48 protein-coding genes (1 of these 48 cut by a window edge) are annotated in these 45,957 nt (G+C 70.8%); 26 read left to right on the top strand and 22 right to left on the bottom strand.

All coding sequences use genetic code 11. The features are described from left to right. Together KBX00_RS11800 and KBX00_RS11795 are read right to left on the bottom strand one after the other, a co-directional pair. On the bottom strand, positions 1 to 382 hold a 382-nt coding region (locus KBX00_RS11800; protein ID WP_301547726.1), incomplete at its 3' end, for an S-adenosylmethionine synthetase N-terminal domain-containing protein. A gap of 156 nt (positions 383 to 538) precedes the next feature. After that, a complete protein-coding gene (locus KBX00_RS11795) occupies positions 539 to 1,708 on the bottom strand; it encodes a 3-deoxy-7-phosphoheptulonate synthase (protein WP_301547795.1) in 1,170 nt (389 codons plus the stop codon). 875 nt (positions 1,709 to 2,583) lie between these two features. Between KBX00_RS11795 and KBX00_RS11790 the strand changes: the two genes are divergently transcribed. The 3 genes from KBX00_RS11790 to KBX00_RS11780 all read left to right on the top strand — a co-directional run bounded on the left by KBX00_RS11790 (position 2,584) and on the right by KBX00_RS11780 (position 6,633). After that, complete coding sequence (locus tag KBX00_RS11790; RefSeq protein ID WP_210826127.1) at positions 2,584 to 5,346, top strand: LuxR family transcriptional regulator; 2,763 nt, start codon at positions 2,584 to 2,586, stop codon at positions 5,344 to 5,346. A gap of 101 nt (positions 5,347 to 5,447) precedes the next feature. Beyond that, a complete protein-coding gene (locus KBX00_RS11785; RefSeq protein ID WP_210826126.1) occupies positions 5,448 to 6,254 on the top strand; it encodes a MarR family transcriptional regulator in 807 nt (268 codons plus the stop codon). 28 nt (positions 6,255 to 6,282) lie between these two features. Further along, positions 6,283 to 6,633, top strand: a complete 351-nt coding sequence (locus KBX00_RS11780) for a VOC family protein (RefSeq protein ID WP_301547725.1) — start codon at positions 6,283 to 6,285, stop codon at positions 6,631 to 6,633. Positions 6,634 to 6,668: 35 nt separating this feature from the next. Here KBX00_RS11780 and KBX00_RS11775 read toward each other — a convergent pair whose 3' ends face one another. The 4 genes from KBX00_RS11775 to KBX00_RS11760 all read right to left on the bottom strand — a co-directional run bounded on the left by KBX00_RS11775 (position 6,669) and on the right by KBX00_RS11760 (position 10,763). Then, the gene (locus tag KBX00_RS11775; protein WP_210826124.1) at positions 6,669 to 8,294 is read right to left on the bottom strand and encodes a cation acetate symporter; all 1,626 of its coding nucleotides are present in this window, start codon (positions 8,292 to 8,294) and stop codon (positions 6,669 to 6,671) included. Positions 8,295 to 8,328: 34 nt separating this feature from the next. Next, the gene (locus tag KBX00_RS11770; protein WP_210826121.1) at positions 8,329 to 8,709 is read right to left on the bottom strand and encodes a DUF485 domain-containing protein; all 381 of its coding nucleotides are present in this window, start codon (positions 8,707 to 8,709) and stop codon (positions 8,329 to 8,331) included. A gap of 42 nt (positions 8,710 to 8,751) precedes the next feature. Next, positions 8,752 to 9,375, bottom strand: a complete 624-nt coding sequence (locus tag KBX00_RS11765; protein ID WP_210826119.1) for a phosphatidylserine decarboxylase — start codon at positions 9,373 to 9,375, stop codon at positions 8,752 to 8,754. A 68-nt stretch (positions 9,376 to 9,443) separates the two neighbouring features. After that, on the bottom strand, positions 9,444 to 10,763 hold the full coding sequence (locus tag KBX00_RS11760; protein WP_210826117.1) for a metallophosphoesterase: 1,320 nt from the start codon (positions 10,761 to 10,763) through the stop codon (positions 9,444 to 9,446). A gap of 250 nt (positions 10,764 to 11,013) precedes the next feature. On the opposite strand from KBX00_RS11760, the gene KBX00_RS11755 reads away from it, so the two are divergent. From KBX00_RS11755 to KBX00_RS11700, 11 genes are all read left to right on the top strand, one after another. Beyond that, on the top strand, positions 11,014 to 11,427 hold the full coding sequence (locus tag KBX00_RS11755) for a DoxX family protein (protein ID WP_210826115.1): 414 nt from the start codon (positions 11,014 to 11,016) through the stop codon (positions 11,425 to 11,427). Positions 11,428 to 11,623: 196 nt separating this feature from the next. Then, the gene (locus KBX00_RS11750) at positions 11,624 to 12,898 is read left to right on the top strand and encodes an ATP-grasp domain-containing protein (protein ID WP_210826113.1); all 1,275 of its coding nucleotides are present in this window, start codon (positions 11,624 to 11,626) and stop codon (positions 12,896 to 12,898) included. After that, positions 12,895 to 13,746 (top strand): Rossmann-like domain-containing protein, encoded by an 852-nt coding sequence (locus tag KBX00_RS11745; RefSeq protein ID WP_307868488.1) that lies wholly within the window; start codon positions 12,895 to 12,897, stop codon positions 13,744 to 13,746. The genes KBX00_RS11750 and KBX00_RS11745 overlap by 4 nt, the downstream gene beginning before the upstream one ends. Continuing rightward, positions 13,740 to 14,816, top strand: coding sequence for a PLP-dependent cysteine synthase family protein (locus KBX00_RS11740; protein ID WP_210826111.1), 1,077 nt, complete (start codon positions 13,740 to 13,742; stop codon positions 14,814 to 14,816). Before KBX00_RS11745 ends, KBX00_RS11740 begins: the two co-directional genes overlap by 7 nt. Further along, on the top strand, positions 14,813 to 15,835 hold the full coding sequence (locus tag KBX00_RS11735; RefSeq protein WP_210826109.1) for a dipeptide epimerase: 1,023 nt from the start codon (positions 14,813 to 14,815) through the stop codon (positions 15,833 to 15,835). The genes KBX00_RS11740 and KBX00_RS11735 overlap by 4 nt, the downstream gene beginning before the upstream one ends. Then, positions 15,832 to 17,067: an MFS transporter gene (locus tag KBX00_RS11730; RefSeq protein WP_210826108.1), complete on the top strand. Its 1,236-nt coding sequence runs from the start codon at positions 15,832 to 15,834 to the stop codon at positions 17,065 to 17,067. Before KBX00_RS11735 ends, KBX00_RS11730 begins: the two co-directional genes overlap by 4 nt. Further along, positions 17,064 to 17,867: a bifunctional 2-polyprenyl-6-hydroxyphenol methylase/3-demethylubiquinol 3-O-methyltransferase UbiG gene (locus KBX00_RS11725; protein ID WP_210826106.1), complete on the top strand. Its 804-nt coding sequence runs from the start codon at positions 17,064 to 17,066 to the stop codon at positions 17,865 to 17,867. The genes KBX00_RS11730 and KBX00_RS11725 overlap by 4 nt, the downstream gene beginning before the upstream one ends. A gap of 29 nt (positions 17,868 to 17,896) precedes the next feature. Further along, on the top strand, positions 17,897 to 19,462 hold the full coding sequence (locus KBX00_RS11720) for an ABC transporter substrate-binding protein (RefSeq protein WP_301547724.1): 1,566 nt from the start codon (positions 17,897 to 17,899) through the stop codon (positions 19,460 to 19,462). Beyond that, positions 19,459 to 20,403 (top strand): ABC transporter permease, encoded by a 945-nt coding sequence (locus tag KBX00_RS11715; RefSeq protein ID WP_210826105.1) that lies wholly within the window; start codon positions 19,459 to 19,461, stop codon positions 20,401 to 20,403. Before KBX00_RS11720 ends, KBX00_RS11715 begins: the two co-directional genes overlap by 4 nt. Beyond that, positions 20,400 to 22,790 (top strand): ATP-binding cassette domain-containing protein, encoded by a 2,391-nt coding sequence (locus tag KBX00_RS11705; RefSeq protein WP_307868486.1) that lies wholly within the window; start codon positions 20,400 to 20,402, stop codon positions 22,788 to 22,790. The genes KBX00_RS11715 and KBX00_RS11705 overlap by 4 nt, the downstream gene beginning before the upstream one ends. Beyond that, a complete protein-coding gene (locus tag KBX00_RS11700; RefSeq protein WP_210826104.1) occupies positions 22,787 to 23,362 on the top strand; it encodes a GNAT family N-acetyltransferase in 576 nt (191 codons plus the stop codon). Before KBX00_RS11705 ends, KBX00_RS11700 begins: the two co-directional genes overlap by 4 nt. Before the next feature lie 33 nt (positions 23,363 to 23,395). Here KBX00_RS11700 and KBX00_RS11695 read toward each other — a convergent pair whose 3' ends face one another. Beyond that, a complete protein-coding gene (locus KBX00_RS11695; RefSeq protein ID WP_210826103.1) occupies positions 23,396 to 24,592 on the bottom strand; it encodes an NAD(P)/FAD-dependent oxidoreductase in 1,197 nt (398 codons plus the stop codon). A gap of 174 nt (positions 24,593 to 24,766) precedes the next feature. After that, positions 24,767 to 26,005 (bottom strand): serine hydrolase domain-containing protein, encoded by a 1,239-nt coding sequence (locus KBX00_RS11690; RefSeq protein ID WP_307868483.1) that lies wholly within the window; start codon positions 26,003 to 26,005, stop codon positions 24,767 to 24,769. A gap of 289 nt (positions 26,006 to 26,294) precedes the next feature. Between KBX00_RS11690 and KBX00_RS11685 the strand changes: the two genes are divergently transcribed. Together KBX00_RS11685 and KBX00_RS11680 are read left to right on the top strand one after the other, a co-directional pair. Continuing rightward, on the top strand, positions 26,295 to 26,444 hold the full coding sequence (locus KBX00_RS11685) for a hypothetical protein (protein ID WP_210826101.1): 150 nt from the start codon (positions 26,295 to 26,297) through the stop codon (positions 26,442 to 26,444). A gap of 291 nt (positions 26,445 to 26,735) precedes the next feature. After that, positions 26,736 to 27,413 carry a GNAT family N-acetyltransferase gene (locus tag KBX00_RS11680; RefSeq protein WP_210826177.1) on the top strand — a complete coding sequence of 226 codons (678 nt, stop codon included), beginning with the start codon at positions 26,736 to 26,738 and terminating at the stop codon, positions 27,411 to 27,413. On the opposite strand, the gene KBX00_RS11675 is transcribed toward KBX00_RS11680, so the two are convergent. After that, entirely contained in the window at positions 27,400 to 27,954 is a 555-nt protein-coding gene (locus KBX00_RS11675) for a hypothetical protein (RefSeq protein ID WP_210826099.1), read from the bottom strand. The two genes, KBX00_RS11680 and KBX00_RS11675, sit on opposite strands and share 14 nt — an antisense overlap. 165 nt (positions 27,955 to 28,119) lie before the next feature. Between KBX00_RS11675 and coaD the strand changes: the two genes are divergently transcribed. The 3 genes from coaD to KBX00_RS11660 all read left to right on the top strand — a co-directional run bounded on the left by coaD (position 28,120) and on the right by KBX00_RS11660 (position 30,355). Then, positions 28,120 to 28,578, top strand: a complete 459-nt coding sequence (coaD, locus tag KBX00_RS11670; protein WP_210826096.1) for a pantetheine-phosphate adenylyltransferase — start codon at positions 28,120 to 28,122, stop codon at positions 28,576 to 28,578. Between the two features lie 90 nt (positions 28,579 to 28,668). After that, positions 28,669 to 29,670 (top strand): RNA polymerase subunit sigma-70, encoded by a 1,002-nt coding sequence (locus tag KBX00_RS11665; protein ID WP_374225288.1) that lies wholly within the window; start codon positions 28,669 to 28,671, stop codon positions 29,668 to 29,670. A gap of 163 nt (positions 29,671 to 29,833) precedes the next feature. Continuing rightward, positions 29,834 to 30,355 (top strand): hypothetical protein, encoded by a 522-nt coding sequence (locus tag KBX00_RS11660; protein ID WP_210826092.1) that lies wholly within the window; start codon positions 29,834 to 29,836, stop codon positions 30,353 to 30,355. Between the two features lie 119 nt (positions 30,356 to 30,474). Here the strand turns inward: KBX00_RS11660 and KBX00_RS11655 are convergent, their stop codons facing one another. From KBX00_RS11655 to KBX00_RS11625, 7 genes are read right to left on the bottom strand one after another with little or no spacing between them, the layout of a single operon-like run. After that, positions 30,475 to 31,482 carry a sensor histidine kinase KdpD gene (locus tag KBX00_RS11655; RefSeq protein WP_210826175.1) on the bottom strand — a complete coding sequence of 336 codons (1,008 nt, stop codon included), beginning with the start codon at positions 31,480 to 31,482 and terminating at the stop codon, positions 30,475 to 30,477. 5 nt (positions 31,483 to 31,487) lie between these two features. Beyond that, complete coding sequence (locus KBX00_RS11650) at positions 31,488 to 32,198, bottom strand: response regulator transcription factor (protein WP_210826090.1); 711 nt, start codon at positions 32,196 to 32,198, stop codon at positions 31,488 to 31,490. Between the two features lie 24 nt (positions 32,199 to 32,222). Further along, positions 32,223 to 32,654 (bottom strand): hypothetical protein, encoded by a 432-nt coding sequence (locus tag KBX00_RS11645; RefSeq protein ID WP_210826088.1) that lies wholly within the window; start codon positions 32,652 to 32,654, stop codon positions 32,223 to 32,225. Further along, positions 32,651 to 33,865, bottom strand: a complete 1,215-nt coding sequence (locus KBX00_RS11640) for a molybdopterin-dependent oxidoreductase (RefSeq protein ID WP_307868481.1) — start codon at positions 33,863 to 33,865, stop codon at positions 32,651 to 32,653. The genes KBX00_RS11645 and KBX00_RS11640 overlap by 4 nt, the downstream gene beginning before the upstream one ends. After that, on the bottom strand, positions 33,862 to 34,503 hold the full coding sequence (locus KBX00_RS11635) for a class I SAM-dependent methyltransferase (RefSeq protein WP_307868480.1): 642 nt from the start codon (positions 34,501 to 34,503) through the stop codon (positions 33,862 to 33,864). The genes KBX00_RS11640 and KBX00_RS11635 overlap by 4 nt, the downstream gene beginning before the upstream one ends. Beyond that, the gene (locus KBX00_RS11630; protein ID WP_210826085.1) at positions 34,500 to 35,156 is read right to left on the bottom strand and encodes a DUF2064 domain-containing protein; all 657 of its coding nucleotides are present in this window, start codon (positions 35,154 to 35,156) and stop codon (positions 34,500 to 34,502) included. Before KBX00_RS11630 ends, KBX00_RS11635 begins: the two co-directional genes overlap by 4 nt. Next, on the bottom strand, positions 35,153 to 35,812 hold the full coding sequence (locus tag KBX00_RS11625) for a glycosyltransferase family 2 protein (protein WP_210826083.1): 660 nt from the start codon (positions 35,810 to 35,812) through the stop codon (positions 35,153 to 35,155). The genes KBX00_RS11630 and KBX00_RS11625 overlap by 4 nt, the downstream gene beginning before the upstream one ends. A 123-nt stretch (positions 35,813 to 35,935) precedes the next feature. Between KBX00_RS11625 and KBX00_RS11620 the strand changes: the two genes are divergently transcribed. From KBX00_RS11620 to KBX00_RS11610, 3 genes are read left to right on the top strand one after another with little or no spacing between them, the layout of a single operon-like run. Next, on the top strand, positions 35,936 to 36,985 hold the full coding sequence (locus KBX00_RS11620) for an NAD-dependent epimerase/dehydratase family protein (protein ID WP_210826081.1): 1,050 nt from the start codon (positions 35,936 to 35,938) through the stop codon (positions 36,983 to 36,985). Next, entirely contained in the window at positions 36,982 to 38,370 is a 1,389-nt protein-coding gene (locus KBX00_RS11615; protein ID WP_210826079.1) for a hypothetical protein, read from the top strand. Before KBX00_RS11620 ends, KBX00_RS11615 begins: the two co-directional genes overlap by 4 nt. 34 nt (positions 38,371 to 38,404) lie before the next feature. Beyond that, positions 38,405 to 39,208 carry an S-methyl-5'-thioadenosine phosphorylase gene (locus KBX00_RS11610; protein ID WP_210826077.1) on the top strand — a complete coding sequence of 268 codons (804 nt, stop codon included), beginning with the start codon at positions 38,405 to 38,407 and terminating at the stop codon, positions 39,206 to 39,208. A gap of 93 nt (positions 39,209 to 39,301) precedes the next feature. On the opposite strand, the gene KBX00_RS11605 is transcribed toward KBX00_RS11610, so the two are convergent. The 3 genes from KBX00_RS11605 to KBX00_RS11595 form a co-directional block, all read right to left on the bottom strand. Continuing rightward, positions 39,302 to 39,883 carry a histidine phosphatase family protein gene (locus tag KBX00_RS11605; RefSeq protein WP_210826075.1) on the bottom strand — a complete coding sequence of 194 codons (582 nt, stop codon included), beginning with the start codon at positions 39,881 to 39,883 and terminating at the stop codon, positions 39,302 to 39,304. Continuing rightward, positions 39,880 to 40,722 carry a PHP domain-containing protein gene (locus KBX00_RS11600; protein WP_210826073.1) on the bottom strand — a complete coding sequence of 281 codons (843 nt, stop codon included), beginning with the start codon at positions 40,720 to 40,722 and terminating at the stop codon, positions 39,880 to 39,882. The genes KBX00_RS11605 and KBX00_RS11600 overlap by 4 nt, the downstream gene beginning before the upstream one ends. 93 nt (positions 40,723 to 40,815) lie before the next feature. Next, positions 40,816 to 41,313, bottom strand: coding sequence for a DinB family protein (locus KBX00_RS11595; RefSeq protein WP_210826071.1), 498 nt, complete (start codon positions 41,311 to 41,313; stop codon positions 40,816 to 40,818). A gap of 120 nt (positions 41,314 to 41,433) precedes the next feature. Between KBX00_RS11595 and KBX00_RS11590 the strand changes: the two genes are divergently transcribed. Beyond that, positions 41,434 to 41,661, top strand: a complete 228-nt coding sequence (locus tag KBX00_RS11590) for a hypothetical protein (RefSeq protein WP_210826069.1) — start codon at positions 41,434 to 41,436, stop codon at positions 41,659 to 41,661. A 72-nt stretch (positions 41,662 to 41,733) separates the two neighbouring features. On the opposite strand, the gene KBX00_RS11585 is transcribed toward KBX00_RS11590, so the two are convergent. After that, on the bottom strand, positions 41,734 to 42,432 hold the full coding sequence (locus tag KBX00_RS11585; RefSeq protein ID WP_210826067.1) for a hypothetical protein: 699 nt from the start codon (positions 42,430 to 42,432) through the stop codon (positions 41,734 to 41,736). A gap of 90 nt (positions 42,433 to 42,522) precedes the next feature. Here KBX00_RS11585 and KBX00_RS11580 point away from each other — a divergent pair, with 90 nt between their 5' ends. Then, positions 42,523 to 43,473, top strand: coding sequence for an aminoglycoside phosphotransferase family protein (locus KBX00_RS11580; protein ID WP_210826173.1), 951 nt, complete (start codon positions 42,523 to 42,525; stop codon positions 43,471 to 43,473). Positions 43,474 to 43,525: 52 nt separating this feature from the next. Continuing rightward, positions 43,526 to 44,059: a GNAT family N-acetyltransferase gene (locus KBX00_RS11575; protein WP_210826065.1), complete on the top strand. Its 534-nt coding sequence runs from the start codon at positions 43,526 to 43,528 to the stop codon at positions 44,057 to 44,059. A gap of 54 nt (positions 44,060 to 44,113) precedes the next feature. On the opposite strand, the gene KBX00_RS11570 is transcribed toward KBX00_RS11575, so the two are convergent. Both KBX00_RS11570 and KBX00_RS11565 read right to left on the bottom strand, forming a co-directional pair. Further along, positions 44,114 to 44,521: a nitroreductase family deazaflavin-dependent oxidoreductase gene (locus tag KBX00_RS11570; protein ID WP_210826063.1), complete on the bottom strand. Its 408-nt coding sequence runs from the start codon at positions 44,519 to 44,521 to the stop codon at positions 44,114 to 44,116. A gap of 151 nt (positions 44,522 to 44,672) precedes the next feature. Beyond that, the gene (locus KBX00_RS11565) at positions 44,673 to 45,788 is read right to left on the bottom strand and encodes a MerR family transcriptional regulator (RefSeq protein WP_210826061.1); all 1,116 of its coding nucleotides are present in this window, start codon (positions 45,786 to 45,788) and stop codon (positions 44,673 to 44,675) included. A gap of 102 nt (positions 45,789 to 45,890) precedes the next feature. Between KBX00_RS11565 and KBX00_RS11560 the strand changes: the two genes are divergently transcribed. Beyond that, a protein-coding gene (locus KBX00_RS11560; RefSeq protein ID WP_301547721.1) for a hypothetical protein crosses the window boundary here: on the top strand, positions 45,891 to 45,957 show its 5' end (the start). 386 nt of this gene lie beyond the right edge of the window; 67 of the gene's 453 nt are visible here — the first part of the coding sequence; it begins with the start codon at positions 45,891 to 45,893; its stop codon lies off the right edge, out of view.

The following is a 45,957-nucleotide window of genomic DNA, read 5'->3' as shown; positions in this document are numbered from 1 at the left end:
CACCGGCGCCCTGCGCGTCCAACGCACTCTCCGACGCCCCGGTCCGCAACTCGAACGCGTTGTCCACACCCTGCGCGATGTCCGGCGACTGCGAACCGATCGAAACACTCACCCCACACGACGCCCCATCGAAACCCTTCTTCGACGAGTCGTACCCGATACCCAGAATCGTCTCCCGCACGATCGTCGGAATATCGGCGTACGCCTTCGTCGTCACCTCACCGGCAACATGCACCTGACCAGTGGTGATCAACGTCTCCACCGCCACCCGACTATGCGGATCCTGCGTCAACAAGGCATCGAGAATGCCATCACTGATCTGATCGGCGATCTTGTCCGGGTGGCCTTCCGTGACCGATTCGGACGTGAAGAGACGTCGCATGCTTGTGCCTTTCGGTGTGAGGAAGTCGGCGCCGGGTGCCGGCCGGAGCGGAGGAACCGCGCTCGCGACCTTGGCGCCGGTGGGGACGGAGGGGGTGCTGCACGTGCAATGGCCCGGCATCGGGGCCCAACATGACCGCCGCCATGGACGAGGTGGTCACCGGCTCGCCACCCCCTTGGCCCACGCTTCGACGAGATCGACAGCCTGTTCGAGGTTGAGTCTCGGATCGCACAGCGAGGTGTAGTGGCGAAGTAGATCATCTTCGCTCCTCACCGAACCACCGATGCACTCGGTGACGTCACCCGCCGCCAGTTCCAGGTGGAGACCGCCGGCGCGTTGGTTGTTCGCCTCCACGATGTCGCGGAACATGAGCGCTTCGGTGATCATGTCGGTCAGGTGCCGTGTCTTCAGCCCGAGCCTGTGTGACATGCGAGTGTTGCCGTGCATAGGATCGCTCAGCCAGATCACCGGGTGCCCGGAGCTGCTGACCCGTCGGACGATGGGCGGCAGAACCTTTCGGATCTCTGCCCGACCCATTCTCGGGATCAGAATGAGCCGACCGGGCTCGCGTCGCGGGTCGAGGAGGTCGCAGAGCCGGGCGACCTCGTCCGGGGTGGCGCTCGGCCCGATCTTGCAGCCAACCGGATTGGTGACGGTCCTCAGTAGGGCGACGTGTGCGCCGTCCGGTTGACGGGTTCGATCTCCCACCCACGGCACGTGCGTCGAGGCGAGGTACGGCTCGCCGGTAGCGACTGCCCGACGGACCAGGCGGGTCTCGTAGTCGATGATCAGCGCCTCGTGGCTGGACCACGGCCCCTCGACGGTGGGTGCGAGGCGCTGGCGCCGCCGATGGTCCCGCATCGCTCGCTGGGCTCGCTCGCTGGCATCGTAGGCCCACAGCATGCGGCTCGGGTTGGCCTGTCGATGCGAAAGCGTGGCGATCTCCGAATTCACCATGTGCCCGCGAAACGCGGGGATGCTGCCGTCGCCATGCTGCTCCGTCGCACGGGATCTGGGCTTGGCGAACTGCCCGCCCATTCGTCCGATGCAGACGACTCGGGAGCTGGTGCAATCCCCCAGGTGCTCGGCCACTTTGTCGAGAACCCGCAGCTTCTCGGCAATGTGTGGACCACTGGACTCGTAGAAGCTCTCCGCGCAGTCGCCAGCTTGCAGGAGAAGGGCGTCTCCGCCGGGCAGCGCCGAGAGGGACGTACGCAGACTGTTAATTTCCGCAGATGTCACCAGCGGTTCTGATTTGGCCAGACTTGTGCATGCTTCGTGGTGGTCAGTGTGGTTTCGCCAATCCGGTTGCTGTGTTGCCGGCATGCCCTCCCACGGCCAGGTTTGGACAAACTCCGCAGTAGCGCTGGGTGGTTGCATGTCTAATCCTGTCGCTCAATGTGTTGCCTTTCACAGAACCAGTCAGTGAGTGGGCTTGCTATGGCCGGGTCTTGAGGGGTTATTGAGAGCCTCGCCCAACTGTCGGCGTCACACATCACGTCTTCGCGTTGAACACGTGGGTTGGCCGGCGCCGCTACCGCTACCGCTGGCGCTACCACCGCTACCGTTGTCGGTAGCGGGGGGAGCGGCCGTACCGAGCGATCGAGGGCCGGTTGGGTCCACGGAGCGCAAGCGGCCAAGAGGTTGGCGCTCTCCGCCAAACCCTGGTTTTGCCGGATACGTCCACTTTGTTCACCTGTGGTGCCGCTCTCGCCTGTCGCGTGGCGAGCTGCAGGCGGGCGGCATTATGGCTGGTGGCGGGGCGGTAAGCGGCGGGAAGATCGCCTTTGTCGTACCCGGAGCACCAAAATCGAACATTCGGTTAACGCCTCCTCGGGGACGCGCTTCTTGACCTTTCCCCACCCACCTGGACTGTCCGCAACGTCCGTCTGTGAACCCGTTCCACACGTTTCACGCTGCCGTAACGTAAGGTGGTCGTAGCTTTTTGATCGTTACCAGCACTACGTTCTGGCGGCATCTGCCTGGACCTTGAAGGGTTAGGTACCATGTTTACTATTTTTCGGCATATGTAATGAGAACCTTCTATGCCTGGCAGGATGGCTGGTGGCCAGGCTCTTGACCTGCATCAATCCAGCTTGATATAACGCGATTACGCCATCTCGTGCGCGAATTGTTGACCATAGATCCATGGGCATGGTTGCGTCGCAGTTAAGGAATGCGGCTTCGACCGGGGGGTACGCGTGCATCTGCTAGTCGGACGTGAACGGAAATATTCCACGCTGGTCGGGCATGTGGACGCCGTCCTGCAGGGCGCGGGTGGGTGCATTATCCTGGAAGGGCCGATCGGTATCGGCAAGACCCGTTTGCTGCGGGCGGCGAGCCTCGCCGGAGCTGAGCAGGGGGTCACCGTAAACTATGTGCGAGTCGGGAGCGCTGACCGCCCGACGCCGGTGCGGGAATTGGTCAACTTCCTCCGACACCTGATATCGAGCGGGTTCGAATTCGACGAACTTGTCCGTCCGGACGTCAATCCCTTCCTGCTCGCCGATCGTCTGGCCGAACTGTTCGACAAGGCGGCGTGCCGGCGTCCTCTCCTGGTCATCCTCGACGACATCCACCAAGCGGACGAGGTGAGCGCCCTGGCGTTGCAGAACCTCGTGCAGTCGCTCGCCTCGTCGCCCGTGCTGTGGCTGCTCGCCCGTCGGCCGATCCCTGCTCACTCGCTCGCGCAGCAGGCCATCGGCTGGCTGATCGACCGGTCGGCGGTGTCACTCCGGCTGGGGCCGCTGGACGAGGGCGCGGTGGCGAAGCTGTGTGCCGACACCCTCGGTGCCGAGCCGGACGACTCGGTGCTCGCCTGGGCAGCGCGATGCAACGGCAATCCCCGGCTCTTGCAGATGCTCCTTGAGGCGTTGGTGGAAGCAGGCGAGATCGTCGTCGTCGACGGCAGGGCCTGCACCTCCGCCGACCGTCTGCCGGAGGGCGTCGGTCCCGCGTTGGACCGTCTGCTGGGCGAACTGCCGGACCGGGTTCGGCGCCTGCTGATAAAGGGCAGGAGCATCGGTCGCACGTTCTCGGTGGCGGAGGTGGCGCCTCTGCTCGGTGACCCCGGCCTCGACCTGTCCGCTGCGGCTCACGAAGCGGTGCAGGGTGGGCTGCTGACCAGAAGCGGTGCCACCATGGCCTTCGCGCACGACCTGGTCGCCGAGGGCCTTGAGCACTCCGCGTCGCGGACTGTGGATGATGGTCCGCCGGTTGCCAAGGCCGCCGTCAGGTTGCGGCGGCCCGCGCGGTCGAGGGCGAGAAACTTCCACTCGGAAGGACAGGCCGCCCAGCGCCCCCTCCCTTCGACCGCGCCTGCGCAGTCGTCCGGATGCGGGTGTGCGGAGATTCTGACTCGGGTGATGAGGACGCTGGTCGGGCAGTTCGAGCAGCTCCCGCAATCGCTGGCTCGGGCCTGCAACCTGCTCGCCGGGGCCGGACGGGCGGTGGAGGCCGGCCGGCTCGCCGAGCCCATCGTGCAGGCCGGTATCCCCCCGGCAACCCAGGTGCAACTGACGCTCGATCTTGCGGCCCGGATGACGGCCGCCGGACAGGTCGGGATGCCGGTCGAGTGGCTGCAGCGCACCTTGGCGCGGCGGGATCTCGACGAATGCCACCGGGTGGCGGTCAAGCAGGCGCTCGCCGACCTCACCAGCGGCTCGACCTACCGCCCCCCTCCGGACGTACTACTGCCCGGTGGCGGGAGGTGGGCCGCAGCCGCGAGTTCGTACCGCGACGGCGGCGAGGTTCCGGCGACCGACCGGACAGCTCGGGCCGGCGGCTGGCAACCGACCGCCGCCCGAGCCGGCGACACCGGCAGCGGCGCGTACGGCCTGCGGTCCGGTGGCAACAGGTCCTGCGTGACCTGCGAGCCACCGCTCTGGACGTGGCTCATTCGGGCCCTCGTCGCCACCGATCAGATGCACGAGGCTTCCGCCGCCTGCGCCGCGATCAGGCAGGAGGCGGAAAGGGCGGGCCGGGCATGGTCGGAGCCGCGGTGGCACGGACACCAGGCCGAGCTCCTGGTGACTGCCGGCCAGCTCAACGAGGCCCGCCTCGCCGCTGAGGCCGGGCTCCGTGTCCTGGACCGGTCGGGACCGGAGGACTCCGTGCTCGCCCGCGCGGTCCTTACGCGGATCAGCCTGCACCTGGGCGAACCGGACACCGCGAGTGAGCACCTCCGTAAGGCCGAACGCCTTCTGCACCACGACGCCGCCATCGACCGACTCGGCTTCAACTGGGCGCTGGCGCAGTTCCACGCCGCGAGCGGGCGTCCCAACCAGGGAGTGCAGACACTGCTCAGCGGAGGCTCGGCTGGGGCCCCTGACCGATTTCTGTTCGCCGAAGCGCCGACCGCGGCCGCGTTGGCGGTGCGGATGGCCCGCAAGGCGGGACTCGCCGCCGAGGCGGAACGGGCGGTGGAGATCGTGCGTTCTCTCGCCGATCAGAACCCGGACGCGGAGTCCCTGGCCGCCGGCGCCGATCACGCGGAGGGACTGCTGCGTGGTGACTTCGCCGCCATGCACCGCGCCGTCGAGCACTATCGCCGCAGTGGGCGTCGGTTGGCGGCGGGTGTCGCGCTGGAGGACACGGCAAAGGAAGAACAGATTGCCCGGAACCAGCCGGAAGCAGCGCGGCTGCTGGAGTCGGCTTTCGACCTCTACGAGCAGTGCGGCGCACGGCGGGACGCCAGCCGGGTGCAGGCGAAGCTTCGTCACCTCGGCGTTCCTGCGGGCACCCCGGGCGCTGACCGACCCACGTCCGGCTGGGAGAGCCTGACGACTGCGGAACTGCGTGTCGTGCGGGCCATCGTGGACGGGCGGACCAACCGAGAGGCTGCCACCATGCTGTTCCTGTCGCCGCACACGGTCGACAGCCACCTGCGACGTGTCTTCGCGAAACTGGGGATCCGGACGCGCGTGGAGTTGACCAAACACTTCATCTCACACGAGTCGTCGTGACACCTCGGCGCGATCACCTCCGGCCCATGTTCAGGCCGTACCGGTCAGACAAGTACCAGCGTCGACTATCCAACTAACTGCTTTGATGTAAAATCCTGTTTGTGTGTTCCGCAATCAATCCAGAGCCACCGGGAGTCCTCCGTCTCACGGCGCATCCGCTGCGGTGGCGGTTGCTGGCCGAGCTGGCGCGAAGCGACCGGCAGGTCCGCGAGCTGATGGAGCTGATCGGCCAGCAGCAGAGCCTGACCTCCTACCACCTCGGGCAGTTGCGGGCGGGTGGATTGGTGACGGTGCGTCGCAGTTCGGCGGACAAGCGTGACAGCTACTACAGCCTCAACCTCCTCGCCTGCCGCAACCTGCTCGCCGAAGCCGGCGCTCTGTTGCATCCGGGCTTACGGCTGACGCCCGCCGCCCTGGCGCCGCCCGGACCAGATCCGCGTGGGGCGGGCGAGTTGCCGGTCCGGGTGATCTTCCTCTGCACAGGCAACAGCTCCCGATCGCAGATGGCTGAGGCGATACTGCAGCAGCTGGGCGGCGAACGCGTCGACGTGGTCAGTGCAGGAGGCCAACCCAAGCCGCTGCACGCGAACACGGTGCGGGTCATGGGCGAGAGCGGCATTGACATGACCAAGCGGCGTCCGAAGCACCTGAGTGATTTCCTGGAACAGCGCTTCGACTACGTGATCAGCCTCTGTGACCGTCTTCGCGAGGTCTGCCCCGACTTTCCGCGGGCGAGAGCGGTGGTGCACTGGAGCGTCCCGGATCCAGCGGCCGAGGCGGTTTCCGCCGAGCAGAGCTATGCGCAGTTCCAGCGGACCGCGGAGGAACTCAGGACGCGAGTCGAGTTTCTTCTCTACGCGATCGACCATGCCACGGCGGCTCGGGAGGGAGCTAGCGTTGTCGGGTAAGCCTGCGGAACTGGTCAACGTCCGGTACATGGTTGACGATGTGGATGCGGCGATCGACTTCTACACCACGCACCTTGGGTTCACGCTCAGGATCAGCGCGGCGCCAGCGTTCGCCGACGTCATTCGGGGCAACCTGCGTCTCCTGCTGAGTGGCCCGATGAGTTCGGCAGGCCAGGCCATGCCGGACGGCACCCGGCCGGGGCCGGGCGGGTGGAACCGTATCCACATCCTCGTGGACGACATCGTGGCATGGGTGGCGGAGCTGCGGGACGCTGGCGTGGCCTTCCGTAACAACATCGTCACTGGCCCGGAAGGGCGGCAGATCCTCGCCCTTGATCCCTCCGGGAATGTGGTCGAGCTCTTCGAGCCCGCCGGCTGAGGTCGGCGTACCGGCATGCTCGGAAAGCGGCCTGTTCAGTGCTGACGTCTCTGGCGCGGCAGCCACCGTCGTGACCGGGGTGCGCCCGGCTCGCCGTCAGCGGCAGCCAGGGCGGGGCTGGTGGTCACCGCCTCGGCGGCACCGATTCCGGTCAGCGCTCGTACCTGCATCACGGCATACTTCGCGTCGTTGCGTTCGCTGCTGACTACCGCACCCAGGTAGCCCAGGAGGAAGGACGCCGGAATGGACACCAGCCCCACGTGCCGCCACGGCAGATAGGCGAAGTCCGCTCCGGGGAAGAGCGCCAGCGGGTCACCCGACACGGCAGGGGAGAAGGTCACCAGGGCCAGGGTGACCGCGACGCCACCGTACAGGCAGCAGAGAGCGCCCACCGTGTTGAATCTCCGCCAGAACCAGGCGAACAGCAGCGCGGGGAAGATCGACGACGCGGCCATCGTCACGTCGAGCGACATGAGGAAGGTGAGATTCGCGTCCACGAACAGGATGGCAACCCCGGCCAGCAGCAGGCAGATGACCACCACCGCGCGGCGGGCCACGGACACTTCGTGTCGTTCCCCGCCATCCCGGCGGTCGGTGAGGTTCAGTTGGATGTCGCGGGTGAAGCTGGCGGCGGTGACGAGAGCGAGTCCTGCGGTCACCGCGACGATCGTGGTGAAGACGACGGACGCGACGAACATCCGCATCGGTACGCCGCCGAGCTCGACCGCCAGCAGGGCGACGACCGGCGAATGTTGGTCGGGAGACGCCAGCAGCCCACCCGGACGCACCAGGGCAGCGGCACCGAAGCCGATCAGGACGATGAGTAGGTAGTACGGGGTGATCAGCCAGATCGCCCAGGAGACCGAGCGCCGGACGTCGCGGGTCCCGGGCACGGTCAGGAAACGGATGAAGAGGTACGGCAGCACGGCGTGCCCCACCATGACGGTGAGTACCTGGGATGACATCTCCAGCGGCTGCGGTGAACGGTGTCCAGTCGGTGCCGGCCCTGACAGATCTCTGCCGCTCGTTGTGGCACCGCCTACCGCCTCACCGAACAGCCTGGCCACGTCGAATCGGTAGTAGACCAGGAGCGCACCCGCGAGCACGAGCACGGCCGTGAGCAGCAGTGCCGCATTGATGATCTGAGTCCACGTGGTACCGCGCATCCCGGTGTAGTACACGGTCGTGGCGGTGAGGCCGGCGATCGTGAGGATGATCAGTGGCCGGGCGGCAGCTCCGTCCAGGCCGAGCAGCAGCGCGAGTAGGTTGCTCGCAGCCACCAGCTGGATCGTCATGTAGAGGAAGGACACCACGAGCGTGACGGTCCCGGCAGCCATCCGGACCGGTCGCGCTCTCATCCGGAGGCTCAGGGCGTCGCCGAGGGTGTACCTGCCGGTGTTCCGCAGCGGCTCGGCGACCAGCAACAGTGTGACCAGCCACGAGACGGCGAAGCCGGCGGCCAGCAGCACGCCACGCCGGCCGTGCCATGCGATCTGGTCGCTGAGGGATACGAACGACGTCATCATCGTGAACGTGCCGAACAGCGCAAGGCCGTTCTGTCGTGAGGTGAAGGTCCGGTCGCCGACGTAAAAGTCCGAGCAGGTGTCCCGGGCTCGCCCCAGGCGGGATACCACGAGCAGGATGATCAGGCTGAAGATCATCAGTACGGCAGTGCCCGGTATGACGGACCGAGCGTCATCGTCGGCTCCGCTCGAACTGCGCCCGGACGATCTCGGCGAGGGGATCAAGACGACGGCGCGTGTAGACCAGGTGGATGACGGTGACGACGCAGGGAAGTACGAGCAACCCGGCGGCAAGCACCAGGGTGAGGTCGATGCCGGCGACGCTGGAGCCGCCCTGCGGCTCGGATGTCCAGCTCATGAGTGCGACGATGCCGGCGAAGACGGCGAGGAACAGGGCAGCCATCGAGACGAGGTAACGACGCGATCGTGACCGGAGCCGAGTGAACGCGAGGCTCTGTTGCAGTTCGACGTAAGCCTCCGTGTCGTCTGGCCCGACCTCGCTGAAGCCGTGCCTGTCTGCCGTGGTCGACCGGATGTCTTCCTGGGTGGTCATCGAGCTTCCCTTCGTCAGCGGGGTGGCAGACGTCGGCCGCCGCTATGCCAAGGGTGTGCGTGCCGCACGTGTTCTCTTGCCGACGCCGACGGTGGGGGTGACATCGGGAGGCAGGTACACGTCGACCCGTGAGCCGAACCGGATCAGCCCCATGCGTTCGCCTCGGCGGACTGCCTCGCCGGCCGCCACGTAGGGCACGATGCGTCGCGCCACGGTACCGGCGATCTGCACGAATTCCAGCTCGCCGAGCGCCGTGTCGAGGCGCCACACGACCCGCTCGTTCCGTTCGCTGTCCTTGTTGAAGGCAGGAAGGTACCCGCCCGAGATGTGCTCTACCGAGACCACGACACCGTCGCACGGAGCACGGTTGACGTGGACGTCAAGCGGGCTCATGAAGATGGAGACCCGGGTACGGCCGTCGGGGCAGGAATCAATGCGCTGTACGAAGCCGTCGGCGGGGGAGAGCACGAGACCCTGGGCAGGCTCCCGCTCGGGGTCGCGGAAGAACCACAGCATCAGTCCGGTAACCGCGGCCAAGGGTGGTGCGGCGAGCGCGCACGGCCGTGACCATCGCGATGCGGCCGCCGTGACGGCAGTCAGCGCCACCGCCGGGACGAGCCAGGGACTCGATCCCCTCGCCAGTCGTGGCACACCCCGTTCGATCATCGCACCGCCTCTGGTACGGACACCGGCACCCGGCCGCGCACCTGCTTCCGCTGCTCCGTCCATCGGGTTCACCCCCGAGCCTGTAGCTCGACGATGGCCATCTCGGGCGGGATTCCGGCTCGCACTGGCGGACCGAAGAAGCCGGCGCCCCGGGTGACGAAGATCGAGGTGTCCTGCTTCTTCGCCAAGCCCGCGACGACTGGCTGCTGCAATCCGACGAGCCGGTCGAAGGGTGCGGTCTGTCCACCGTGGGTGTGTCCCGACAGTTGCAGGTCGACGCCGTACTGCACGGCCGTGTGCAGTTGCACGGGCTGGTGTGCCAGGAGGAGTGAAAAGCGGGCCGGGTCCCGATCACGCAGCGCCGTGGCGAAGTCCGGGCCCTGCCGGTCGTACATCGGGGCCATGACGTCGTTGACGCCAGCCAGGTCGAAGGCGGCGCCTCCGGACGCGATCTCCACCCGCTCGTTGAGGAGCGGCCGGATCCCCAACTCACGCACCTGGTCGACCCACTCCTCGACCCCGGAGGAGTACTCGTGGTTGCCGGTCACGAAGTAGGTGCCGTGCCGGGACCGCAACTGCCGCAGTGGCTCGGTGTCGCGCCCGATCTCGGCCACCGTGCCATCTGCCAGGTCGCCCAGAATGACCACCATGTCGGGCTGTTCGCGGTCGACGATTCGAACGATCCGTTCTGCCATCTCGCGGTGGATGAAGGGGCCGAAGTGGGTGTCGCTCACGACGCCGATACGAAAACCGGAGAGGCGTGGATCGAGCTTGGCCAGGGGGATCCGGACCCGCGTCGTACGCAGATCACTGAACGCGGTGCGCAAACCGTAGCCGGTGACACCCGCCGCCACTCCGCATGCCGCGAGAGCGCAGACCCGAGAAAGCAGGAGTCGACGGTCCGGGTTGGCGGGCCCGGAACTCCGATGCGCAGGTCTGTTCCCGTTCGTCGGCCGGGGACGCGTCGTCGCTCCGCCGACCGGCCGTTGCGGAGTCGGTGGACCCACCATGGCGACCGAGGTCGCCGGTGACTCGGACCGGGGGCGGGGCACCTCGGCCGTGGCCGTTCGGCCGCTACGGCGCCACCAGAGGGTGAGCGCCAGCCGCGGGATTTCCAGCACCAGGAGAGAGAGCAGCAGGTAGAACATCAGGGCGATCCACCCATAACCCGCCCACGCCAGCCACCAGGCGTCCACGCCGACGGTCCGGGTGACCGCGAAACCGATGACGCCGACGAGCCCGAGGACGACGATCACTGCCGTACCGATCCGACGCCAGGTGCCGGGGAAGGTGGTGGACCGCACGAGCCGCGCCCACAGATAAAGGTGAATCGATAGCGCAAGCAGCGAAATAATTGCGAAAAAGATGGCCGGATTGTCCGTCAGCATTTACACACACCTGCTCGTGTTGATTCGAAAGCGGCGGTCATTCCCCGTGGCATATACTAAAAGCGCTGGCGGTACGGGCAATGACGTGTCCACGTGATCCGAGCCGAATGGGCGCCGATGGCTGGCGCGATTCGCTCCGACAATCGCGCGATTGCGTGGTGCCGGCCGGTGATCGGTTCTGGGAGTCTCCATGGTGGCGGAGGAGAGAAGCCTTACGGCTCTCGGACGAGATGACACGGGGAGCGTGCCGATGACGACACCCGGACGCCCGCCGACGGCAACGGTACGACCGCGGCGACAACTCCTGACCGGGGCGCTCTGGTGCCTACAGGTGCTCCTGGCGGCGGTCTTCATCTCGGTGGCGGTGGCGAAGCTGAGCGGGGCACCGTCGTCCGTGCAGACGTTCGACTCGATCGGCCTCGGTCAGTGGCTTCGGTATCTCACCGGTGCCGTCGAGCTGGCCGGCGGGGTCGGTCTGCTGGTCCCGCGTCTGGCGACGCTCGCCGGCCTCGGCATGGCCTGCGTCATGGTCGGTGCCAGCGTCGCCAACCTGCTGGTCCTCGCACCAGCCATGACCCTGGTGACAATTCTGCTCGGTGTCGCGTCCGTCGTGGTGGCGGTCGGTCGGTGGCCAACTGGTCCCGGTTCGTCGGCGAGCCGCTGAACGCATCGGCCGCCCCGTTCGATCGTACGGCTGACCCGATGTCGGGCAGATCCACGAGGCGACGCCGGTTTCTTCGGTGTCGGCCGGCCGCGGTGATGAGGACTTTCAGTGCTGCCCGGGGGGAGCCAACTAGCCATCGCAAATGACAACCGTTATCGTCTGGTGGTCGGGGATCCCTGGACGTCGGGAGTGCGCGGTGGGACATCTGTTGGTGGTCGAGAGCTGGGTCGGTGCGATGAGCACCCTGCTGCCCCGGGCGATCCGGGAAGCAGGGCATCGGTTCACCTTCCTGACCAGGAACCTGCACCACTACCTGCGCCAGGGCAACGGCGTGGCGGCGCACCAGCTGCTCACCGCGGACAACGTGATCACCGCCGAGACCAACGACCTGGACATGCTGCTGCCCCAGGTCCAGCGACTGCACGAGGTGCTGCGCTTCGACGGAGTCATCACGTCCTGCGACTACTACCTCGGCACCGTTGCCCGGCTGGCTGCACACCTGGGTCTACCGGGTGCTCGACCGGAGGCCGTCGAGCACGCCTGCCGCAAGGACCTGGCGCGGCAGCGGATGCGGATGGCCGGCCTGCCCGGTCCGGCGTTCGCGGTCACCGAGGACTGGCCGGGTACGCAGGCCGCCGCGCGTACGCTGGGCTTCCCGCTGGTGGTCAAGCCGGTCGACCTGTGCGCCGGGATGCTCGTCCGGCTGGTGACCGACCTGACCGAACTGCGTGCGGCCTTCGACGCCCTCGACGAGTTCCCGGTCAACGCCCGCGGCCAGCGGCGCTCACCGCGGGTGCTGCTGGAGGAGGTGCTGGTCGGGCCGGAGGTCAGCGTCGAGACCGTCACCGTCGACGGCGCGACGACGGTGCTCGGCGTGACGGACAAGAGCCTGGCCGGTGAGCCGTGGTTCGTCGAGACGGGGCACATGTTCCCCGCCGCGCTGGACGCCGCGGCGGTCGCCGCGGTGGGCGACATGACGACCGCCGCTCTCGCCGCGGTCGGCTTCGACCGGGGCGTGGCGCACACCGAGTTGCGGCTCACGGCCGCCGGGCCACGGGTGGTGGAGATCAACCCTCGTCCGGCGGGCAACCAGATCACCGAGCTGGTCCGGCGGGGGACCGGGGTTGATCTGCCCATGGTGTACACCCAGCTCGCCCTCGGCGAACAGCCGGACCTCACGGTTTCCGACACGGGCGTGCGCAGCGCGGCCATCTCGTTCCTGCTGCCGTCCCGCGCCGGCACCGTCGCCGGGATTGACGGTGCCGCCACGCTGGCCGCAGCGCCCGACGTCGTCGACTGGGCGGTGCCGGCCGCCGGGCATCGCACCGGCGACGCGGTGAGCAACAACGCCTACCTCGGTCACGTCATGACCGTGGACACCACCGGCCTCGGCGCCCGCGCCCGGGCCGAGGAACTGGTCGCCGGCCTGAAGGTGCGGTACGCCGACGAGCTGACCGGGGCGCTGGCGTGACGACACCCGCACCGGTGGAGACCGGTGTGCCGTTCGCGTCCGTGACGGACCTGATCGAAGCCGTCTGCGCGGGCCGGCTCGGGCCTGACCCGACCACCGAGCAGGTGAGCGTCGCGTTCACCACCCGGCAGGGTGCCCGGCACGCCGGGCGCGGCCGCAGCTACCGCAACCAGGTGCTGAGTCTGCGGGTGGGCGTCACCGTCGGGTCCTGCGCGACGGAGCCGGACGAGCTTACCGACGAGGTCGCGTACGACTGCGTGGGCCGCAGCGTCGCGGAGCTGCTCACCCACCCGGTGCCGGCGGTCCGCGTCGCGGTCCTGGACGCCTACCTCGCCGCCGCCCGCCCGCACGCACACGCCGCCGACGACACGGTCACCATCCCCGCCGGCACCTCGCTGGCCAAGTCGACCGCCAGAGCCGCCGCGGTGGTGGACCTGACAGCGGTGGAACCGGGGCAGCGCGTCCTGGTCGTCGGCGTGGTCAACTCACTGCTCGGGCAGTTGCGCCGGCGCGGCGTCAGCTACCTGCCCTGCGACCTGGCGGGCGGCAGCACCGAGTGGGACGAGCCGTGCCTGCCGGACGCCGCCGTCCTGCTGGACCGCTGCGACGCGCTGCTGGTGTCCGGCATGACGCTCGGCAACGGCACCTTCGAGCCGCTGCTGCGGCACGCGCGTACCACCGGCAAACCGATGGTCGCCTTCGCGCAGACCGGCAGCGCCGTCCTGCCGTGCTTCCTCGGCGCCGGGCTCAGCGCCGTGTCCGCCGAACCGTACCCGTTCTTCTGGCTCGACGGCGGACCGACCACGCTGTACCGCTACCGCGCCGCCGTCGGGCCGTCATCATGCTGATCGACCCCGCGCCGGCGACGTGCGCTCCGCACCTGTTGGACCTGCTGGGCCGCTCCCCGGTGGCGTTCGTCGACACCCCGCTGCCGCACCCGCACGGCGGCTTCCACGCAAAGGTGGAGTATCTGCACCCCGGCGGCATGAAAGCGCGCGCCGCCGTGGCCATGCTCCAGGCCGCCCGGCAGCGCGGCGACCTTCGGCCGGGAGCCACCGTGGTGGAATCCACCAGCGGCACTCTCGGCATCGGCCTGGCGTTCGCCGGCCAGGCCCTGGGCCATCCGGTCATCCTCGTGGTGGACCGCGAGATCGAACGACCGATGCGGGCGCTGCTGACCGCGTACGGGGCGGTGGTCGAGCAGGTCGAGCGGCCGCACCCGGTCGGCGGGTGGCAACAGGCCCGCCTGGACCGACTGCACGAGATCATCGCCCGCACACCCGATGCCTACTGGCCCGACCAGTACCACAACCCGGACAACGCCGCCGGCTACCACACCCTCGCCGCCGAGCTGACCGGGCAGGTCGAGGTCGTCGACGTGCTGGTGTGCAGCGTCGGCACCGGCGGGCACAGTGCCGGCCTGGCCCGGGCACTGCGGGGGCGCTGGCCCCGGATGCGGCTGGTCGGTGTCGACACGGTCGGCTCGACGATCTTCGGCCAGCCCGCGCGGCCACGGCTCATGCGCGGGCTGGGCAGCAGCATCTTTCCCCGCAACGTCGACTACACCGCCTTCGACGAGGTGCACTGGATCGGCCCGGTGGAGGCGGTGGACACCTGCCGCCGGCTGGCCCGCTCGGCCTTCGTCACCGGCGGTTGGAGCACCGGCGCCGTCGCCCGGGTCGCCGCGTGGATCAGCCGCATGCAGCCCGGTGCCCGGGTGGTCACCATCTTTCCGGACGGCCCGCACCGCTACCTCGATTCGATCTTCGACGACACGTTCTGCGCCGCCCACGGCCTGTTCGCCCCCGCCCCGGCCCACCCGATCGAGATTCCGCACCCGAACGCCGTGGAGGTCACCCGGTGGAGTCGCTGCCGGACCGTCCTCGACCCGCTGCGCCGGCTGGCGGTGCCGGTGTGAGACTCGGCTGGCGCACCTACCCGCTGCGGCTGCGTGAGCCGCTGCGGATCTCCCGCTCGACGATGCCGGGCCGCGACGCCGTTCAGATCGATCTGTCCCACGACGGCGTCACCGGCCACGGCGAGGTCGTCACGAGCGTCTACTACGGCCTCGACCTGGTCGCCATCCTCGATCTGCTGGCCCGGCTCCGACACCGGGTGCGCGGCTACGGCGAACCCGAGAGGCTGCTCGCGGACCTGCCCGCGCTCGCCGCCGAGCTGCCCGCCGGTGTGCTGGCGGCCCTCGACGCCGCCGTGCACGACCTGCTGGGCCGTCGCGCCGGGATGCCGGTGCACCAGTGGCTCGGCCGGCCGGACTTCTCCCCGGCGCCCACGGCCTACACCATCGGCCTGGTCAGCCCGGAGGACGCCGCCGGCGCCGCTCGGGCGTTGGCTCGGCGCGGCTTCCAGCTGGTCAAGGTCAAGTGCGGCGACGCCGCCGACCCGGCGCGGATCGCCGCCGTGCGGGCCGCCATGCCGGATGCCCGGCTGGTGCTCGACCCCAACGGCGCCTGGACAGCCGAGCAGACCGTGCGGTTGCTCGACACGCTGCGTGGGCACCGTATCGACGCCGTCGAACAACCCATCGCGCCCGGCACACCGCGACGGCTCGCCTGGATCAGCGCGCGCACCGACGTACCGGTCATCGCCGACGAGGACGCCGCGACCGTGGCACACCTCGACGTCCTGGTGGGCGCGGTCACCGGCATCAACATCAAGATCGCCAAGTGTGGCGGCATCCACGCCGCGCAGCGGATCGCCGCCACGGCCCGTGGATACGGCCTGGACCTCATGCTGGGGTGCCTGGTGGCCAGCTCGCTGGGCATCGCGCCGGCGGTGCACCTGACGGGGGATGCCCGCTGGATCGACCTGGACGGGCATCTGCTGCTCGCGGACGACCCGTGGACGGGTATCGGCGGCCACGACGGCCTCCTGCGGCTGACCGACCAGCCCGGTCTCGGCGTGCGGGCGGCCCGATGAGCACGTGGACCACCCTGCGCGGCTTTCCGTTGCCGATCCGGCTGCTGGTGGTCAACCAGTTCGGCGTCAACGTCGGCTTCTACCTGCTGCTGCCCTACCTCGCCGGCTACCTGGCCGACGACGTCGGCCTGTCCGCCGCCGTGATCGGCATCGTGCTCGGCGTGCGGAACCTCAGCCAGCAAGGGCTGTTCCTGCTGGGCGGCTCGGCCGCCGACCGGCTCGGTGCCCGCGGCGTCATCATCACCGGCTGCGCCCTGCGTACCGTCGGCTTCGGACTGTTCGCCCTCAGCACGTCGCTGCCGCTACTGCTGGCCGCGTCCATCCTGTCCGGCCTGGCCGGGGCGCTGTTCAACCCGGCCGTACGCAGCTACGTGGCGCAGGCCGCCGCCGACCGGCGTGCCGAGGCGTTCGCGTTGTTCAACGTGTTCGCCAGCGCGGGCGCGTTGCTCGGGCCACTGCTGGGCTCCGCCCTGCTGCTCGTCGACTTTCGGATCGCCGCGTTGACCGCCGCGGCGGTGTTCGCCGCGCTCACCGTGGCGCAGGTGATCTGGCTGCCCGCCCAACCGGTGACCGCCACCGAGGCCACCGTCTGGCAGGACTGGCGTGACGGCATCGCCGACCGCCGGTTCCTGGCCTTCAGCGTGGCGCTGGCCGGCATGTTCGCGTTGCAGACCCAGTTGTACCTGATCCTGCCGGTGCAGGCGGAACACGTCACCGGCCAGCCCGTGGCGGTGGCCGTGCTGTTCGTCGTCTCCACCGTCGTGACGCTCACCCTGCAACTGCCGCTGACCGGCTGGCTGCATCGCCGCGTCAGCCGCGGCGCGAGCATCACGGCCGGCATGGCCGTCATGGGAGCCGGTTTCCTGCTGCCGCTGCTGCGGGTGGAATCGGCGCCACCGGTGTTGCGGCTGCTGCCGGTACTGGCCGCCGCCGTCCTGCTCACCGTCGGGGTGATGATCACCCAGCCGTTCGTCCTGGAGCTGATCCCCGCCTTCGCCGGGCAGCGCCTGACCGGCACCTACTTCGGCCTGTTCTACCTGGTGTCCGGGATTCTCGCCGCCGGCTGCACCGCCGCCGTCGGTGCGGCGGTGGGCAGCTCCGCCGGCGTGCCCCCGGCGGCGTGGCTGCTCACCGCCGGCGTCGGGCTCGGGTCGGCCGGTGCGGTGTGGCTGCTGCGCCGTGGCGGCCAGCTCACGCCCGCACCGGCTGCGACGTCGGCGGGTGTGTCGTGACTGGAGAGAACTTCCTCACCGACAACCCGGAGCTGTACGAGCAGCAGTTCCCCGACCCGGAGCACGTCGCCGCCCGGTTCGTCGACGACCTCGTACGCCGATTCGCCGACCGCGCCGTCACCACGCCCCGGTTGCTCGACGTCGGCTGCGGCACCGGCCGCGACGCCGGGCACCTGGCCACCCTCGGCTACGCCGCCACCGGGCTGGACAGGTCGGTGCCGATGCTCACCTACGCGCAGCGCCGCCACCCTGCCGTCCGGTTCGTGCAGGCCGACCTGCGCACCTTCGACCTGACCGACCGCTTCGACGTCATCACCTGCCTGGACAGCGCGCTGCTGTACTGCCACCACAACGCCGACCTGACCGTGTTCCTGCGGCGCTGCCACCGGCACCTGCGCCCCGGTGGACTGCTGCTGGCGGAGATGCGCAACGGCGCGTTCTTCCTCGGCAACACCGAACTGCTCGACGGCATCCGCACCCGGACCGTGACCTGGCACGACGTCACGTACACCTCCGCGACGCGGTTGTGGATCGACCACCGTGCGCAGTTGCTGCGCCGCGAGCGCGTCTGGACCTGGCCGACCGGCCCGCGACCGCTGGTGCAGACCTCGGCCTGGCGGCTGCTGTTCCCCGCCGAACTGCGGCACCTGCTCGACACCGCCGGGTTCGACGTCGTGGCCCTCTTCGACACGCCCGGTCCACGGACCGATCCGCCCTGGCACCCGGCAGCCGTGCTGTCGGACGTGCTGTCCGGCGACCGGCTGCACCTGGTCGCCCGCCGTCGCAACGACGCGGCGTAACTCACCTCTGCACCGAAGGGATATTTACCATGATTTATCAGCCAGTCACCGTGCCGCGGGTATCGCGCCGTGGCCTGCTCGGCGGCGCCGCCGCCGTCTCCGCCGCCCTGCTGACCGGCTGCGGCCCGAGCGCGGACCCGGCCAGCACCTCGGCCGGGCAGCCTCGGCGCGGCGGTCGGCTGCGGGCGGCGTTCGCCGGCGGCGGTGTCAACGAGACCTTGGACCCGCACCTGGCGAACCTGTTCAACGAGGCGTCGCGCGCCAAGGCGATGTTCGACAAGCTCGCCGACTACGGCCCGGACGTCTCCATCCAGCCCCGCCTCGCCGAACGGTGGGAGCCCAACAGCGACCTGACCCGTTGGCGGATTACCCTGCGCGAGGCCACGTTCCACGACGGCAGGCCGGTCCGCGCCGTCGACGTGCTCTACAGCTACGCCAGGATCACCGACCCGGAGCGGGCGTTCCGCGCCAAGGCCAGCCTCGACCTGCTCGACCTGCCCAACAGCCGCGCCGTCGGCGACCGCACCCTGGAGCTGGCCCTCAAGCGGCCCTTCGCCGAGTTCCCCAACGCGCTTGCCGCGTTCGGCGCGTACATCGTCCCGGAGGGCGCCGACAGCTTCGAGCGGCCCGTCGGTTCCGGACCGTTCACCTTCGACTCCTGGCAGCCCGGCCGGTCGCTGCTGCTCAAGCGGTACGACGGCTACTGGGAGGGCGCCGCGCACCTCGACGAACTGGAGTATCTGATCAGCAACGAGGAGTCGGCACGGGTCAACGCCCTGCTCGCCGGCCAGGTGGAGTACGCGCACGACATCACCCCCACCACGGCCCGTACCCACGCCGACGGTGGCCGGATGGCCGTCGTCCGGATGCCGAACAGCACCATGCAGTCGCTCGCCATGAAGGTCGACCGGCCACCGTTCGACAACCGCGACCTGCGCGAGGCCATGTTCCTGCTCACCGACCGCCAGCAGCTGGTCGACACCGTCCTCGCCGGTTCCGGACAGGTCGGCAACGACCTGTTCGGCAAGGGCTACCAGTACTACGCCGACGACATCCCCCAGCGCATCCCCGACCTCGACCGGGCCCGGTTCCTCGTCGACAAGGCCGGCGCCAGGGGCCTGCGGATCCCGCTCGACACCGCGTCGGTGGCAAGTGGTTTCGTCGAGGCCGCAAGCGTCTTCGCCGACCAGGCCAAGCAGGCCGGCCTGGTCATCGAACCCGCGCTGGGCAACAAGGACACCTACTGGAAGGACATCCTCAACTCCGGGGTGCTGGCCTCGTACCGTTCCGGTGCCATGCCCATCGAAACGCACATCTCCCAGCGGCTGCTGACCAACTCCACCACCAACGCCACCCGGTGGGCCCGACCGGAGTTCGACGCCCGCTACGCCGAGGCCGTCTCCAGCGCCGACGAAGCGACCCGCCGGCAGGCGTACGGCGACATGCAGCGCACCCTGCACGCCGAGGGCGGATTCCTGATCTGGGGCTTCGCGGACTTCCTCGTCGCCACCGCGCCCCGCGTCGGTGGGGTCTCCGCCGACGCGCCGGCCAACACCCTCGACTGGGCCCGCTTCGACAAGGTCTGGCTGGGGTGAGTCTGCCCCGCTACGCCGCCGGGCGGCTGCTGCTCGGCCTCGGGCAGGTCGCCGGGATCACCACGATCGTGTTCGTGCTCACCGAGGCGCTGCCCGGTGACGCCGCCGTGGTGATCGCCGGCGACCACCCCGACCCGGCCCGCATCGCCGCGATCCGGGCGCAACTGGACCTCGACCAACCGGCCTGGCAGCGCTACCTCGACTGGCTGACCGACCTGATCCGTGGTGACCTCGGCGTCTCGCTGATCTCGCAGCGGCCGATCGTCGAACGCCTCGCCGACAGCGCGGCGGCAACGCTGCTGTTGGCGACGGTGACCCTGCTGGTGCTGGTACCGCTCGCCGTCGCGCTGGGCATGCTGGCCGCCCGCCGGGAAGGCGGGCGACTGGACCGGGCCGTGTCCGCGGTGTCGGTCGCGCTGTACGCGGTACCCGAGTTCGCCCTGGCGATCCTGCTCATCGCCGTCTTCGGCGTCCGACTCGGCTGGCTGCCACCCACCGCGTTCGGCGCCGAACTGCTCGCCCGGCCGGCCGTGCTCGTGTTGCCGCTGCTGGTGCTGCTCGCCCGGCCGATCTGCACCATCAGCCGCCTCACCCGCGCCGGCATGCTCGACGCCCTGCGCGGCGAGCACGTGCGCCACGCCCGGCGGCTCGGCATCACCGGCAGCCGGCTCTGGCTGCGCCACGCGCTACCCGGCGCGCTGGCACCGGTGGTGCAACAGCTCGCCCGGACCACCGACTGGCTGCTCGGCGGCGTCATCGTCGTCGAGGCGGTGTTCGTCATCCCCGGGCTCGGCACCGCCCTCGTCGACGCCGTGTCCACCCGCGACATCCCCACCGTGCAGGCGCTGTGCGTCCTGGTGGCCGTCACCACCGTGGTGGTTAACCTGGCCGCCGACCTGGTGGCGTTCCGACTCGCACCCCGGATCGGGGTCGTGCGGTGAGGCGGCTGCGCACCCTGACCGGGGTTGTCCTGCTCGCGGTGCCGCTCGTGCTGGCCGTGATCGGCCCGCTGTTGGCGGGCGAGCCGGGCGACCGCACGTTCCCGTTCGCCGACGACGGCCTGCTGGGCACCGACTTCGTCGGCCGCGACGTGGCACAGCAGGTCCTGCTCGGCGGTCGCTCCGTCGTCGTGGTCGCCGTCAGCGCGACGCTGCTGGCGTACCTCCTCGGCGTGCCGGCCGGGCTGCTGGCCGCCGCCACCCGCCGCCGGTGGGTCGACGAGCTGCTCATGCGTCCGCTGGACCTGGCGCTGGCGGTGCCGTCGCTGTTGCTGCTGATCCTGCTGGCCGCCACCGCGCCGCCCGGCCCGCTCACCCTCGTCGGGATCGTCGCGCTCATCGGCCTGCCGGAGATCACCCGGATCACCCGGGCCGCCGCGCTGCCGCTGGCTCACGGGCCGGCCATGGAGGCGATGCGCCTGTACCGCGAGACCTGGTGGCGACGTGGTCCCGGCTACGTCGGCACCGGCATCCGACGGGTCCTGCTGGCCGACGCCGGAGTCCGGTTCATCGGCGCCATCTACCTGGTGGCCACCGCCAGCTTCCTGGGCATCGGCGTGGCACCCGACGCCGCGGACTGGGCCGTCATGGTGGACCGCAATCGCACCGGCCTGTTCCTGCGACCCTGGTCCGTCGCCGTGCCGGCCGCGTTGATCATCTGCCTGGCCGTCGGTCTCAACCTGGTCACCGACCGAATGCTGCACACCCCGGCCCCGCGCTGCCCGGCACCACCGAACGCGCCCGCCGCGATCAGCAGCCGGACCCCGGTGCACAGCGCGCTTCTCCAGGTGCGGGAGCTGGCGGCCACGACCGTCGAGCGGACGCTTGTCGACGGCGTCTCCTTCAGCCTGCGAGCCGGCGAGATCCTCGCCGTGATCGGCGCATCCGGCAGCGGCAAGACCACCACCGCCCGGGCCCTGCTCGGCGAGGCAACCCCCGGTGTCACCCGCACCGGCACCATCACCCTGGCCGGTCGGCCCGTCACGACCACCAGCCCGCCCGGACCCGGCACCGTCGGTTACGTACCCCAGCAACCCGGCGCCGCCCTCCACCCCGTACGCCGCATCGGGGCCGTGCTCCACGAGATCGCCCGGCACCAGGCACCCGACGACGGCCGCAGCGCCCGCAGACGTACGGTGGCGGCCACCCTCGAACGCGTCAGCCTGCCGACCGACCGCCGGTTCCTGCGCCGTTTCCCGCACCAGCTCTCCGGCGGGCAGCAACAACGCCTCGTCATCGCCCACGCCCTGTTGGCTCACGCGGTGCTGCTCATCGCCGACGAACCCACCACCGGCCAGGACGCGCTCACCCGCGACGCCGTCGCCCGGGAACTGACGAAACTCGCCTGCGACGGTATCGCCGTCATCCTGCTCAGCCACGACCTGCACCTCGTCAGGACCGTGGCCGACCAGATCCTCGTGCTGCACCGAGGCGCCGCCGTCGAATCCGGCCCGGCCGCCGACGTGCTCGCCGTACCACGGCACCGGCACACCCGGCAGTTGCTCGCCACGCCACCGGCGCGGCCACCGGCGTCGGCCCACCCGGATCGACCGCTGCTGCGCGTCACCAACCTGAGCGCCGCCCACCGCGACGGCCGTCGGCACCGAGACGTGCTCCACGACGTCAGCCTCACCGTCCCCGCCGGACGGTGCCTGGCCGTGGTCGGCCGGTCCGGAAGTGGCAAGACCACCCTCGCCCGGTGCATCGCCGGCCTGCACCCCGCCCGCACCGGCCAGGTGTTCCTCGCCGAGCACCGCCTCGCCGCGTACCTCGACCGGCGCCGGCGCCACGAACTCGGCGCGATCCAGTACGTGTTCCAGGACGCCCGGGCCAGCTTCAACCCCTACCGGCCGGTCCTCGACCAGGTCGCCGGGCCCGCGCGACGCCTGCGGGACGCCACGCCTGAACAAGCCCGCCACGCCGCCCGGCACCTGCTCGACCGGGTGGGTCTGGCCGAACACACCGCGACCCGACAACCCGACCGGCTCTCCGGCGGCGAACTGCACCGCGCGGCGCTCGCCCGCGCACTCGCCAGCGAACCCCGCGTGCTCATCTGCGACGAGACGACCGCCGGGCTCGACCGCATCACCCGGCACGGCATCCTCACCCTCCTCGATGGACTGCGACGTGACCTCCAGCTGGCCGTCGTCGTGATCAGCCACGACCGCGACGTCGTGGCTCACCTCGCCGACCACATCGTCGTTCTCGACGACGGAACCGTGGTCGACAGCGGCCCGGCCGACGACCTGCTCAACCACGCACACCACCCGCTGACCCGCGCGCTTCTGCACACCGACCCGGCGGCCGCCACGGCACCGTCGAACCCATGACCGGAGGAACCATGCCGCAGTACCCACACGACGTGGGCCCGTACGAGATCCGGCCGGCGGAACACCGGCACCTGGACGGCGCCCGCAGCGTCATGCTCGACACCTTCTACCGCGACTTCGGCCACGGCTACCGGCCCGACTGGCACCGGGACGTCGTCGACCTGGACGGCACCTACCTCGCGCCGGAGCAGCACGCACTGTTCGTCGCCACCAAGGGCGACGAGGTGGTCGGCACCACCGCGGTGCGCGCCGGCGGGCCCAAGAGCCCACCGCACCCGGGCTTCCTCGCCCAGCGCTACCCGGACGACACCACCGCGCAGCTGTTCCGGGTCTACGTCCGACCGGAACACCGACGCTGCGGCCTCGCCCGGGCACTCGTCGGCCTCGCCATCGACTTCGTCACCCAGCAACCGCACTATCAGGCGCTCTACCTGCACACAGATCCGCGCGTCGACGGTGCCGAATCGTTCTGGCGGAGCCTGGCCACGCCGATCCACGACCCGCGTGACGGCGGCGACGACATTTACCAGACCGTCCATTTCGAGATCACGTTGCCCGGCCGCCCCCGTTAGCCGCCATCGCGCGACCGGGCGGACCTCGTCGGGCTACGCCGAGCGGTCAGCGGCAGCCCGTGCCGGGCCCGATTCCATCTCCAGCAGTTGCCGGCGCTTGTTGTTGCCGAGCCATCGGTGCGATCCGGGCTTGCGGGCCTCGTTCGTGAGGTGACCAACGGCGAACCGGTAGGTGAGAGCCTTGAGTCGCGCGCCGAGACGGCCGCCGACGAACATCCTGTTCGCGACGTCGTCCCGGCCGGCGAGCTGGTAGATGCCAGCATGCGAGCCCAGGCCGACGCACATGGCGCCGAAGAAGACACTCGCCGGTTCAGGAGAGGTGCCCGCGATGCGCCGCAGCACCGTGTCGGCGGCGTGTGCGCCGAGGCAACTCGCCGTGTACGCGCTCATCCGGTACGGCACGCCGGACGGCGCGGCCGAATCCCCGGCCGCGACGATGCGCTCGTCGTCGACGCTTGTCAGTGTCTCGTCGGTGATCAGGCGGCCGACGGCGTCGGTCCGCAACCCGCTGCGCGTGGCCAGATCCGGCACCCCGAAGCCCGCGGTCCAGACGGTGATCCCACTCGGCAGCGTACGACCGTCGTCGAGCCGCACCGCGTCCCGCGTGACCTCGGTGACCTCGGTGCCGGGACCGGCCAGGACGTCCACGCCGATCCTGGTGAGCGACCCGGCGGCGGCACGCCGTGCCGCCGGATGCAGGTACGCGCCGAGCGGGCCCCCGCAGACCAGACTGACCCGGTGGCCCCGCTCGGCCAGTTCGGCCGCGGTCTCGATGCCGGTGGGCCCGGCTCCGACGACAGTGACCGGGGTCGCCGGCGGCCGGTCGTCGAGGATCGCGCGCAGCCGCCGCGCCGCCTCGAGGGTGGCCATCGGGTGGGCGAACTCGGCCCCGCCGGGAACACGTGGTTCGGCACTCGCGCTGCCCGCCGCGTAGACGAGGTAGTCGTAGCCGAGGATGCCGCCGCCCAGCAGAGTCACACAGCGCCCAGCCGCGTCGATCCCCGTGACGGTGTCCTGGACCAGCCGAACGTCCTCGGCCAACACCTGCCGATAGGGCACGACCGCGTCGTGGACACCGGCGACCAGGTGGTGCAGCCGGAGCCGGATGACGAAGTCCGGCCGCGGATTCACCATGGTCACGGTGACGTCGCCGGGTTGCATCAGGCGATTGGCCGCCATCACGCCGGCGAATCCACCGCCGACCACTACCACCCTGGTGTTCCCTGCCATGTCTGACTCCCTTCGCGGACGGTTCGACACCCAAGACACCGCCAGCACCCCAGGTGTGACCGTCGTGGCGCATCTCACCTCCTGCCGCCGCCGTCCCGACCGGGCGGCGGTGCGACGCCGCGATCCCCTGACGGACCAACGGGCCGCCAGGGGATCACCGAGCAGTGACTCGGGTCAGGGCACGGCCACCGCCGCGTCGTTGTTGCCCGGCAGCCGGCTCACGCTCGGCAGCCGCGCAACGGTCGCTGCCGAACGGTCGCTCACCTCGTCGGTCGGGCAGATCGCGGTTTGCAGCAACGTGTTCCAGGCGATGTCGATCGGGTGCGGATCGGGCAGGCCGAGCTGGTAGTGGCTGAGGTTGATCCCGGACGACACCTGGCGGGCGCCGTCGCGGCTGTGCAGTGAGATCGTCAGGTGGCCGATGACCGCGCCGTCGTGGCCCCAGAATTCGCCGCACGGGGTGGGCAGCGAGTAGATGCCGAGACCGTAGCTGCCGGCGGCGGGCTGTTCGGGCAGCATCGGCACGGCGGTGAGCATCTCGTCGAGAGCGGCCGGGCTGAGCAGGTCACCGCCGAGCAGCGCCCGGAAGAAGGTGTTCAGGTCCGCGGTGGTGGCGATCATCTCGCCGGCCGTCCAGGCCCAGCTCATGTTGAACTCGCTGAGGTCGCGTACGCCGAACGGGGCGAAGTAGGCACCGCTGTGCGGGCCGCGGATCCTCGGGTCGGCGCCGGGGAAGGACGTTCCGGTGAGCCGCAGCGGCCGCAGGATGCGCCGCTGCACCTCGGCCGCCGCATCCTTGCCGGTGATCTCTTCGATCAGCAGGCCGGCCAGGACGTAGTTGGTGTTCGAGTAGCTGAACCGGGCACCGGGAGCGTTCGTCGGCGGCATGGCCAGGCCGATGGCGACCAGGTCCGCCGGGGCGTACGTGGTGACCTGCATCTGGTTGATCGCCGCGTACGAGTCGAGCAGGGCGTTGGTGTAGTTGCCGATGCCGCTGGTGTGGTTCAGCAGCATCCGGACGGTGACCTGGTCGCCGAGCTCACCCGGCACGACGTCGGGCAGCCACTGCCCGATCGGGTCGTCGAGGCCCAACCGGTCCTCGTCGACGAGTTGGAGCACGGTGGTGGCGACGAACGTCTTGGTGACGCTGCCGATCCGGTGCCGCAGTTGTGGCTGCATCGGTCGGGGTCTGGTCAGGAACGCCTGGCCGGCGGCGTCACGCCAGTCGCGCCGGCCATCGCGCACGGCGACCAGGACGCCTGGGGCGCCGGCTTCGGGTACCGCGGCGAGTGCGGTGCGCAGCTCGGCGCGGTCCAGCCCGCCGGCGGATGGCCCGGCTGGCGGATGCGGCTGCGCTGCGGCGGAGGCGGGTACGACAGCGATGGTGGTTGCCAGCGCCACGCTGGACGCCACGCGCTTCAGTGTCCGAAATGTACGTGACATACAGACATACTCACCGGGTCCGTCCCTGGTCACATCCTGCTCAGGCGGGAGATCCGACTCCCGCTGCGGTACGAACGAGAGTCAACCGATCGGCGCACGGCTGTCCGAAGCCGGCTGCCGGGCTCGCCTCCTCGGCTTGAGTGACGGTGGTCGGGCACCGGGTTCTGCCGACGTCACGCCCGGGCAGGCGGGGTTTGGCGACTGCGACGACGCGGGTAGAGAGCGTCCGCTCGTCAGCCAACCCCCGAAGGAGACGGTCATGTCGGTGCAGGCGTTCCTCTATGTCGTCGCGGTCATCCTGCTCGTGCTCGCCGCGTTGCCCCTGCCTACCCGGGGCGTCTCGCTCGCGCTGCTCGGCGCGGCGTGCGCCCTGCTGGCCTACGCCTGGCCGGTGATCACCGGTCAGTGACGAACCCGGCGTGCTCGTCCGAGGAGCCCTGCCATCGCTCGCTCTCGCCTTGGCAGGGCTCCTGCCGTTGTCGCCGCCCCTGGTGCACGGTGGTCAGGCGCGCTGACCGACGGGGACGGAGTCGCCATGGTCAGGAGCAGTCGACAGTGAATCCGGCGGCGGTGCGCATCGGCCCCCCAGCCGGCGCCGCAGCGGGGAGTTGGCGGACACCACGGTGGCTGTCGAGCTGGCATGCTCTGGAAAGTGTCGGGACTGATCGGGGGAACCGCCGGGCGCCGGGAAGGGACCATCATGGGCACCGAGTTGGCGGACATCCTGGATGCGGCAGCCCAGGGGCACTTCCCGGCACCGGACGGCGGCGTCACCGTGGTGCCACAGCCGAGCAGTCGTGACGCCGGAGTGGTCGCCTTCACCGCCCACTCGGTGGTCTTCACCGACGAGAACCCGGTGTGGGTGCGCCGCATCCTGGCGTCTCTCGACTGCGACCCCCTGGCGGCCGCGATGAATCCGGCCTTTCTGCGCGCGCTGCTCGACCGCACCCGGCGCGCCATGGACACGATCGACCTCCTGACCGTGGCGAGCCCGCTGGCCGGTGAGCCTCCGCTGGACCTGACAGAGGTGGGCAACGCGGATCATCCACGTCGGATCAGGGCCGGTAAGCGCCGTGATGAACTGCGCGTCTGGGCGGCCGACGGCGGAATCGTCATCCTCGGCCGCGGTGTGGCAGGCCGCTGGGAGACGGCGATCGAGGTCGACGAAGGTCATCGAGGCCGGGGCCTCGGGCGGGCACTGGCCGCCGCCGCCCGGCACCTGGTGCCCGACGGCCAGCCCGTCTGGGCGCAGCAGGCCGCCGGCAACGCACGCAGCGTCCGCGCATTCCAGGCGGCGGGCTTCCGGCCGGTGGGGGCCGAGGCGCTCCTGACCGAGAGCGGTGGTGCGGGTCGGGGTGGACCCGTCAGCTCAACCTGAAGGCCACGTTGTCGAGGTCGAAGGTCGTGACGCCGTTGCCGGCCGTCTCGCTGGCGAGGAAACTGACCGTCGCGGTGCGTTCGGTCGCTGCGGTTCCGGACGACATGGTGTACTGCCGCCACTCTGCTCCGCCGTCGAAGGCCAGGGAGAACCGGGTCTTCGGGGGGATGCCGGTGACCGCCAGCCCGACGTTCAGGTAATCGCCACGGCGGGTTTCGGTGGTGGTGGTCCGGACCCAGAAGCGGACCGTCAGGTCGCAGTTGGCCGGGACCGTGACGGTGGTGCGCAGCAGGTCGGTGCGGGTCACGTCCAACCCGGCGAAGGTGGCGTACGCACGGCCGGTGCGCGCGGGCCGGGTCGTGTCGCCGAGCACGACGATGCGGGGCCCGGCCTCCCAGCCATCGGTGCCACGCTCGAACCCGGGGTTGGGATGGATCTGCCCGGTGCAGGACGGGTCGGCTGCCGACTGGTCGGCGGGCGCGCTGCCGGGGGTCAGGAGCAGCAGGGCGGCGACGAGGGTGGTGGTGACGAAGGCCTTCATCAGTGCTCCCCGTGGTCAAGGCATTCGAGAGTGTCAATCGACGATGCTTCATGAGGGTCGGCGCGTCAAGCCCTTCCCACCCTGGGGGCCGGCGGATCCGGCAGCCTACAGTCGGACCATGAGCACCGACCCAGGGTCGCGGCTCCGGTTCCCTCGGCCGCGGTCGTGACACCCGCGCCATCGGCCGGGCCCGGGACGACAGCACCCGCCGCCGGTCGCGTACGCGCCGTCTACCCCGGCAGCTTCCATCCCTTCACCGCCGGGCATGTGAACGTGGTGCGGCGTGCACGTGACCTCTTCGACGAAGTGGTCGTGCTGGTCGCCGTCAACAGCGACAAGCGTCCAGACGTCGGCGAGGAGGAGCGAGCCGCCGCCGTCCGGGCTGCCCTGCCGGTCGAGTGGACCTCCGTCACCGTGGTGGCCTGGAGCGGGTTGACCTCCGACTACTGCCGTAGCCATGAGGTGGCAGTGATCGTCCGCGGCGTGCGGAACACCAGCGACCTGCAGGCCGAGCACCGTCTCGCCGCGATGAACCAGTCGCTCGGTGTCCCCACGGTGTTTCTGCCTGCGCAACCCGAACTGACCAGGTTGTCCTCGACAGCGGTACGCAGGCTGGGTAGCTGATCCGCCGCCGAGGTGCCGACCGACCCGGTGATGAGTTGTCGCGCTCGTACCCGTCATACCTACGACGGGACACGACGAGGTGGGGATGACGTGATGAATGCGGACACGCGGCCGAAGGATCTCGGTGTGGACGGCCTGGGGGAGATCGACGAGCCAGCGTTCTCGGGGCTGGCGCAGCGGCACCGGCGGGAGCTGCACGTGCACTGTTACCGGATGCTCGGGTCGTTCGAGGATGCCGAGGACACCGTCCAGGAGACGTTCCTGCGCGCCTGGCGGCGGCGGGAGACCTTCGCGGGGCGCTCGTCGTTCCGGGCCTGGTTGTATCGGATCGCCACCAACGCCTGCCTGGACCTGCTGGCCAAGTGCCGCCCGGAGCCGGCGACCGGCGGTGAGGTGCGGTGGTTGCAGCCCTACCCGGACCGGCTGCTCGACGAGTTGGCCGCGGGCGTCGCGGACGACCCGGAGGTCGTCGCCGTGGCGCGGGAGACGATCGAGTTGGCGTACCTGGTCGCGGTCCAGCACCTGGCGCCGCGCCCGCGGGCGGTGCTGATCCTGCGGGACGTCCTCGGTTGGCCGGCGAAGGACGTCGCGGAGCTGCTCGGCGACTCGGTCAACTCGGTGAACAGCGCGTTGCAGCGGGCCCGCGCGGGCATGCGGGAGCATCTGCCCGCCGAGCGGCAGGACTGGACCGGCGGCGAGGAGGACGCCGGGACACGGGAGCTGGTGCGCCGCTACACCGAGGCCAGCGTGGCCACGGACATCGACCGGCTCGCCGCGCTGCTGCGCGACGACGTCCGCTGCTCGATGCCACCGACCCCGGGCCTGCACGTCGGCCGCGACGCGGTGGTGACCGACTGGGTCGACAGCGGCTTCGTGGGCATGACGGGTCTGCGTGCCGTCGAGACCCGGGTGAACCGGCAGCCCGCCGTCGCCTTCTATCACTCGCGGAAGCCGGCGAGCGCCTACCTGCCGTTGACCATCGACGTGCTGCGGGTCACCGACGGGGCGATCGCCGAGATCGTCACCTTCCACGACGACCAGTTCCCGCGGCTCGGGCTACCAGAGCGACTGCCCGCCGACAGCACCGACTGAACCGTTTGTGCCACCAGGCGGGAAGCCCGTGGCCGCGTGGCAGCGTGAACCGGCTGCGCCATCAGCTCGACAGCACCCATGCACCGATCCCGTGCACTCGGCCGCACCAGGCCGGACAGACCGCAGGTTTCGCTGACCGCCGCACCCGGGTAGCGGAGGGCGCATGAACCGCAATCTCGCGAAGGGTCTGCAGGTTGCGTGGGGTCTGCCGGAGTTCCGGGGCGGGTTGCGACACCTCATCGATCTCGACGAGGTGTCGGTGCTGCTGGCCACCCTGGCCGTTCCCGATCACGACCGCGAGGTGGAGCGCGGCCTGCTGAGGCTGCTGCGATCCGGTCTCGACGCGGTCGAGATCCGTGCGGCGGTGTTGCTGCTGCTGGAGCGGGACGACGTGCGCCGGCCGCTCGTCGCGGCGGTGCAGCCGCTGATGGACCGGCCGGGTCAGGCTGCGGCCATCGCTTCGGCGGCCGAGGATCCTGCGGTACGACGCGAGGTGCGGGCGGTGCTGGACAGCGCCCGGGTGCGCGAGCTGATCTGGCAGGCGATCGACAACCAGGTCAGCCACGACCGGCTCGGACTGATCCGGCGGGCGGCGCTGCTGTTCGTGCGGCATTCGAGCGTACGGCGTCTGGCCTGGGCCCTGCGCCGACACGGCGTGCTGCGCGCGCTGCGTCAGCGGCCGTGAGTCGGGTCGAAGGCGATCCGCATCCTGGCGGCGGCGCTGGCCGAGCGGGATCTCACCTTCGCCGACTGACGGCACCGGCGGACTGCCGGCGGGCGTCCGGAGCTTCGCGTGGGCTCGCCTCAGGTGGCGGGCAGGCGTACCTCGAACCGGCAACCGCGGTCGGTGTTGCGGACGTTCACCCGGCCGCCGTGCGCCTCGACGAGGCCGCGCACGATTGCCAGGCCAAGTCCGCCGCCACCGCCGGAGTCGGCGGCGGCCGGTGTGCGGGCGCGTTCACCCCGGAACGCGACGTCGAAGACCCGGTCCAGGTCTTCGCCGGGGATGCCGCCGCAGGTGTCGGAGACGGCCAGCCACACGTTGTCGGTCTCGTGGCCGGCGGCGATGTGCACGCTGCCGTCCTCCGGGGTGTAACGGACGGAGTTGATCAGCAGGTTGCTGACGATGCGGGCGAGTTCGCGTTCGCCGGCCCGGACGTTGGGCCAACCGCTGTCCGCGGCCACCAGGTGGATCCGTCGGCGGGCGGCCAGCGGCGCGACGCCGGCGATCGCGTCGGAAACCACGTCGCCCAACGGGACGGTGGTGGGCATGAGCCGCAGCGCACCGGCGTTGATCCGGGACAGCTCGAAGAGGTCGTCGACGAGCTGGGCCATCCGGTCGGTCTCCATCCGGATACGCCGGTGGTACTCGTCGACGACGGCCGGGTCGTGGATGATGCCGTCCTCGAGGGCCTCCGCCATGGCCCGCAGCCCGGCCAGCGGGGTACGCAGATCATGTGACACCCACGCCACGAGTTCGCGACGGCCGGCCTCCAGCCGCCGTTCGCGTTCCCGGGCAGCCCGGGCCCAGACCGCGGCGGCGGCCAGCCGGCTGCCGAAAACGGCGCCGACGGCGAGGCTGATCACCGCGGAGGCGGTGACCGTGACGAGTACGACCCACAGGTCGTGTGCGGACAGGAACATCGCCTGCGCGACGGTGGCGACCCCGGCGACCACGGCGAGGACGGTGACGGCGAGCAGGACCAGGATGTGCACGAGAATCGACCGGCCCCGCAACAGCCGCAGCGCTGCGGCGCCGACCAGGCCGACGACACCGCCGGCGGCGAGGGCGTAGAGCCCGATCAGCAGCATGTCGGTCACGGGCCGGCTTCCTCGTCGAGCGGGTCGTAACGGTATCCGACCCCCCAGACGGTGCGGATACGCTGCGGGTCGGCCGGGTCGTTCTCGATCTTCTCGCGCAGCCGGCGGACGTGGACGGTGACCGTCGACTGGTCGCCGAACTGCCACCCCCAGACCTTGTCCAGCAGGTCGGTGCGCGACCACGCCCGTCCCGGATGGCGCATGAAGAAGATCAGCAGATCGATCTCCCGGGCGGTGAGCGACAGCGCCGTGCCACCCAGGGTGGCGACGCGGCGGGCGGCGTCCACGGTCAGCGTCGCGTCGGTCAGCTTCGCCGAGACGGTGGGCGAAGTGGTGTGCGCGGCGGTGCGGCGCAGCACGGAGCGGATCCGCAGCACCAGTTCGCGGGGGGAGAACGGCTTGGTGACGTAGTCGTCGGCACCGACTTCGAGCCCGAGGACCCGGTCGGCCTCCTCACCGAGCGCGGTGAGCATGACCACCGGCAGGTCGGGTAGCTGCCGCCGGATCCGGCGGCAGACCTCCAGGCCGTCGATGCCGGGCATCATCAGGTCGAGGACCACGAGATCGGGGCGCCGGGCGGCGATCGCGGCGAGGCCGTCGGCGCCGTCGGCGGCGAGTTGCACCTCGCAGCCGGCCTGTTCCAGGTAACGGCGGACGACGTCACTTACCGTCGGGTCGTCGTCGACCACTAACACCCGGTGTCCCATCCCCATCACGCTAGCGACCGGGGGTCACCGTACGCCGCTCGGTGGGTCTTTCGGATTCCTTACGGCCTGCCGCCGCCGGACCACGCACACCAGCAGCGTCGTGGCGGCGACGACGAGCAGGACGGCGGCCAGGTTGCGACCGTACGGCAGCGGCAGCACCGAGGCGTTGTCGGCCGCGCGTCCGAACCCCAGGGCGAGGGGAAGTCCCACCACGGTGACCGCGGCGGCGGTGAGCACGGCCGTCCGGATCGTCGGCCGGTACAGAGGCGGAACGCGGGTCAGCGCGACACCGACGGCCAGCACCGCCGCCATCCAGGCGACGTCGTGGCCCACCAGCACCGCGGCCAGAAAGAGCAGCACCCCGCCCGGCGCCACGTCGGTGTCGGTGAGAGCGCCGACGACGGCGTACGCCATGAGCAGGCAACCGCCGACGATCAACCCGGTCCGGGTCTTCATGGTGTCCCCGACACGATGATCCGGCTGAGCCACTTGGTCTGCAGCACGCCGGGCCGGTTGGGCGCGATCAGCCGCGCCGGATAGCCGTGGTCGAGGTGCAGGGGCTCGCCGCCCAGCCGTAGCGCGATCAGGGTCAGCGGATCGCGCACATGCTCCGGTGGCACCGTGCAGGCCCGGTATCGTCCGCCGACCTGCAACGACTCGACCCAGGCCGACGAGTGTCGAGGATCGGCACCGACGAGCGCGACCAGGTCGCCCAACCGCACGCCGGTCCACGTTCCGGTGGCACTCCAGCCCTCCACGCAGGCGATCGGCAGCTCCGCGGTGTACTGCGGCAGTCGGTCGAGGGCGGCGAGGTCCAGGCTGACACTGCGGTCCGGTCCGGTGACCCGCAGCCGGTACGCCGGGTCGAGGGCGGCGGCGCGCACCCCGGCACCGGCCGCGGTCCGGTTCACCGGCAGGCCCTGCGGCCCCACGTCGGGGTGGCGTGGAGCCAGTACCGCGAGACCGGCCAACGGTCGGATCGTCTGCCCGACCGTGCTCAGGGTGATCAGGCCGGACGCGGCGGCGACGCCGCCGAGCAGCGCCCGCCGGTTCAGCCCGTCCTGCCGTGGCTCGCCGGTGGGCCGGGTGAGCGCGGCGCGAACCGCCGGCAGGTGTACGCCGATGTGCACCAGCAGCCCCCCGACCGCCAGCCAGGCCACCCAGTAGTGCCCGGCGGTGAAGAAGAACGGCATCGGGGCGTACCAGCGGGAGATGTTGAGCACGCCGCTGACCAGCAGGAACAGTGCCGCGGCGACGAGCAGACCGAGGCTCGCGCGTTCGGCCGCGTGGGCGATCGAGCGGACCGGCGGCCAGCTGAACAGGCGGGGGTACACCGACCACAGCTTGGCGCCGAGCAGCGGGATCGCGGCGAGCCCGGTCGCCACGTGCAGACCCTGCGTGAACCGGTAGAGCCCGACCGGGCGGGCCGGCCACCAGAACCAGCCCGGCGGGTGCTGGATCAGGTGGCTGAGCAGACCGGTGCCGAAGCAGATGCCGAACGCCACGCCGAGGGCGACGCCGAGCTGACTGGTCATCCGGGTCGACCGCAGCCGGGACCGGAACACCCCGGGGCGCAGCGGTCCGCGTCGCAGCGTGACCGGTGGTGCCGGCCACGGCGCCAGGCACCACCGGGCGAGGCGCCGCAGCACCGCCGCGCGGCCGCTCACCGGGGTGTCAGGGTGGCGAACCACCGCCCCGCCTCCGTCCAGCTGTCGAGCACCCGCATCGCGGTGGCGTCGGCCAGCCCGGCAAGATCTTCGAGGGGTACGCAGGCCCAGGGCAGCGTGCGGTCGGCGCCGTCCGGGTGCTGCACCGTCGCGGTTCCGGACCAGGCCGGCGTGCCCGCCGGTGCCAGTTCCGCATGCAGGCGCCCGTCGACGGCCAGCAGTTGACGGCACCGGCGGAGCAGCCGGTACGGGTCACCGCCGATGCCGATGTTGCCGTCGGCCAGCAGCAGGTGCCGCCAGCGGCCGGCACCGGGCACCGGGCCGAAGACGTCGCGTTGCAGAACGGCCGCGCCCCGGCGGCGGGCCAGCAGCACCGCGCTGGCGCTGACGTCGATGCCGAGGGCGGGCCGGCCGGCGTGGCTCAGGGCGCTGGTGAGCCGGCCCGGGCCGCAGCCGACATCAAGGGTGGGACCGGTGCAGCACCCGATCAGCGCGTCGTCTCCGGCGATCGCGTCCCGGCACCAGGCGGCCGGGTCGAAGCGGTAGACCCCGCCGCTGGCGTGCCGAGCCGTGAAGGCGGCCGGGATGCCGGCGGCGGCCCGGTCGATCGCGGTGTCGAAGACCGCGACGGCGTTCACCGGGCGACCGGTGCGGGCTGCGGCACCTCGCGGGCGACGGCGCGGGCGAACCGGCTGCCGGGCGGGCACAACCTGGCCACGGCCCGGGCGTCGGCCGCCGTGTCCACGTCGGACAGCCAGGGCAGCAGGTGTACCCGCAGGCCGCGACGACGCAGCGCGACCAGGGTGCGCTCGCCGGTGGTCGCCGTGGAGGTGGCGATGGTACGCAGCACGGTGGCGTGGCCGGGATCGCGCAGCCCCAACATCCACCAGCCACCGTCGGTGGCCGGGCCGAGCACGGCGTCCGGACCGCCCGCCGTGACGAGCAGTTCCCGGGCCGTGTCGAGGTGCTCGACGAGAAGCTGCGGGGTGTCCATGCCGATCAGCACGGCGGGCGTGCCGGGTGTGCGCGCGTCGGCGAACGCGCTGGCGAGGCGGTCGCCGAGTGAGTCGCCGCGCTGGGGGAGCGTCGCCCAACCCGGCGGGGCGGGGTGGTCGCCGTCGAGGACGAGCACGCCGGCACCGGCCGCGGCGGTGACGGTGTCCAGGGTGTCGGCCAGGGCGGCGGCGGCGACCCGGGCCGCCTGCACGGGGGTGCAGGGTGGGCAGAGCCGCGTCTTGACCCGGCCGGGTGTCGGCGCCTTGGCCAGCACCAGAACCTGGGTGGCGCTCACCGGGCCAGCACCGCGCTCATGTCGCGCACGGCGCGGGCGGTGCCGAGCAGGGTGCCGGTCACCTTCGAGCGGGTGCCGGCCGCCCTCGGACCGTAGTCGACGTCGATCTCGACCACCCGCCAACCGGCCCGGTCCGCCGCGATCAGCAACTCCAACGGGTAGCCGAACCGCCGGTCGCGCAGCCCCAACGCCAGCAGGTCGTCGCGGCGTACCGCCCGCATCGGGCCGATGTCGTGCACGTCCAGGCCGGTCGTGCGGCGCAGCCGGTGGGCGAGGAAGGCGTTGGCGGCCCGGGCGTGCAGCGGCCACACCCCCCGTCCGACCGGGCGGCGCCGGCCGGTCGCCAGCTGCGCCTGACCGGTGCGTACGGAGGCAGCCAGCCGGGGCAGTTGCGTCGGGTCGAAGGAGCCGTCGGCGTCCATCACGCACACCACCCCGTCGGCGGGGTCGGCCGCCTCGACGCCGGCGTGTACGGCGGCACCGTAGCCGGGCTCGGCGACGCTGATCACCTCCGCGCCGTGGGCGCGAGCCACCTCGGCCGAGCCGTCGGTCGAGCCGTTGTCCACCACGATCGGCCGGTAGCCGGCCGGTATCCGGGCCAGCAGGCCGGGCAGGGCCGGTGCCTCGTTCCGGCAGGGGAGTACCACATCGGTCATGTCGCGGACGCTAATCAGCATCGAGCCGGGCAGGTATTACCAGCCGATGATGAACTCTTACGAGACGCTGACGGCTGCTCGTCATCGCCTACTCCGGCGGCTGGTTGGTTCTAGCGTCGGCGCGTGGACCACGTACTCGTCACCGGCGGAGCCGGTTTCATCGGAACCCATGTCGTCACCGCGCTGCACCGGGCCGGCCATCAGGTGTCCGTGGTGGACGCCGGCCATCCGGGCGCACACCGGGCGCCGCTGCCGGAGACCGTGGCCGGCGCCCCGCTGCGCCGGATCGACCTGCGCGACCGGGCCGCCGTCGCCGCCGCCCTGACCGGCGTCGACGTGGTCGTGCACCAGGCGGCCATGGTCGGGCTCGGCGTGGACCTCGACGACCTGCCGGAGTACGTCGGTTGCAACGACCTCGGCACCGCCGTACTCCTCGCCGAGATGGCCCGCGCGGGCATCCACCGGCTCGTGCTGGCCAGCTCGATGGTGGTCTACGGGGAGGGTGCGTACACCTGCGCCCGGCACGGTGCGGTACGTCCCGCCCCACGCGCTGTCACCGACCTGGCCGCCCGGCGCTTCGAGCCCGCCTGCTCCGTCTGCGGCGCCGCCCTGGAGCCGGGCCTCATCGACGAGGAGGCGCCGCTGGACCCGCGTAGCGTGTACGCGGCCACCAAGGTGGCCCAGGAGCACCTCACGGCGGCCTGGTGCCGGCAGACCGGTGGCACCGTGGTGGCGTTGCGGTACCACAACGTCTACGGGCCCGGCATGCCGCGGGACACGCCGTACAGCGGTGTCGCGGCGATCTTCCGGTCCGCGTTGGCGGCGGGCCGGGCCCCGCGCGTGTTCGAGGACGGCCGCCAGCGACGCGACTTCGTCCACGTCGACGACGTGGCGGCCGCCAACCTCGCCGCGGTGGCGGCCACCGGCGGCCGCACCGGCTGGCGGGCCTACAACGTCGCCTCAGGCCACCCGGCCAGCATCGGCGAGATGGCCGCCGAACTCGCCCGGGCCGCCGGCGGGCCCGCACCGGTGGTCACCGGCGAGTTCCGGCTCGGCGACGTACGCCACGTGGTCGCCTCACCGGCCCGGGCCCGGGCCGAACTCGGGTTCCGTGCGGCGGTCGGGCTCGCCGACGGAGTCCGGCGGTTCGCCCACGCACCGCTGCGCGGATGAGCACGACGCTGCTCGCCCGACTGCGGCGTACCACCGGCCGGGCCGACCTGATCGCCGTCGGGGTCGCCGTCGGGTTGTTCACCGCCGCCGCCGGTGTCGGTGGCCTGCTCCACCTGCTGGGACGTCCGGTGCACGCCAGCGCGGCACCGCTGTTCGCGCAGTGGCGGCCGCACGTCGGCCCAGGTACCCCGCTGGCGTTGGCGGTGGCCGTCCTGGTCTGCTGGCGCGGAGCCGCCCTGGCGGCCCGGCTGCCGTGGCGGCGGCTGCTCGTCCTGTCCTACGCCACCGCGCTGGCGTGGACACTGTCCCTGGCCCTGGTCGACGGCTGGCAACGCGGCATCGCCGGCCGGCTGACCACCCACCACGAGTACCTGCACGAGGTTCCCGGCGTCACCGACATCCCCGCCATGCTCGGCACCTTCACCACCCGGATCCTCGACTTCCAACCGGACTCCTGGACCACCCACGTCTCCGGTCACCCGCCCGGGGCGCTGCTGGTGTTCGTCTGGCTGGACCGGATCGGGTTGGCCGGTGGCGGTTGGGCGGGGGCGGTCTGCATCGGCACGGCGGCGCTCACCGCCGTCGCCGTGCCGCACACCGTGCGGCTGCTCGGCACCGAGGACGCGGCGCGGGCAGTGCTGCCGTTCGCGGCGTTGTTCCCGGGAGCGGTCTGGTCCGGCGTCTCCGCCGACGGCCTGTTCGCCGGGGCCACCGCCACGGGCATCGTCCTGCTGGCGTATGGCGTCACCCGGGGCAGCGCGCTGGGCGCGCTCGGCGGCGGCGCGCTGCTCGGTTTCGGCTGCTACCTCTCCTACGGGCTGGTGCTGATGGTCCCGATCGCGGTGGCCGTGGTGATCCTGGGCCACCGGCGCCGGCCCGCCGCCTGGTGGGCGCTCGGGGGTGCGGCACTTGTGGTGGGCGCGTTCACGGCCGCCGGCTTCGACTGGCTGACCGGCTACCACCTGGTCGTCGAGCGCTACTACCAGGGCATCGCCAGCCGGCGCGCGTACGGCTACTGGGTCTGGGCCAACCTGGCGATCCTCACCGTCGCCGCCGGCCCGGCGGCCGCCGTCATCCTCCGCCGCGCCGCGATCTCCGGATGGCAGGCGGTCTCGGCGCTGCGGCCGGGCGGCGGTCTGCCGCGACCGGGGCACGGCACCCTCGGGTACGCCTCCTGGCTGCTACCTCTTGCCGCGGCGGCGTCGATCGTCGCGGCGGACCTCTCCGGCTACAGCAAGGCCGAGGTCGAACGCATCTGGCTGCCGTTCACCGGGTGGCTCATGGCCGGTACCGCCCTGATTCCGGCCGCCGGTCGCCGTACCTGGCTCGGCGCCCAGGCAGCGGTGGCTCTCGCGATCAACCATCTGCTTCTGACCACCTGGTAGGCCGCGACCCGGCCGGAAGACATTGGAGGTGAACGTGTCCCCATCCGCGGAACTCGCCATCATCGGCGGCTCGGGTCTCTACGCGCTGCTCGACGGCGCCACCGAACACGTCGTCCAGACACCGTACGGTGCCCCGTCCGACGCGGTGACGATCGCCGACGTCGGCGGCCGTACGGTGGCGTTCCTTCCCCGGCACGGCCGCGACCACCGGCACCCTGCGCACCGGATCCCCTACCGGGCCAACCTGTGGGCGTTGCGGTCGCTCGGGGTACGCCAGGTGCTCGCGCCGTGCGCCGTCGGTGGCCTGCGGCCGGAACTCGGGCCCGGCACGTTCGTGGTGCCCGACCAGCTCGTCGACCGGACCAGCGGCCGGGTGCAGACGTACTACGAGCAGGGTGCGGTGCACGTCTCCTTCGCCGACCCGTACTGTCCGGCCGGTCGGCGTACCCTGCTGGCGGCTGCCACCGGCCGGTCGGTGCCCGCGCACGACGGCGGGACGGTGGTGGTGGTCGAGGGGCCGCGCTTCTCCACCCGGGCCGAGTCCCGGTGGTACGCGGCGGTCGGCGGCGCGGTGATCAACATGACCGGCCACCCGGAGGCGGTCCTCGCCCGGGAGTTGGCCCTCTGCTACAGCTCCATCGCCCTGGTGACCGATCTGGACGCCGGTGTGGACAGCGGTCACGGCGTGACCCAGCAGGAGGTGTTCCGGGTTTTCGGCGAGAACACCGAGCGGCTGCGCGGGCTGCTGCTCGACGCGGTCGCCGCGCTCCCGGCCGAGCGGGCTTGTCCCTGCCCACACAGCCTGGACGGCATCACCCTCCCATTCGAGCTGCCCTGACCTGCGGCTCAGCGGTGGAAACCGCGTCCGCCCGGCTCAGCCGGCCTTCTCCTGCCGTAGGGTGGGCGAGCGGGTGACGCCGGGCCGGGGAGATCAGGTCCATCCGGAGATCTCGGGACCGGTGTGCGGGTCGGTGAAGCGCAGTCGGTAGACCGCGGGCATCGGCATCTGTCGCACCGTGGCCCATTCGACCGGCACGCCGAAGCCGGCCAACGCCCGGCAGATGAAGGTGCCGTGGCTGCCGACGAGCACCACCCGGCCGGGGTGCTGCCGGGCGAGCGTCCGCAGGGCGGCGACGGCCCGGACGCTGAGCTGCTGAAGGCTCTCACCGCCCGGGCGTGCGTGGGAGAGGTCCGTCCAGCTCCTGACGTAATGCGACTCCCAGACCTCGGTGAAGGCGAGGCCGTCGTCCCACTCGCGCAGCTCGGTCCGGGTGCGTACGGGCAGGCCGAGCGCGTCGGCGGTCGGCTGGACGGTCTGGATCGCCCGCCGGTACGGGCTGGACCAGACCGCCACCGGTCGCGGCTCGCCGAGTGCCGTCACAAGTTCCTCCGCCTGCCGCAGCCCGCGGGTGGTCAGCGGGCGGGTGAGGTCGTCCGGACCGTCGGCGGTCGGCGGGACGGACCGGGCGTGCCGGACCAGCACGATCTCGGTCGGCGTCCGGATGCCGCTCACCGCCGGCCCCAGAGGTCGTGGGGATTCCTGCCGGGTCGGAAGCCGTGCGCCTGCGCCAGCTGAGCGGCCTCCCGGAAGCCGTGTCCGACGAAGGCCGGCAGATGCGCGTCGCTGCCGAAGGTGATCGCGTCCCCACCCTCCTCGTGCCACCAGCCGAGCACGGTCGCGTGCAACGGCAGCCGGGTGTTCACCTCCAGCGCCCGACCGGACAGCGCGGTCACCCGCAACGCCTCGCGGAACTCGTCCTCGAAGACGGTCGGATCGAAGGGGCCGACCTCCTCGGTCGGCCAGGAGCGGATCGGATAGTCGATGTGCGCCAGCACGGAGAACGTGTCGCTGCTGGTGACCATGGTGGCGACGTCGGCGAGGTACGCGCGGACCACCTCGTGGGGATCCCGGCGCGGGTAGATCGCCCAGGGCTCGGCGAAGCCGTCCTGATCGGGGAGGGCGTGCAGGGAACCGAGGAGGCGGTCGAACCGGCCGGTGGCCAGCACCCGCGCGATCTGATCGGCGTGGCGATGGGGTTCACCCAGCTCCAGCCCGCTGAGGATGCGCAGCTGTGGGAATCGGTCCCGGCAGCGCTCCACCGCGTCCAGGTATCCGCCGGCGTCGAACGCGGGCAGCGTCAGCATTCCCTCCGCGTCGGCGAGCGAGGTGAGATGGTCCGAGGCGTACGGGCCCTCGGTCGCGACCCGCCACGCGGTGTGGTCCAGATGTTCGGTGAAGGCGATCGCCGGCAGACCGAGTTCGACGGCCCGCACGCACGACCCTTCCATGTCACCGACCCGGGTGTCCCACGACCACTCGCTGTGCACGTGACTGTCCGGGGGCAGTGGCATCGGACGACCTCCGTTGTCGCCTTCTATCGTGCGGTTTGCACGGTCGATGAGCGAGCCAGCGGGAACGTAGGGCAGTGGGCAGTCACCGCGGCGTCACCCGTGCAGGAGCTGCTCGCGGAGGATGTCGGCGTGTCCACAGTGCTGGGCGAGTTCGCGCAGCACGTGCAGATACACCCACCGCAGCGGCAGCGGACCCCGCCGGTTGCCGGGCAGGATGTCGTCCAGCCCCAGGGTCGACGTCGCCTGGCGTGACGCCGCACAGGCCTCGCGGTGCGCCTGCTGGACGGTGGCGATCGTGTCGCCGTCGTCGAGGACGAACGATTCGTCGGGAGTCGCCGGGATGCCGATCTCCGCGCGCGACCGACCCGTGACGGCCTCGTCGAACCAGACCTTCTCCACGAAGGTCGCGTGCTTCACCAGACCCAGCAGCGTGGTCCGGGAAACCACCAACGACCGGCGTGCCTGTTCCTCGGTCAGCCCGTCCAGGCAGCTGGTGAGCGCCCTGCGGTGCTCGTCGATGAACGCCTCGAACTGGGCCTTGGCCGGCTCGGCGACGACGTGGTCGGCGAAGGTGGGTGGGAAGGAAACCATTGCCTCAGCATGCCACCTGCGGTAGCTGACCGGCAGCGGGTCCGGTGCGGCGACCGAGGCGGCCCTGGTCGGCAGGGTAATTCGGTCGCGTCCGGTGCTGCCGCCGAGGACGATACGGCGATGCCCGGCGCACCTGAGGGATTCACCTACCGTCTCCGCAAGAACGGAGACGTGGAACTACTCCATCACGGCCGCCCCGCCGTGGTGCTTCGGGGCGCCGCCGCAGCCCGATTCCTGATCGACGTCAACACCCAGGACCCGCAGGAGTTGATGGCGCGCGTCACCGGCAACTACAAACACGGCAACGAGCGGACGGCCAAGCGGCATCCCCGCAACCGGAGTCGGTGAGGCGCGTTTGGCGTGTCGGGTGCGGAGCGGGTCGGGTGGGCTCGATTGCGTGCCGGGGTGTCGCGGCGGCTGCTACATGGCGATCGGGAGCGTCTCGATCCAACAGGAGGTGACCTTGACGGCCAGTAGAGATCGAGCCTCCTCGGCGTCCGCCCGCGTCAGGAACACTCCGGCACCCGAGATCTTCGGCCTGGTCTCGGTGCCCACGTCGGCAATGACGACGAAGACGTACCGGAATCGGTCACGACGGGCTGGCTGATCAGCATCCGAGTTCAACGCGTGGATGAGGTCCTGGACGGACGCGGCGTTGAACCCTGCGTTCAGACCGAACAGCGGGCCCGTGGGCCATCGTGGCAGGTAGGCGTCCGCGGTGTGGAAGAAGCTGCCCTGGACGCTGGGCAGGATGCCTTCGTGCCAACCGAAAGCCATACTGACGACGTAGTCGGATTGGCCTTGGCTCTCCAGCATGAAGACCCGGTGGCCCAGGTCAGGGCGGACCCGAGGCACTGTTGTCATGATCTGTGCTGTTTCGTCGACTGTCGCGCATCGGACGGCCAGCCCCGTGCAGCCGGCAGGGATCTTGACCGCCCTGACCGGCTTGAACAGCAGGTCGATTGTCGTGTCGTGTTCATCGTCGACCGGATCGCTGCGCAGCAGCAGCTGACTGTGGCTCGCGGAGTATGCCTCCATCGCGAAGCGGCGCTCGCTGCGAAAGACCTCGGTACCCGGTACCAGTTCATGATCCTTACTGAGCCAGGCACTCGAGGTCATGCCATCATGATTCCGGCACGCGGTCGCGGCGGTCAACGCGGTGTCATCCGCCCTCGCGCTCAACCTCGATTGTCAGACGAGGACGGCTCAGTGAGTGATGTTCCGGATCTCGGTCCCCTGCCGCAGCGCATCACCGTCGTCGCCGAACAGGTGCGTCGGCTCGTCGCCGATCAGTTCCCGCATCTGGCCGACCTTCCGATCGAGTCGGTGGCCAACGGTGGCTGGGACAACTGGACCTTCCACCTCGGCCCTGACCTGCTGGTGCGTCTGCCCAGCGCTGCCGAGTACGCCCTGGCGGTCGACAAGGAACATCGGTGGCTGCCGGTCCTCGCTGCTCGGCTGCCGCTGCCCATTCCCACCCCGGTGGCGAGAGGCAAGCCAGACGCGGGCTATCCCCACCCGTGGTCGATCTACCGGTGGCTCAGCGGCGAGCCGGCCAGGCGGGACCGCATCGCCGACCCGGCGCGATTCGCGATCGACCTGGCCGAGTTCCTGGCGGCCCTGCGGGCCGTCGATGCCGCTGGCGGTCCGCAGCCCGGTCTCCACAACTGGTTCCGGGGCGGCACCCTGCGCACCTACGACAAGATTGTTGAGCAGGCGCTCGCAAGGTTGGACGACCACGTCGATGCCGAACTGGTGCGCGAGATCTGGACGACGGCACTCGACGCCCGCTGGGACGGTGTCGACCGGTGGTTCCATGGGGACATCGCCCAGGGCAATCTGCTGCTTGCTGACGGCCAGTTGGCGGCCGTCATCGACTTCGGGACATGCGGCGTCGGCGATCCGGCCTGCGATCTGGCGATCGCCTGGACACTGCTGACCGCCGACGGCCGGCAGGCATTCCGCGCCCGGCTGTCGGTGGATGAGGTGACGTGGGCGCGTGGCCGCGGCTGGGCCCTCTGGAAAACCCTCGTCACCTGCTCCTCCACCTTCGACGCTCCCGAGGACGCAGCAGAGTTGGCGAGCGCGCACCGCATCCTTGCCGAGATCCTCTCCGAATACGCTGCCAGCACTGTCACCAAGCCCCGCCCGCAACAGTGACACCCCGCCCTGGCACTCCCTCGGCCCCGGCCGGAGCATTAGGTTGGATGAGATGCGCACCATCGCGAGCGATCGTCTGCTGCTGCGTCCGTGGCGCGAGGAGGACGTTGACTTCCTTCTGGATCTCGAGTCGCGCTGGGAGGTCGTGCGGTTCCTGGGCGCGCAGCCGACACTCATGAACAGCCGCGAGGACGCCCTCGCCTCGATCACACGTCGACGCGCCATCGACCATCCGATCCACGGCATCTGGGCCATCACCACGGCGGCGGGCGATCGGCTGGTGGGAAATCTCCTGCTCAAGCCGATTCCTCTGTCGGCTGGCGAATCTGTCGGCGGCCCGAACGATGTCGAGATCGGCTGGCATCTGCATCCGGACGTCTGGGGGCACGGCTACGCCACCGAAGCAGCGGCGGCGGTTCTGGACGACGCGTTCGGCCGAGGTCTGACGAGGGTCATCGCGGTCACGGACCCGGACAACCGTGCCTCCCAGGCCGTCTGCCGGCGGCTCGGCATGACACACCTCGGTCGGACGACGAGGTACTACGACACGACGAACGAACTCTTCGAGAAGCTGACCGGCCTCTGACCTCGGCATCGTGACCGGGACGTGTCGACCTTTCCGAGCCCCGCCCCTGGCCCGTTACGGCGCGGGTTCGAGTACGACGACGGGGATCTGGCGGGTGGTCTTTCGCTCGTACTCGGCGAAGAATGGATACGCTGCCTTCTGCGCGCTCCAGATTCGTTCCCGCTCGTCCCCGGTGGCGACTCGGGCGACCAACTCGACGGTGTCCGTCCCGATCTCCGCTTGAGTGCGCGGCTGGGCGAGCAGGTTGTGGTACCAGTCGGGGTTGGTGGGCGCGCCCGCTTTGGAGGCGAACACGGCATAGCCGCCGTCCACCTTCTGGTACATCATCGGGTGTACGCGGGGCTGGCCGCTCTTGGCACCGATGGTGTGCAACAGCAGCAGTGGCTCGCCAGCGAAGTGACCGCCCACCTGCCCGCCGTTGGCGCGGAACTCGGCGATGACCTTGTCGTTCCAGTCGCTCATGTCTCCTCCTCGTCCGGTTCGTACCGTCTCCTTGTGTCCAATTCTGGCAGTTGCGGCGGCGGTGACGTCGTCGTCCACCCCGGACATCCTGGTACTCGGCGGAGCCGAGTGTGCGAGGTTCCACTGCCGCGTCCGGACGCGGCACGGTGGGTCAGGCGACGAGCAGACGGAGACCGAGTTCCGCGGTGTCGAGAGCGAGCAGGTCTCGGTTGCGCTCAGCCCACCGACCCGAGGACAGGTCGTCACGGAGTCCGCTGACTGCGCGTCGCTCGGCCTGCGGCCCGACCCTGGTCCACACCGACACCGCGCGGCGTACGTGTTCGTCCAGGTACGCCTCAGGCCGGCGCCAGTACGCCTCGAAGAACCCGTCGACGCAGTCCCACGGCACCAGCACCGGTTCGGCGCGTCCGCCGATCGCGCCGGTCAGGTCGGCCAGGGACGGCCACCCGACGAGGAGGTCAGCGAACTCGGGCAGATAGTCGCGGGTGAGCCAGAATCGTTGCCGCCAGCCGGTGTCGTCGGCGTCGTAGGTGAACACCACCACGCGGCGGGCCACCCGTCGCATCTCGCGCAGCCCGGCGACCGGGTCGGGCCAGTGGTGGACGGTGCTGACCGCCATCGCGGCGTCGAAGGACTGATCCTCGAACGGCAGCTTCTCCGCGGCCGCGGCCACGCACGGTGCCGTGCCCGGGGGCCGCTGCGCCCGCATGACCGCCGACGGTTCCACTGCGGTGACCTCGCGGTCGGGTGGCTCGTACGAGCCGGTGCCGGCTCCGACGTTCAACACCGTCCGGGCGTCACCCAGCGCAGCCCAGATGCGCGCGGCGATCCGTGGCTCGGTGCGCCGGGTCGCGGGGTAGGCGGATCCGATGGCGTCGTACAACTGCGTCCCGAACACTCTCAACTGTTCCTCCGGCGTGGTCCTGATCCCCCTGGCTCGCGCGTCCAGTTCCCGGTCAATGGCGGTCACCATCGCGGCAGCGCGATCGCGCTGGTCCAGCAGCAGGCCCCGCAGTCGGCACAGGTGCGCGACCGCGTCCGTGGTCGGATCGTCGACCAGCTCCGCGATCTCGCGCAGCCCGAAGCCGAGCCGCCGGTAGGCGAGCACCTCCCGGAGCCGCTCGACATCGTCGGCGGAGTAGGCGCGGTGCCCGGCCGAGGTGCGGGTGGACGGTTCGAGCAGGCCGATCTCGTCGTAGTGGTGCAGGGTGCGGACGCTGACCCCGGCCAGTTCCGCCACCCGCCCCACGGTCAGGTGCTCCGTCATGGCATCGACTATCGGACATCACGTCGCGTGAGGAACCAGGCTTCGTCGCCGCCGGATTCTCCGCGCTCCCCACCCGGAGGTCGTCATGCCTACTCTGGTCGCATGGAAGCTCGGCGGGTCAGCGTCTGGCGCAGCCGTTACGTGGTGACGGACCGAGGTCGGGAGATCG

The organism is Micromonospora sp. C95 (assembly GCF_018070465.1).
GTDB lineage: Bacteria > Actinomycetota > Actinomycetes > Mycobacteriales > Micromonosporaceae > Micromonospora.
This window is presented reverse-complemented; position numbering and strand designations above follow the sequence as displayed.

Coding starts and splice junctions, on each gene's coding strand:
- KBX00_RS11795 (WP_301547795.1), bottom strand. CDS start 1,708: ATGCCGGCAACACAGCAACCGGATTGGCGAAACCACACTGACCACCAC.
- KBX00_RS11780 (WP_301547725.1), top strand. CDS start 6,283: ATGGTTGACGATGTGGATGCGGCGATCGACTTCTACACCACGCACCTT.
- KBX00_RS11775 (WP_210826124.1), bottom strand. CDS start 8,294: ATGATCTTCAGCCTGATCATCCTGCTCGTGGTATCCCGCCTGGGGCGA.
- KBX00_RS11770 (WP_210826121.1), bottom strand. CDS start 8,709: ATGACCACCCAGGAAGACATCCGGTCGACCACGGCAGACAGGCACGGC.
- KBX00_RS11765 (WP_210826119.1), bottom strand. CDS start 9,375: ATGATCGAACGGGGTGTGCCACGACTGGCGAGGGGATCGAGTCCCTGG.
- KBX00_RS11760 (WP_210826117.1), bottom strand. CDS start 10,763: ATGCTGACGGACAATCCGGCCATCTTTTTCGCAATTATTTCGCTGCTT.
- KBX00_RS11755 (WP_210826115.1), top strand. CDS start 11,014: ATGACGACACCCGGACGCCCGCCGACGGCAACGGTACGACCGCGGCGA.
- KBX00_RS11740 (WP_210826111.1), top strand. CDS start 13,740: ATGCTGATCGACCCCGCGCCGGCGACGTGCGCTCCGCACCTGTTGGAC.
- KBX00_RS11730 (WP_210826108.1), top strand. CDS start 15,832: ATGAGCACGTGGACCACCCTGCGCGGCTTTCCGTTGCCGATCCGGCTG.
- KBX00_RS11720 (WP_301547724.1), top strand. CDS start 17,897: ATGATTTATCAGCCAGTCACCGTGCCGCGGGTATCGCGCCGTGGCCTG.
- KBX00_RS11700 (WP_210826104.1), top strand. CDS start 22,787: ATGACCGGAGGAACCATGCCGCAGTACCCACACGACGTGGGCCCGTAC.
- KBX00_RS11695 (WP_210826103.1), bottom strand. CDS start 24,592: ATGGCAGGGAACACCAGGGTGGTAGTGGTCGGCGGTGGATTCGCCGGC.
- KBX00_RS11685 (WP_210826101.1), top strand. CDS start 26,295: ATGTCGGTGCAGGCGTTCCTCTATGTCGTCGCGGTCATCCTGCTCGTG.
- KBX00_RS11680 (WP_210826177.1), top strand. CDS start 26,736: ATGGGCACCGAGTTGGCGGACATCCTGGATGCGGCAGCCCAGGGGCAC.
- KBX00_RS11675 (WP_210826099.1), bottom strand. CDS start 27,954: ATGAAGGCCTTCGTCACCACCACCCTCGTCGCCGCCCTGCTGCTCCTG.
- KBX00_RS11660 (WP_210826092.1), top strand. CDS start 29,834: ATGAACCGCAATCTCGCGAAGGGTCTGCAGGTTGCGTGGGGTCTGCCG.
- KBX00_RS11655 (WP_210826175.1), bottom strand. CDS start 31,482: ATGCTGCTGATCGGGCTCTACGCCCTCGCCGCCGGCGGTGTCGTCGGC.
- KBX00_RS11650 (WP_210826090.1), bottom strand. CDS start 32,198: ATGGGACACCGGGTGTTAGTGGTCGACGACGACCCGACGGTAAGTGAC.
- KBX00_RS11645 (WP_210826088.1), bottom strand. CDS start 32,654: ATGAAGACCCGGACCGGGTTGATCGTCGGCGGTTGCCTGCTCATGGCG.
- KBX00_RS11625 (WP_210826083.1), bottom strand. CDS start 35,812: ATGACCGATGTGGTACTCCCCTGCCGGAACGAGGCACCGGCCCTGCCC.
- KBX00_RS11615 (WP_210826079.1), top strand. CDS start 36,982: ATGAGCACGACGCTGCTCGCCCGACTGCGGCGTACCACCGGCCGGGCC.
- KBX00_RS11600 (WP_210826073.1), bottom strand. CDS start 40,722: ATGCCACTGCCCCCGGACAGTCACGTGCACAGCGAGTGGTCGTGGGAC.
- KBX00_RS11595 (WP_210826071.1), bottom strand. CDS start 41,313: ATGGTTTCCTTCCCACCCACCTTCGCCGACCACGTCGTCGCCGAGCCG.
- KBX00_RS11590 (WP_210826069.1), top strand. CDS start 41,434: ATGCCCGGCGCACCTGAGGGATTCACCTACCGTCTCCGCAAGAACGGA.
- KBX00_RS11585 (WP_210826067.1), bottom strand. CDS start 42,432: ATGACCTCGAGTGCCTGGCTCAGTAAGGATCATGAACTGGTACCGGGT.
- KBX00_RS11575 (WP_210826065.1), top strand. CDS start 43,526: ATGCGCACCATCGCGAGCGATCGTCTGCTGCTGCGTCCGTGGCGCGAG.
- KBX00_RS11570 (WP_210826063.1), bottom strand. CDS start 44,521: ATGAGCGACTGGAACGACAAGGTCATCGCCGAGTTCCGCGCCAACGGC.
- KBX00_RS11565 (WP_210826061.1), bottom strand. CDS start 45,788: ATGACGGAGCACCTGACCGTGGGGCGGGTGGCGGAACTGGCCGGGGTC.